The organism is Streptomyces sp. NPDC090032 (genome assembly GCF_044748025.1).
Taxonomy (GTDB): Bacteria; Actinomycetota; Actinomycetes; order Streptomycetales; family Streptomycetaceae; genus Streptomyces.
In genome coordinates this window covers 1-57,671 of the sequence record NZ_JBIVFF010000014.1, presented here as the reverse complement: position 1 = coordinate 57,671, position 57,671 = coordinate 1, and the positions used below count along the sequence as shown (strand labels likewise).

Below are 57,671 nucleotides of genomic sequence, written 5' to 3'. Positions count from 1 at the left end.
GACGTATCGCCGTCCTTTCGTACCACTCGCTCGAGGACCGGCTCGTGAAGCAGGTCTTCGCCGCCGGCGCCGCGAACACCGCGCCGCCCGGGCTCCCGGTCGTCCCCGAGCGCTACCAGCCGCGGCTCAAGCTGCTCACGCGCGGCGCGGAGCTCCCCACGGAGGAAGAGGTCGCCGAGAACCGCCGGGCGGCCCCGGCGCGGCTGCGGGGTGCGCAGCGCATCCGCGAGGAGGTCGCCGGGTGAGTTCCGGGCGGGCGAGGAGGGGTCGATGAGTCCCAGGGGCGAACTGCGGGGGAGGGCGGCGCGACTCGCGCGGCTGCTGCCCTCGGGGCCCGCGGGCGGCAGCCAGGCCGCCCGTACACCGTTCGTGCTCCTCGTCGTGCTCCTGCTCGGTGGCGGGCTGATCACGCTCCTGATGCTGAACTCGGCGCTCAACGAAGGGTCGTTCAGGGTGAACGACCTCAAGAAGCAGACGACCGACCTCACCGAGGACGAGCAGGCGCTCCAGCGCGACGTCGACGCCTACGCGGCCCCCGACTCCCTGCAGCGCCGCGCCCGTGAGCTGGGCATGGTCCCCGGCGGCGACCCGGCCTTCCTCAACCCCGACGGCACCGTCCGCGGTGTCCCGGGCGCGGCGGCCCCCTCCGCGCTGTGGCGGCCCGCGCCGCGCCCGCCCGAGGTCGTGGGCACGACTCCGAGCCCCTCGCCGACCCCGTCGGTGACCCCCAAGGCCACCCCGAACCCCACGTCCTCGCAGGTGAAACCCGCGCCCTCGACCTCCGGCAGGTGACGGAATGACCGACAGGGAGCCCCCGCGACGCCGGGTCCCAGCCCCCGCGAGACCCGCGCGGAACGGCCGCCCCGGCGCCCCCCGGCGCCCGAGCCCCGGCGCTCGGCGCCCGCGCCCCGCCCCCGTCAAGGCGCCCGCCGTCCTGCGCCTCGGCAGCCCCCGCCCCCGGCTGCGCATGGTCAGCCTCGGCCTCACCCTCGTCCTCATCGCCTTCGTCGTACGCCTCCTCCAGGTACAGGCCGTCGACGCCAGCGCCTATGCGGCCAAGGCCGAACAGCACCGGTACGTCGAGCACGTCCTCGCGGCCGAGCGCGGCGGGATCACGGACCGCAGCGGCGTCGCGCTCGCCACCAGCGTGGACGCGTACGACATCACGGCCGACCCCACGATGTTCCAGTCGGCGGACACCGCGGCCGCCAAGAACTCCACGGCCCCGGTGGTGCCCCAGGACGCGCCCGAGCAGGCCGCGGCGCTCCTCGCGCCGATCCTCGGCATGGACGCCGACACGGTCGCGAAGAAGCTGCGGACCCCCAGGACGCGCTACGTCCTGCTGGCCCGCCGTCAGACCCCCCAGGTCTGGAAGCAGATCAAGGACCTCAAGAGCACGCTCGCCGAGAAGGCGGACCAGGAGAAGTCGGCGAGCGTCATCGCCGGAGTCTTCGCCGACCCCAGCAGCAAGCGCGTGTACCCGAACGGCGATCTGGCCGCCGGGATACTGGGCTGGGTCAACGCCGACGGCAAGGGCGGCGGCGGTATCGAGCAGCAGCTGAACAAGGATCTGTCGGGCAAGCCCGGCAAGATCAAGTACGCCCAGTCCGGCGGCCGTCAGGTGCCCACGGCCGGCAGCAACGAGCAGCCCGCCGTGCCCGGTTCGCAGGTCGAGCTGACCATCGACCGTGACATCCAGTGGGCCGCCCAGAAGGCCATCACCGACCAGGTGAAGAAGTCCGGGGCGGACCGCGGTTACGTGATGGTGCAGGACACCAGGACCGGCGAGGTCCTGGCGATGGCCAACGCCCCCGGCTTCGACCCCAACGACCTCTCGCAGGCCAACTCCACCTCCATGGGCAACGCCGCGCTCCAGGACGCGTACGAGCCCGGCTCCACCGCGAAGGTCATGACGATGGCCGCCGTGCTCGAGGAGAACGCGGCCACGCCGGACACGCACGTCACGGTGCCCAACCGGCTGCACCGCGGCGACCGGCTGTTCCAGGACGACATCGACCACGCCACCTGGCACCTCACGCTGAACGGCGTGCTCGCCAAGTCCAGCAACATCGGCACCATCCTGGCGTCGGGCCAGCTCGGCAAGACCCAGCCCCAGGCCAACCAGGTGCTCTCGTCGTACCTGCGCGAGTTCGGCATCGGCCGCCCCACCGGGCTCGACTTCCCGGGCGAGACCTCGGGCATCCTGGCCCCCGCCGGCAAGTGGTCGACCTCGCAGCAGTACACGATCCCTTTCGGCCAGGGCTTCTCCATCAACGCGATGCAGGCGGCCTCCGTCTACTCGACCATCGCCAACGGCGGCGTACGCGTGGAGCCCAGCCTCGTACGCGGCACCAAGGGACCCGACGGCAGGTTCACCCCGGCCCCCAGGCCCAAGGAGAACCGGGTCGTCAGCGCGAAGACGGCCAAGACGCTCGCGCAGATGCTCGAGTCCGTCGTGGACGACGAGGAGGGCACCGGCGCCAAGGCACGCATCCCCGGCTACCGAGTCGCCGGCAAGACCGGCACAGCCAACCGAGTGGATCCGGCCACCGGCAGGTACAAGGGGTACACGTCGTCGTTCGCCGGTTTCGCCCCCGCCGACAAGCCGCGCGTCACCGTCTACTGCGCGATCCAGAACGCCACCAAGGGCAGCTACTTCGGCGGTCAGATCTGCGGCCCCATCTACAAGCAGGTCATGGAGTTCGCCCTCAAGACGCTCCAGGTCCCGCCCACCGGCGCCGAGCCCGCCCGGCTGCCCGTCAGTTTCAACCCCTGATCCGAGCCCCGAGAGTGACCAGGTACAGCCCGTGACAACGATCACCCCGGACCCCGGGAACCAGCCCGCGCCACGCCCCTCGCTTCGCTCCATGGGGGGTGGGCCCGGTACGCTCACCGCCGTGCCACACCCTGATCAGTCCCAAACCTCCCAGAAGGGCGATCCCGTGACATTTCCGGGACCGCCGCGACCGGTGCAGGTCACCGCGACGCGACTTGCCGACCTTGCGGATCAGCTGGGAGTACCCGCGCCCGAAGAGCCCACGGCGTCGACGGAGAGCACCGGCATCACGCACGACTCGCGCGCCGTACGCCCCGGCGACATCTACGCGGCCCTGCCCGGCGCCCGCTTCCACGGCGCCGACTTCGCCGCCCAGGCCGCGAGTCTCGGCGCCGTCGCCGCCCTCACCGACCCGTCGGGCGCCGAACGCGTCGCGGCGGCCGGTCTGCCGGCCCTCGTCGTGGAGAACCCGCGCGGCCGGATGGGAGAGCTGGCGGCGACGATCTACGGCCACCCCGGCCGCGATCTGCTCCAGATCGGCATCACCGGTACCTCCGGCAAGACCACGACGGCCTACCTCATCGAGGGGGGCCTGCGCACGATGCGCAGCACCGGCCTCATCGGCACGGTCGAGATGCGCATCGGCGACGAGCGCATCAAGTCGGAGCGCACCACCCCCGAAGCCACCGACCTCCAGGCGCTGTTCGCGGTGATGCGCGAGCGCGGCGTGGACGCGGTGGCCATGGAGGTCTCCAGCCACGCCCTCGTGCTCGGCCGGGTCGACGGCTGCGTCTTCGACGTGGCGGTCTTCAACAACCTCAGCCCGGAACACATGGAGTTCCACTCCGACATGGAGGACTACTTCCGGGCCAAGGCGCAGCTGTTCACGCGTGCACGCAGCAAACAGGGCGTCGTGAACTACGACGACGAGTACGGCCGCCGCCTGGTCGGCGAGTCCGAAGTGCCTGTCGTGACGTTCTCCGCCGACGGCCACCCGGACGCCGACTGGCGCGCCGAGGACGTCGAGGTCGGCCCGTTCGACTCCGCCTTCGTGGCCGTCGGCCCCAAGGGCGAGCGGATCACCGCCAAGTCCCCGCTGGCCGGGCCGTTCAACGTGGCCAACGCGCTCGCCGCGATCGTCGCGCTCGCCGTCGCGGGCATCGACCCGCAGCAGGCCGCGGACGGCGTCGCCGCAGTACCGGGCGTCCCCGGCCGCCTGGAGCGCGTCGACGCCGGCCAGCCCTACCTCGCGGTCGTCGACTACGCGCACAAGACCGACGCCGTCGAGTCCGTGCTCCGCGCGCTGCGCAAGGTCACCGAGAACAAGCTGCACATCGTGCTCGGCTGCGGCGGCGACCGTGACACCACCAAGCGGATGCCGATGGGTGCCGCCGCCGCCCGGCTCGCCGACACCGCCGTACTGACATCGGACAACCCCCGCTCCGAGGACCCCCTCGCGATCCTCGCCACCATGCTCGCCGGCGCCGCCGAGGTGCCGGCCCACGAGCGCGGCGAGGTCCAGGTCTTCGAGGACAGGGCGGCGGCCATCGCCGCCGTGGTCGCCCGCGCACAGCCGGGCGACACCGTCCTGGTCGCGGGCAAGGGCCACGAGCAGGGCCAGGACATCGCCGGGGTGGTGCGTCCCTTCGACGACCGCCTGGTGCTTCGCGAAGCTATCCAGCAAACCCAGGGATGAAGTTGTGATCGCCCTCTCCCTCGCCGAGATCGCCACAGTCGTCGGCGGGCAGACCCACGACATACCGGATCCGTCGGTCCAGGTGACCGGACCGGTCGTCATCGACTCCCGGAAGGTCACGGACGGCAGCCTGTTCGCGGCCTTCGCCGGCGAGCGCGTCGACGGCCACGACTACGCGGCCGCCGTGGTGGACGCCGGCGCGGTCGCGGTGCTCGCCTCGCGCCCGGTCGGGGTGCCCGCCATCGTTGTCGACGACGTGCAGGCCGCCCTCGGCGCCTTGGCGCGCGCCGTCGTCGAACGGCTCGGCGCCACCCTCGTCGCGCTCACCGGTTCCGCCGGCAAGACCAGCACCAAGGACCTGATCGCCCAGGTCCTGCGCCGCAAGGCGCCCACGGTCTTCACGCCGGGCTCGTTCAACAACGAGATCGGCCTGCCCCTGACCGCGCTGAGCGCCACCGACGAAACCCGCTATCTCGTCCTGGAGATGGGCGCGCGCGGCAAGGGCCACATCCGGTACCTCACCGGCCTGACCCCGCCGAGGATCGGCGTCGTCCTCAACGTCGGCACCGCCCACATCGGTGAGTTCGGCGGGCGCGAGCAGATCGCCGAGGCCAAGGGCGAACTGGTCGAGAGCCTGCCGTCGGCGAGCGAGGGCGGCACCGCGATCCTCAACGCGGACGATCCCCTGGTCCGCGCGATGGCCTCCCGCACGAAGGCGAAGGTGCTGTTCTTCGGAGAGGCCGCCGACGCCGACGTACGCGCCGAGAATGTCCGTCTCACGGAGAACGGACAGCCTTCCTTCAGCCTTCGCACACCCTCCGGGTGCAGTGACGTGACCATGCGCCTGTACGGTGAGCACCACGTGTCGAACGCGCTCGCCGCGGCCGCCGTCGCCCATGACCTTGGAATGTCCGTGGACGAGATCGCCCTCGCGCTCTCCGAGGCGGGCACACTGTCGCGCTGGCGTATGGAGGTCACCGAGCGCCCGGACGGCGTGACGGTCGTCAACGACGCCTACAACGCGAACCCCGAGTCCATGCGAGCCGCTCTGCGAGCGCTCGCAGCGATGGGCAAGACCCGGCGGGCAAAGGGGGGGCGTACGTGGGCGGTGCTCGGTCAGATGGCCGAGCTCGGGGACGAGGCGCTGGCCGAGCACGACGCGGTCGGACGGCTTGCCGTCCGACTCAACGTCAGCAAGCTCGTGGCAGTCGGGGGCAGGGAAGCGTCCTGGCTGCAACTGGGCGCCTATAACGAGGGTTCGTGGGGTGAGGAGTCGGTGCACGTGTCCGACGCACAGGCGGCTGTCGACCTGTTGCGCAGCGAGCTGCGCCCGGGTGACGTCGTGCTCGTGAAGGCCTCCAGGTCGGTGGGCCTGGAGAGTGTCGCGCAGGCGCTGCTCGCCGTCGACGGCGACAACGTGGGCGAGGTTGCTGCCCGATGATGAAGCAGATCCTCTTCGCGGGTGTGATCGGGCTCTTCCTGACCCTGATCGGGACGCCCCTGCTGATCAAGCTCCTTGCGCGCAAGGGTTATGGCCAGTACATCCGTGACGACGGCCCGCGCGAGCACCACGCCAAGCGCGGTACGCCGACGATGGGTGGTATCGCCTTCATCCTGGCGACGTTCATCGCGTACTTCATGAGCAAGGTCATCACCGGCGCCGCGCCGACCCTGTCGGGTCTGCTGGTGCTCGGCCTGATGGGCGGCATGGGTCTGGTCGGCTTCCTCGACGACTACATCAAGATCGTCAAGCGCCGTTCGCTCGGCCTGCGGGCCAAGGCGAAGATGGCCGGACAGCTGACCGTCGGCATCGCCTTCGCGGTGCTCTCGCTCCAGTTCGCCGACAACCGCGGTAACACCCCGGCCTCCACGAAGCTCTCGTTCGTGCAGGACTTCGGCTGGACGATCGGCCCGGTCCTGTTCGTGGTCTGGGCGCTGTTCATGATCCTCGCGATGTCGAACGGCGTGAACCTGACGGACGGCCTCGACGGCCTCGCCACCGGCGCCTCCGTGATGGTCTTCGGCGCGTACACCTTCATCGGTGTCTGGCAGTTCCAGGAGTCCTGCGCCAACGCGCAGACCCTCACCAACCCCGCCGCCTGTTTCGAGGTCAGAGACCCACTCGACCTGGCGGTCGTCGCATCGGCACTGATGGGCGCCTGCTTCGGCTTCCTGTGGTGGAACACCTCGCCCGCGAAGATCTTCATGGGTGACACCGGTTCCCTCGCGCTCGGCGGCGCCCTCGCGGGTCTCGCCATCTGCTCCCGTACGGAGTTCCTGCTCGCCCTGCTCGGCGGCCTGTTCGTCCTGATCACCATGTCCGTGGTCATCCAGGTCGGCTCCTTCCGCCTCACCGGCAAGCGCGTCTTCCGCATGGCGCCACTGCAACACCACTTCGAACTCAAGGGCTGGTCCGAAGTCCTTGTGGTGGTCCGCTTCTGGATCATCCAGGGCATGTGCGTGATCGTCGGACTCGGCCTCTTCTACGCGGGATGGGCAGCCGACAAGTGACCACTGGGTCCGACTGGCAGAACAAGCGGGTCACCGTCGCCGGTCTCGGCGTGAGCGGCATCAGCGCCGCCCGCGCCCTGGCCGGCCTCGGCGCCTCGGTCACCGTCGTGGACGGCGGTGACAGCGAGGCGCACCGCACCAAGGCGGCCGAGCTCGCGCAGCTCGGCGTCGCGGCGCGCCTCGGGGACGCCGAGACGCTCCCCGAGGGCACCGACCTCGTCGTCACGTCACCGGGCTGGAAGCCCTCGTCCCCGCTCTTCGCGGCGGCGGCCGAGGCCGGCGTGGACGTCGTCGGGGACGTGGAGATCGCCTGGCGCCTGCGCGGCCCCGGCGCCGCCCCCTGGCTCGCCGTCACGGGCACCAACGGCAAGACCACCACCACGCAGATGCTCGCGTCGATCCTGGAGGCGGCGGGCCTGCGCACGGCGGCCGTCGGCAACATCGGTACGCCGATCATCGACGTCGTCCTCGAAGGCGACGACGCGTACGACGTGTTCGCCGTCGAGCTCTCCTCGTACCAGCTGCACTGGGCGCCCTCGCTGCGCGTCCACTCCGGGGCGGTCCTCAACCTCGCGCCCGACCACCTCGACTGGCACGGCTCCATGGAGGCGTACGCCGCCGACAAGGGCCGTATCTACGAGGGCAATCAGGTTGCCTGCGTCTACAACGTCGCCGACAAGGCCACCGAGGACCTGGTCCGCGAGGCCGATGTCGAGGAGGGCTGCCGCGCGATCGGCTTCACCCTCGGTACGCCCGGCCCGTCCCAACTCGGCGTCGTGGACGGCATCCTGGTCGACCGGGCCTTCGTCGACCAGCGTCACAAGAACGCCCAGGAGCTGGCCGAGGTCGCGGACGTCGACCCGCCCGCCCCGCACAACATCGCCAACGCCCTCGCGGCCGCCGCCCTCGCGCGCGCCTTCGGCGTCGAGGCCGCCGCCGTCCGCGACGGACTGCGCGCCTTCACGCCCGACGCGCACCGCATCGCGCACGTCGCCGACGTCGGCTCGGTCGCGTACATCGACGACTCCAAGGCGACCAACACCCACGCCGCGGAAGCCTCCTTGGCCGCCTACGAGTCGATCGTGTGGATCGCGGGCGGCCTCGCCAAGGGCGCGGCCTTCGACGAGCTCGTCGTCCGGTCGGCGAAGCGGCTTCGCGGGGTCGTCCTGATCGGCCAGGACCGCGCGCTGATCCGGGAAGCCCTCGCGCGACACGCCCCTGAAGTCCCGGTGGTCGACCTCGACCGGACTGACACTGGGGCGATGTCGCAGGCGGTCCAGGAGGCCGCGCGGCTCGCCCGGCCGGGGGACACCGTGCTGATGGCCCCGGCCTGTGCGTCGATGGACATGTTCACCAACTACAACAAGCGTGGCGACGCGTTCGCGGAAGCGGTCCGCGAACTCGGCTCCACGAGCGTCTGACGGGGCCTTCGGGTGCCCGGTGACGCCGGGCACCCTCGGGAGGGGATCGTGGCAGCGTCATCGTCGTACAACGGTCGGGTGCGCTGATGCCCGGCAGCAGCGCGCGGGCGGCCCGGCGGCCCCCGGCGGCGCGTCCCCCCAGGAAACCGGCCCGGCCGGCCCGCGTCAGCCCCGTACGGCGCCTCTACAACCAGGCCCGCCGCGCCTGGGACCGCCCTCTCACCGCGTACTACCTGATCCTCGGCTCCAGCCTCCTGATCACCGTGCTCGGCCTCGTGATGGTCTACTCGGCCTCGATGATCACGGCCCTGCAGAACGGGCTGCCCAGCTCGTACTACTTCCGCAAGCAGTTCCTCGCGGCGGCGATCGGCGGGGCCCTCCTGTTCGCCGCCATGCGGATGCCGGTGAAGCTGCACCGGGCGCTGGCCTACCCGCTGCTCGCCGTCAGCGTCTTCCTGATGGTCCTCGTGCAGGTGCCGGGGATAGGAGTCTCCATCGGGGGCAACCAGAACTGGATCTCGCTGGGCGGCCCCTTCATGCTCCAGCCCAGCGAGTTCGGGAAGCTGGCCCTCGTCCTGTGGGGCGCGGACCTGATGGCGCGCAAGCACGACAAACGGCTGCTCACCCAGTGGAAACACATGCTGGTGCCGCTCGTCCCGGTGGCCTTCCTGCTGCTCGGACTGATCATGCTCGGCGGCGACATGGGCACGGCGATCCTGCTCACCGCCATCCTCTTCGGACTTCTCTGGCTGGCCGGGGCGCCCACCCGCCTGTTCGCCGGCGTGCTCTCCGTCGCGGCCGCGATCGGCGTCCTCCTCATCAAGACCAGCCCGAACCGCATGGCACGCCTGTCCTGCCTCGGCTCCACCGACGCGGGACCCGACGACATCTGCTGGCAGGGACTGCACGGCATCTACGCGCTCGCTTCGGGCGGATTCTTCGGATCCGGGCTCGGTGCGAGTGTGGAAAAATGGGGCCAACTCCCCGAAGCGCACACCGACTTCATCTTCGCCATCACCGGTGAGGAACTGGGCCTTGCGGGGACGCTGTCGGTGCTCGCCCTGTACGCGGCTCTAGGCTATGCGGGTATCCGCGTGGCCGGACGCACGGAGGACCCCTTCGTGAGGTACGCCGCGGGTGGCGTGACCACCTGGATCACGGCCCAGGCCGTGGTCAACCTCGGTGCGGTGCTCGGTCTCCTGCCGATCGCCGGTGTCCCGCTCCCGCTGTTCTCGTACGGGGGGTCAGCGCTGCTGCCGACCATGTTCGCCGTAGGACTTCTGATCGCCTTCGCGCGGGACGAACCCGCGGCGCGGGCGGCCCTGGCCATGCGGCAGCCTCGGATGAGATGGAACACGATGCGACGGCGCGCCACGGCGCGTACGTCCGGAGAGCGGTGAATTTCGGTGCATGTCGTACTCGCCGGCGGGGGGACCGCCGGCCACATCGAGCCCGCGCTCGCCCTCGCGGACGCCCTGCGCAGGCAGGACCCGACCGTGGGCATCACGGCCCTCGGTACGGAGAAGGGGCTCGAGACGCGGCTCGTACCCGAGCGCGGATACGAACTCGCGCTGATCCCCGCCGTACCGCTGCCGCGCAAGCCAACCCCTGAACTGATCACCGTCCCGGGCCGGCTGCGCGGCACCATCAAGGCGGCCGAGCAGATCATGGAGCGCACCAAGGCGGACTGCGTCGTCGGCTTCGGCGGCTATGTCGCCCTGCCCGGCTACCTCGCGGCCAAGCGCCTCGGTGTGCCGATCATCGTGCACGAGGCCAACGCCCGTCCCGGCCTCGCCAACAAGATCGGTTCGCGCTACGCCGCGGGCGTCGCGGTCTCGACGCCCGACAGCAAGCTGCGCGGCGCCCGCTACGTGGGCATCCCGCTGCGCCGCACCATCGCCACGCTCGACCGGGCGCGCGTGCGGCCCGAGGCGCGCGCCGCCTTCGGTCTCGACCCGAACCTGCCGACACTGCTCGTCTCCGGCGGCTCCCAGGGCGCCCGCCGCCTCAACGAGGTCGTCCAGCGGGTCGCACCGCTGCTCCAGCAGTCCGGCATCCAGATCCTGCACGTCGTCGGCCCGAAGAACGAACTGCCGCACGTACAGCAGATGCCGGGGATGCCCCCGTACATCCCGGTACCGTACGTGGACCGGATGGACCTCGCGTACGCCGCGGCCGACATGATGCTCTGCCGCGCGGGCGCGATGACCGTCGCCGAACTCTCCGCCGTCGGGCTCCCCGCCGCCTACGTCCCGCTGCCCATCGGCAACGGCGAACAGCGGCTCAACGCCCAGCCGGTGGTGAAGGCCGGCGGCGGACTGCTGGTCGACGACGTGGAACTGACGCCCGAGTGGATCATGGGCAACGTCCTGCCCGTGCTCGGCGACCCGCACCGGCTGTACGAGATGTCCCGCGCCGCCTCCGAGTTCGGCCGCCGGGACGCCGACGAACTGCTCGTCGGCATGGTGTACGAGGCGATCGCGTCGCGGCACCGCCAATAACACACCGGCGAGTGGGCCGAAGGGGCACGCCGGTGCCGAGAGGTCGAGCGCGCGGAGGCCCGAAGGGCTGAGCACGGTCGGGCTCCGGCACCGGCCGGGGCGCCCCGGAGGTGAACCGAGCCAGGAATGGGAGTGCGCGTGGCCGGACCGACGACCGCAGACCGCGGCGAGCGGCACAAGCCGAAGTCCGGCCCGCCCCGGCCCCCTCGGGGCCGCCGCCTGCGCCTGCCACGCCCGCGCGTCCTGATCGTGACGGGAGTCGCGCTCCTTCTCGGCGGCGGCACGCTCTGGCTGCTGTACGGATCCCAGTGGCTGAGGGTGGAGCGCGTCACGACCTCGGGCACCGTGGTTCTGACGCCCGCTCAAGTACGCGCGGCTGCCGCCGTTCCGGTCGACGCCCCGCTGATTTCCGTCGACACGGGCGCCATTGAGGACCGACTTCGGCGGGAATTGCCCCGGATCGACTCGGTTGAAGTCACGCGTTCCTGGCCGCACGGAATCGGATTGAAAGTGACCGAGCGCAAGCCGGTCCTGATTGCCGAAAACGACGCAAACGGTAAAAACGGCGAAAATCGCGAAGGTGACTCCAGCGCGGGCAAGTTCGTCGAAATTGACGCCAAGGGTGTCCGGTTCGCCACCGTTCGGAAGGCCCCCAGGGGCGTTCCCCGACTGGAATTGACGCCGGATCAGTCCGCCGCCGCCGCGAGCCTCCGGCGTTTCGGCCCCGACCGTCTGGTGCGCGAGGCGGTCCGCGTCGCGGGCGATCTGCCCCCGGCCGTGGCCCGTGACACCCGCGCGCTCAGGGTCCGTTCGTACGACGACGTGTCCCTGAAGCTGAGCGGTGGCCGCACCGTCGCCTGGGGAAGTGGTGAGAAGGGCGACACGAAGGCGACCACCCTCACCGCCCTCATGAAAGCCGCCCCGAAGGCCCGGCACTTCGACGTAAGTGTCCCCACCGCCCCTGCGTCATCAGGGAGTTGACGCGCATCAGTGCAGGCCAGCACCCTGGTTGGGCACTGCTACGGCTGATCACATAGGGTGAAAAGAAAAACGGGAGGTTCGGCGTGTTCGTTGAACGTGCGCCACTTGTCGACTTAGTGTCCTGTTCGGAAGAGTCCAGGGAACAGACACACTGGTAACCCTAAACTTCAGCGTTAGGGTTCGGGTCGGCAGACAAGTAGTCCGGGCCGCCCCAATTCGGCATCAGTCGTCGCAACGTATCAATGCGAGGCGGCGACACGTAACTCGAGGCGAGAGGCCTTCGACGTGGCAGCACCGCAGAACTACCTCGCAGTCATCAAAGTCATCGGTGTCGGCGGCGGTGGTGTCAATGCCATCAACCGGATGATCGAGGTCGGTCTCAAGGGCGTCGAGTTCATCGCCATCAACACCGACGCGCAAGCCCTGTTGATGAGCGACGCGGACGTCAAGCTCGACGTCGGCCGTGAACTCACCCGCGGACTCGGCGCCGGAGCCAATCCGGCCGTCGGACGCAAGGCGGCCGAGGATCACCGCGAGGAGATCGAGGAGGTCCTCAAGGGGGCCGACATGGTCTTCGTCACCGCCGGCGAAGGCGGTGGCACCGGCACCGGCGGCGCACCTGTCGTCGCCAACATCGCACGCTCGCTGGGAGCCCTGACGATCGGTGTGGTCACCCGGCCGTTCACCTTCGAGGGCCGGCGTCGCGCGAACCAGGCGGAGGACGGCATCGCCGAGCTCCGCGAAGAGGTCGACACCCTCATCGTCATCCCCAACGACCGTCTCCTGTCCATCTCGGACCGGCAGGTCTCCGTCCTCGACGCCTTCAAGTCGGCCGACCAGGTCCTGCTTTCCGGTGTCCAGGGCATCACGGACCTGATCACCACTCCCGGCCTGATCAACCTCGACTTCGCCGACGTCAAGTCGGTCATGTCCGAGGCCGGTTCGGCGCTCATGGGCATCGGCTCGGCCCGCGGCGACGACCGCGCGGTGGCCGCCGCCGAGATGGCGATCTCCTCGCCGCTCCTCGAGGCGTCCATCGACGGCGCCCGCGGCGTGCTGCTCTCCATCTCCGGCGGTTCCGACCTCGGTCTCTTCGAGATCAACGAGGCGGCGCAGCTGGTCAGTGAGGCCGCGCACCCCGAGGCCAACATCATCTTCGGCGCCGTCATCGACGACGCCCTGGGTGACGAGGTGCGGGTCACGGTCATCGCGGCCGGGTTCGACGGCGGTCAGCCACCGTCCAAGCGGGACACCGTCCTTGGCGGCGCGTCCGCCAAGCGCGAGGAGCCGGCGCCGCGAGCCACCGAGGCCCGCCCGTCGTTCGGCAGCCTCGGCAGCGTCACCCCGCGCGACGAGCCGCAGGCTCCGGAGCCCGTCGAGGCCGCTCCGGCGAACGAGATGCCGTCCGCCCCGGTCGTCACGCCGCAGGTTCCGCCGGCCCGTCCCTACCAGGACAGCCAGGCCGAAGAGCTGGACGTGCCGGACTTCCTGAAGTGACCGGCACAAGTGACCTGCAGAAGTGACCTCCTGAAGTGATAGGACAGCGCGACCACGCGAGCGGCGCCCACTTCGCCTTCACCGACCGGTGGGGCGGGGTGAGCGCCGCTCCGTACGAGGAGCTCAACCTCGGCGGCGCGGTCGGTGACGACCCGGCCGCCGTCCACGCCAACCGCAGGAGTGCGGCGCAGTCGCTCGGCCTCGACCCGGCGCACGTGGTCTGGATGAACCAGGTGCACGGCCCGGACGTCGCGGTGGTCGACGGACCCTGGGGTCCGGCGGCCGACATCCCGTCCGTCGACGCGATCGTCACCGCACGGCGCGGACTCGCTCTCGCGGTGCTCACCGCGGACTGCACCCCGGTCCTGCTCGCCGACCCGGTCGCGGGAATCGCCGCCGCCGCCCATGCCGGACGCCCCGGCATGGTCGCCGGAGTCGTCCCCGCGGCGGTCGAGGCGATGACGGAACTCGGCGCCGAACCCGCCCGCATCGTGGCCCGCACCGGCCCCGCCGTCTGCGGGAAGTGCTACGAAGTCCCGGACGGGATGCGCGCCGAGGTGGCCGCCGTGGAACCCGCGGCGTACGCCGAAACCAGCTGGGGCACCCCTGCCGTCGATGTGACCGCCGGAGTGCATGCCCAGCTGGAGCGGCTCGGGGTGCGCGACCGGCAGCAGTCGCCGGTGTGCACCCTGGAGTCGCACGACCACTTCTCGTACCGCCGCGACCGCACCACCGGTCGGCTCGCTGGCTATGTCTGGCTGGACTGATGGGACATGACGGACCGTAAGACTCAACTCGCCGCGAATCTGGCACAGGTGGAGGAACGCATCACCTCGGCGTGCATCGCCTCGGGCCGTAAGCGCGAGGAAGTGACCCTGATCGTGGTCACCAAGACGTACCCCGCGAGCGATGTGCGGATCTTGTCGGAACTCGGTGTGCGCGATGTCGCCGAGAACCGCGACCAGGACGCGGCGCCCAAGGCGGCGGAATGTGCGGACCTGCCGCTGCGGTGGCACTTTGTCGGTCAGTTGCAGACCAACAAGGTTCGGTCCGTGGTCGGTTATGCCGATGTCGTGCAGTCCGTCGACCGGCCGAAGCTCGTCACGTCACTGTCGACGGCGGCCGTGCGCGCGGAGCGTGAACTCGGCTGCCTGATCCAGGTCGCGCTCGACGCCGAGGAGAACGGGCGGGGCGAGCGTGGTGGCGTGGGGCCGGGCGGAATCGAGGAGTTGGCCGGACTTGTGGCGGACGCTCCCGGTTTGCGCCTCGACGGTCTGATGACGGTCGCACCGCTGACCGGTCCGTACGCGGACCGCCAACAGGCGGCGTTCGAGCGGCTGATGGATTTGTCGACTGACCTGCGCCGGGCTCATCCGGCTGCGAACATGGTGTCAGCAGGGATGAGTGCGGACCTCGAACAGGCCGTGGCGGCCGGAGCGACACATGTGCGCGTCGGTACGGCGGTACTCGGAGTCCGACCCAGGCTCGGGTAACGTCGCCAAGAAGTCGGACCACAGCAGAAAATATGGTCATTCTCGCTGATGGGCGGGGAGATCGCGTGGATCGCAGGCACTTTGGTTGACGTCAGCCGATCCACCACAGAGCGGAGGACTCAGAGCAATGGCCGGCGCGATGCGCAAGATGGCGGTCTACCTCGGCCTCGTGGAGGACGACGGGTACGACGGCCGGGGCTTCGACCCCGACGACGACTTCGAGCCCGAGCTGGACCCCGAGCCCGAGCGGGACCGCAGGCGGCATGAACTGTCGCATCAGTCGCACAACACTCATCAGCCACACCAGTCCCAACGGGACGAATCGGTACGAGTGGTACAGCCTCCCGCCCAGCGCGAACCGGCCCCGCTGCCCGCGGAATCCGGACGTCCGGCGCGAATCGCCCCCGTGGCATCCATCACACCTGAACGCCAGAGCCTGGAGAAGAACGCACCGGTGATCATGCCCAAGGTTGTGTCCGAGCGGGAGCCCTACCGCATCACGACGCTGCACCCCCGGACGTACAACGAGGCCCGTACCATCGGGGAACACTTCCGTGAAGGCACTCCGGTGATCATGAATTTGACGGAGATGGACGACACCGACGCGAAGCGACTTGTCGACTTTGCCGCCGGTCTCGTCTTCGGTCTGCACGGCAGCATTGAGCGGGTGACGCAGAAGGTGTTCCTGTTGTCGCCTGCTAACGTCGATGTCACGGCGGAGGACAAGGCCCGCATCGCAGAGGGCGGGTTCTTCAACCAGAGCTGAGACGCAGCACCGGTGAAGTGCCGGTGTAGTTACTAGTCACGAAGCACGAGACACAGGGGAGAGGGAACCGCGAACATGAGCGTGGTTTTGGATGTTGTCTACATCGCGCTGATGTGTTTCCTCATCGTGCTGATCTTCCGGCTGGTCATGGACTACGTCTTCCAGTTCGCCCGCTCGTGGCAACCCGGCAAGGCGATGGTGGTCGTACTGGAGGCCACCTACACTGTCACTGATCCACCGCTCAAGCTTCTGCGGCGGTTCATTCCGCCGCTGCGTCTCGGGGGCGTGGCGCTCGACCTGTCCTTCTTCGTACTGATGATCATCGTCTACATCCTGATCTCCGTCGTGAGCCGGCTGTGAACGATACGGTCTTGCCGAATGCCGACGACTACGTTGAGGTGAAGAGATGCCATTGACCCCCGAGGACGTGCGGAACAAGCAGTTCACGACCGTCCGCCTCCGAGAAGGCTATGACGAGGACGAGGTCGATGCCTTCCTCGACGAGGTCGAAGGCGAACTGACTCGCCTTCTCCGAGAGAACGAGGACCTGCGCGCGAAGCTTGCCGCAGCCACCCGCGCCGCTGCGCAGAACCAGCAGCAGGGCGGCATGCGCAAGCCTCCGGAACCGCAGGACCAGCGAGGACCCGGTGCGCCGGTGCCCGCCGCAATATCGGGCCCGCAGCCGGTGCAGCCGCAGCAGCAGATGGGTGGCCCCATGGGCGGCCCGCCTCAGCTGCCCAGCGGCGCGCCGCAGCTGCCCGCAGGCCCCGGTGGACATGGTCCGCAGGGTCCCGGTCCGCAGGGTCCCGGCCCGATGGGCCAGGGTCCGATGGGACAGGGTCACCCCGGCCAGAACCAGCTCGGTCAGGGTCAGATGGGCCAGGGTCAGATGGGCCAGGGTCAGCTGCAGCAGCAGATGGGCGGCCCGATGGGCGGTCCCATGGGTGGCCCCATGGGCGGTCACGGTCCGCAGATGCCGCAGCCCGGTCAGGGCCCCGGTGGCGACAGCGCCGCCCGTGTCCTCTCTCTTGCGCAGCAGACCGCCGACCAGGCGATCGCGGAGGCCCGTTCCGAGGCCAACAAGATCGTCGGCGAGGCCCGCAGCCGCGCCGAGGGTCTCGAGCGTGACGCCCGTGCCAAGGCCGACGCCCTGGAGCGGGACGCGCAGGAGAAGCACCGCGTCGCGATGGGCTCCCTCGAGTCCGCCCGCGCCACGCTGGAGCGCAAGGTCGAGGACCTGCGTGGCTTCGAGCGCGAGTACCGCACGCGTCTGAAGTCCTACCTCGAGTCGCAGCTGCGTCAGCTGGAGACCCAGGCCGACGACTCGCTGGCTCCCCCGCGGACGCCGGCGACCGCGTCGCTGCCGCCGTCGCCCGCGCCTTCCATGGCGTCGGCCGGTGCGGGTGCCCCGTCCTACGGTGGCAACCAGACCATGGGCGGCAACCAGCCGCAGGCCGGTCCGTCCTACGGCGGTGGCCAGCAGCAGATGTCGCCGGCAATGACTCAGCCGATGGCGCCGGTGCGGCCGCAGGGTCCCGCGCCGATGCAGCAGGCGCCGTCGCCGATGCGCGGTTTCCTCATCGACGAGGACGACAACTGACGGGCGTGACCACGCCTTAGGCGTCGGCAGCGTTCAAGGGCCGGGCCCCCGGATTTCCGGGGGCCCGGCCCTTTGCCGTATCCAGGGTGGGTCGGCGAGGTGCAGAAACGTTCATCTGTGCGTCGGTACGAAACGCCGAAGGCCCGGCCCCGCCAAGATCTTTGGCGGGGCCGGGCCTTCGGTCGTGGGTTACGCCTTGCGGAGGCGGAACGTGAGGGCGAGAGGCTCGTCCGTGAACGTCTCGCCGTAGGTGTCGTCCGCCTCGCTCTGGGCGAAGTCCGTGGCGAGGACCTCGTCCGCGATCAGCGTCGCGTGCTCGGACAGGGCCGAGACGACCGCGGGCTCCGTGGACGTCCAGCGCAGGGCGATCCGGTCCGCGACGTCCAGACCGCTGTTCTTACGGGCCTCCTGGATCAGGCGGATCGCGTCACGGGCCAGGCCCGCCTGACGCAGCTCCTCCGTGATCTCCAGGTCGAGCGCGACCGTCGCGCCGGAGTCCGAGGCGACGGACCAGCCCTCGCGCGGGGTCTCCGTGATGATGACCTCGTCGGGTGCCAGCGTGATCGTCTCGCCGTCGACCTCGACCGACGCCGTGCCTTCGCGCAGGCCGAGCGAGAGCGCGGCGGCGTCCGCCTCGGCGACCGCCTTCGCGACCGCCTGGACGCCCTTGCCGAACCGCTTGCCCAGGGCGCGGAAGTTCGCCTTGGCGGTCGTGTCGACCAGGGAGCCGCCGACTTCGGAGAGCGACGCCAGGGAGGAGACGTTGAGCTCCTCGGTGATCTGGGCGTGCAGCTCCGGGTTGAGCGTCTCGAAGCCCGCGGCCGCGACCAGAGCGCGCGACAGCGGCTGACGCGTCTTGACGCCCGACTCCGCGCGCGTGGCGCGGCCCAGCTCGACCAGGCGGCGGACGAGGAGCATCTGCCGCGACAGGTCCGGGTCGATGGCGGAGAGGTCCGCCTCCGGCCAGGAGGACAGGTGGACCGACTCGGGGGCGCCGGGTGTGACCGGAACCACCAGGTCCTGCCAGACCCGCTCCGTGATGAACGGCGTCAGCGGCGCCATCAGACGCGTGACCGTCTCGATGACCTCGTGCAGCGTGCGCAGGGCCCCCTTGTCGCCCTGCCAGAAGCGGCGGCGGGAGCGGCGCACGTACCAGTTCGACAGGTCGTCGACGAACGAGGAGAGCAGCTTGCCGGCGCGCTGGGTGTCGTACGTCTCCAGGGCCTGCGTCACCTGGTCGGTGAGCGCGTGCAGCTCGGAGAGCAGCCAGCGGTCGAGCACGGTGCGGTCGGCGGGGGCCGGGTCGGCCTCGCTGGGCGACCAGTCCGACGTACGGGCGTACAGGGCCTGGAAGGCGACCGTGTTCCAGTACGTCAGAAGGGTCTTGCGGACCACTTCCTGGATCGTGCCGTGGCCGACGCGGCGCGCGGACCACGGGGAACCGCCCGCGGCCATGAACCAGCGCACCGCGTCCGCGCCGTGCTGGTCCATCAGCGGGATCGGCTGGAGGGTGTTCCCCAGGTGCTTGGACATCTTGCGGCCGTCCTCGGCGAGGATGTGGCCGAGGCACACGACGTTCTCGAAGGACGACTTGTCGAAGACGAGCGTGCCGACCGCCATGAGGGTGTAGAACCACCCGCGGGTCTGGTCGATGGCCTCCGAGATGAACTGCGCCGGGTACCGGCTCTCGAAGAGCTCCTTGTTCTTGTACGGGTAGCCCCACTGTGCGAACGGCATCGAACCCGAGTCGTACCAGGCGTCGATGACCTCGGGCACGCGCGTGGCCGTCTTCTCGCACTGGGGGCACGGGAAGGTGACCTCGTCGATGAACGGGCGGTGCGGGTCGAGGTCGGCCAGGTCGGTGCCGGTCAGCTCGCCGAGTTCGGTCAGCGAGCCGACGCAGGTGAGGTGGTCGTCCTCGCAGCGCCACAGCGGGAGCGGGGTGCCCCAGTAGCGGCTGCGGGACAGCGCCCAGTCGATGTTGTTGTTCAGCCAGTCGCCGAAGCGGCCGTGCTTCACGTTCTCCGGGAACCAGTTGGTTCCCTCGTTCTCCTCGAGCAGGCGGTCCTTGATCTCCGTGGTGCGGATGTACCAGGACGGCTGCGCGTAGTAGAGCAGCGCCGTGTGGCAGCGCCAGCAGTGCGGGTAGCTGTGCTCGTACGGGACGTGGAGGAAGAGCAGGCCGCGGTCCTTGAGGTCCTCGGTGAGCTTCTCGTCCGCCTTCTTGAAGAAGACACCGCCCACGAGGGGGACTTCCTCCTCGAAGGTGCCGTCGGGGCGGACCGGGTTCACCACCGGCAGGCCGTACGCCTTGCAGACCTTGAGGTCGTCCTCACCGAACGCGGGGGACTGGTGGACGAGACCGGTGCCGTCCTCGGTCGTGACGTACTCGGCGTTCACCACGTAGTGGGCGGGCGCCGGGAACTCCACCAGCTCGAACGGACGTTGGTAGTTCCAGCGCTCCATCTCGGCGCCGGTGAAGGACTGGCCGGTCGTCTCCCAGCCTTCGCCGAGCGACTTCTCGACGAGGGGCTCGGCGACGACGACCTTCTCCTCGCCGTTCGTCGCGACGACGTAGGTGACGTCGGGGTGCGCGGCGACCGCGGTGTTCGAGACGAGCGTCCAGGGGGTCGTCGTCCAGACGAGGAGCGAGGCCTCGCCGGCCAGCGGACCGGAGGTGAGCGGGAAACGGACGTAGACGGAGGGGTCGACGACCGTCTCGTAGCCCTGCGCCAGCTCGTGGTCCGAGAGCCCGGTGCCGCAGCGGGGGCACCAGGGGGCGACGCGGTGGTCCTGGGTCAGCAGGCCCTTGTTGAAGATCTCCTTGAGCGACCACCAGACCGACTCGATGTACTCGGGGTCCATCGTGCGGTACGCGTCGTCGAGGTCGACCCAGTAACCCATGCGGGTCGTCAGGTCGGTGAAGGCGTCGGTGTGGCGGGTCACGGACTCGCGGCACATGGCGTTGAACTCGGCGATGCCGAAGGCCTCGATGTCCTTCTTGCCGCTGAAGCCGAGCTCCTGCTCGACGGCCAGCTCCACGGGCAGGCCGTGGCAGTCCCAGCCGGCCTTGCGGGCCACGTGGTAGCCGCGCATGGTGCGAAAGCGCGGGAAGACGTCCTTGAAAACGCGGGCCTCGATGTGGTGGGCGCCCGGCATGCCGTTGGCCGTGGGCGGGCCCTCGTAGAACACCCACTCGGGGCGTCCCTCGGACTGCTCCAAGCTCTTGGCAAAGATCTTCTGCTCGCGCCAGAAGTCGAGCACGGCGTGCTCGAGGGCGGGCAGGTCTACCTGGGCGGGCACCTGGCGGTACGTCATCGCTCTTCCTCCGGCGGACACTGTTCTTCCGTCTCCGTCGGAGGGACGAGAGCTTCGTCTGTGACGTACGCCGTGTGCGGCGCGCTCCCGCGGTACCACCCTCCTTGGCCCCCCGGGGCGCTGACTGCTCCGGTGAGCCCCCTCATTGGGGTCGCGAAGCCGGTTCTAATCGCCCCGCGAGCGGGGCTTTCTTCCGGCGGCTCCGGGGTGATCTTCGCGTCGCGCTCGCCCCCGGGCTTCCACCGTCCCCGGGTCGCTCCTGGCTGCGTACGCCGCTACTCGGCCCCATCCATGCTTCTCGCTCCGCCCAGTGTACGGGGCCCGGGCGCGCGCGGCCGACCGGTTTACGGGCGGCGGTGGGAGGGCCCGGGGTGGTCGGTGTCAGGCGTGCTGAGGGATCTCGTCCTTGAGGTTGCTGCGGATCATGTTCCGCAGCTCGGGGGTGTCGGTGTGGCCGTGGACGGACACGGAGTGCTCGGCCGCGGCGCGGACCACCTCGTCCTCCTCGCCCGTGATGGCGAGCGTGCAGTTCGTCTCGCTCGGCACGTCACGGCAGTCGACTACTTTGCGCATGATGATGCACCTTCTCCGCTTGTGCCCAATTTTATTCCCCTGGGGCCCTGTCCGGCGGGGTCGTCAGGGGCTTTCGCCGGGCAGGTCACGGCTGTGCGGGTGACCCGAATGGCGACACGGGACCCGACGGATCGCGGCGTCGGGGGCTCGGCGGATTACCCGGCGGGGAGCTGGGCACAACGCTTGCAAGTCTGCCGCGCGGGACGTGCGGGGCGGGCGCATCGGGCGGTGTGCCCCGTTGCCGCGGGTCAGAAGTCGATTTATCGTCCCAGCACGACTCGCGTGCAAGATCACAAAATGTGAAGGGGCCGCGGCCATGGTGGCGAAAAGGAGTGCGGCGGGGGTGCGTGAGGCATCCGCCGGCGTGAAGGCCGCGGTCGAGGAGGCGGTGCCCGCGAAGGCGTCCCCGGCCGCGAAGAAGCCGGCTGCCGGGAGGAAGAGCAACCCCGACGGAGCGAAGACGGCGACCAAGAAGAGCACGGCGGCCGCGAAGGCCAAGGCCACTGCTACGAAGACGGCGACTGCGAAGAGCGCGGGTACGAAGACCGCGGCCGCCAAGAAGACGGCGAAGGCCACGAAGACGGCGTCCGAGCCCGTGAGCAAGACCACCAAGTCCACCAAGACCACCAAATCGACCAAGGCCGCGGAGGGCGCGGCCGGGAGAACGGGCGCCAGGAAGAACGCGGTCAAGAAGGCCACCGGCCACAAGAGCGCGGAGAAGAAGGCGGTCGCGTCCGCGGCCGATGGCGCGGCGTCGGCCGCGGAGACGACGGGAGCCACGACTGTGGTTGCGAAGAAGACCCCCGGCACGGCTACGGCGAAGAAGTCCCGCGCGGTGCCGAACGCGAGGGTCGCGGCCGCGAAGCCGGGCGAGCTCGCGGTACGGCCTGGCGAGGACCCCTGGACCCCGGCCGAGGTCGAGGACGCGCGGGCGGAGCTCCAGAGCGAGGCGCTGCGCCTGAACAGCGAGATCGAGTCGTCGGAGAAGGCGCTCGCCGGCCTCATGCGGGACTCCGGGGACGGCGCCGGCGACGATGAGGCGGACACCGGCACCAAGAACATCACGCGGGAGCACGAGCTGTCGCTCGCCGCGAACGCCAGGGAGATGGTCCAGCAGACCGAGCGCGCCCTGGAGCGGCTCGACGCGGGCACGTACGGGATCTGCGAGAACTGCGGGAATCCGATCGGCAAGGCGCGGATGCAGGCCTTCCCGCGGGCGACCCTGTGCGTCGAGTGCAAGCAGAAGCAGGAGCGCCGTTCCTGACCCGGTGCCGTGCGGGCGTCACGGAGTCACTCCTGGGCTGCTGAGGGCGTACATGTGTGCCGTACTCTCGTCCTCAGTCAGGTACCTAGGTTGAGGGACTCACGTGGCAGAGGCGGAGCGCGTCATCGGTACTCCGGACACCCCGGACACAGGGGCAGACGGGCCGGACAACGGCGAGGAGACCCCGGAGCGGCCCAGGGGCAAGCGGAAGATCGCCGTGCTGTTCGCGGTGGCCGCCCTCGCGTACGCCCTCGACCTGGTCAGCAAGATGATCGTGGTCGCGAAGCTGGAGCACCATGAGCCGATCGAGCTCCTCGGTGACTGGCTGCGACTGGAGGCGATCAGGAACGCGGGCGCCGCGTTCGGCATCGGCGAGGCCTTCACGATCATCTTCACCGTGATCGCCGCGGCCGTGATCGTCGTGATCGCCCGGCTGGCGCGCAAGCTCTACAGCCTGCCCTGGGCGATCGCCCTGGGCCTGCTCCTCGGCGGGGCGCTCGGCAATCTCACCGACCGGATCTTCCGCTCGCCCGGCGTCTTCGAAGGGGCCGTGGTCGACTTCATCGCGCCGAAGAGCTTCGCCGTGTTCAATCTCGCCGACTCGGCGATCGTGTGCGGCGGCATCCTGATCGTGCTCCTGTCGTTCCGCGGGCTGGACCCGGACGGGACCGTCCACAAGGACTGAGGGGGCGAGGGCCCGCGGGCCTGGGGGCCGGGAGACCAGGGGCTTTTCCCTCGCGCGGTCCGGAGTGTCGGCGGGCTCCTGCATACTCAATAGGTGAGCACGATTCCCGAGATCCGAACCCTGCCCGTGCCCGACGGCCTGGAGGGCGAGCGTGTAGACGCCGCCATCTCCCGCATGTTCGGCTTCTCCCGCACCAAGGCCGCCGAGCTCGCCGCGTCGGGGAAGGTCGCGGTCGACGGCTCGGTGGTCGGGAAGTCCGAGCGGGTGCACGGCGGTGCCTGGCTCGAGGTGGAGATGCCGCAGGCGCCCGCCCCGGTGCAGATCGTCGCCGAGCCCGTCGAGGGCATGGAGATCGTCCATGACGACGACGACATCGTCGTGATCATGAAGCCGGTCGGTGTCGCCGCGCACCCCAGCCCCGGCTGGACCGGGACGACCGTGATCGGCGGCCTCGCCGCCGCCGGGTACCGGATCTCCACGTCCGGCGCCGCCGAGCGCCAGGGCATCGTCCACCGCCTCGACGTCGGCACCTCCGGCCTCATGGTCGTCGCCAAGTCGGAGCGCGCGTACACGACGCTGAAGCGCCAGTTCAAGGAGCGCGTCGTCGACAAGCGCTACCACTCGCTGGTCCAGGGGCACCCGGACCCGATGAGCGGCACGATCGACGCCCCCATCGGGCGCCACCCGAACCACGACTACAAGTGGGCCGTGACCGCCGAGGGCAAGCCCTCCGTCACGCACTACGACCTCATCGAGGCGTTCCGTGCCGCCAGCCTCCTCGACATCAAGCTGGAGACGGGGCGTACGCACCAGATCCGCGTGCACATGTCGGCCCACCGGCACCCCTGCGTCGGCGACCTGACGTACGGCGCCGACCCCACGCTCGCCAAGCGGCTCGGCCTCACCCGGCAGTGGCTGCACGCCGTGCGCCTCGGCTTCGAGCACCCGGCCGACGGCGACTGGGTCGAGTTCTCCAGCGAATACCCCGAGGACCTGCAGACGGCCCTCGACCGGGTCCGGGCCGAGAGCTCGTGACCGCGCCGCAGCCCTCTTCCGCGTACGTGGTGCGGGTCGCCGGCAGCGACGCCGACCGTGAGGCGTGCTTCGCGGTGCGCCAGGAAGTCTTCGTCGTCGAGCAGCGGGTTCCCGAGGAGCTCGAGTACGACGAGTACGACGCAGGGGCCGGCACGGTGCATGTGCTGGCGCTGCGCGCCGACGGTGAGCCGCTCGGCACGGGGCGGCTGCTGACCGGCGCCGCCGCCGTGGCGAAGAACGGCGGGGACGCCGGGGTGGGCGCGCTCGGACGGCTCGCGGTGGCGAAGGCCGCGCGCGGGCTCGGCGTGGGCGCGGCCCTCGTGCGGGCCATCGAGGACGCCGCGGCGGAGCGTGGGCTCGTCGCCGTGGACCTGCACGCGCAGACTCATGCGCTGGGGTTCTACGAGCGCCTCGGCTATGCCGTGTACGGGCCGGAGTTTCCCGACGCGGGGATTCCGCACCGGGCGATGCGTAAGGCGCTGGGGCAGGCGGACGCCTCCTAGGGCCGCGCGGCCCGGTCTCACCACCGCCGGCTCGCGCCACAGATCACGACAGAGCGATGTGCGTGGCACGCTGGGGACTTGATCGTCCGATGGCTTGACCGCCGAAACTCGCCGGGGTGCGCACCGTGGATCAGTTGGCCCTGCTGTTCGTGCTGTTGCTCGGGGCCGTACTGAGCGTGCCGCTCGGAGACCGGCTCGGGTTGCCCGCGCCCGTGCTGATGACGCTGCTCGGCATCGGCCTGGCGCTTCTCCCGTTCGTACCGAACGTGGAGGTCCCGCCCGAGCTGATCCTCCCGATCCTGCTGCCACCCCTGCTCTACGCGGCCGTGAAGCGCACGTCATGGCGCCAGTTCGCCGCGAACAAGAGACCGATCTTCCTGCTCGCCGTGGCGCTGGTCTTCGTCACCACGGCGGCTGTCGCGTTCGTCGCCAACGCCATCGTGCCGGGCCTGCCGATCGCCGCGGCCGTCGCGCTGGGCGCCCTCGTCGCGCCGCCCGACCCCGTCGCCGCGACCGCGGTGGCCGGCCAACTCGGCCTGCCCCGCCGCCTGGTGTCGACCCTGGAGGGCGAGGGCCTGTTCAACGACGTGACCGCGATCGTGCTCTACCACGTGGCCATCGCCGCCGTCGTGAGCGGCAGTTTCTCGTGGCCGGAGGCCGTCGTCTCGCTCCTCCTGTCCGCCGTCGTCGCGCTCGTCGTCGGTCTCGTGATCGGCTGGGCGGCCAACAAGCTGATGAACTTCCTCGACGACTCCACGCTCCAGATCGGCCTGACGCTCCTGATGCCGTTCGCCTCGTACGTGCTGGCCGAGGAGCTGCACGGCTCGGGAGTGCTCGCCGTACTCGTCACGGCGCTCTTCCTCGCCGAGTACGCGTTGGACGCGGACGACGTCATGACCCGGCTGACCGGCCGTGCCTTCTGGGACATCGTCGACACACTCGTCACCGGCGTCGCCTTCGGCCTCATCGGTCTCGAACTGCACAACGCGATCAGGACCGCGTCCGGCCGCTGGGGCGAGATGCTCGGCTGGGCCGGCACCGTCGTGGCGGTCGTCATCTTCGTACGCCTGCTGTGGCTGCTTCCGGCGACCTGGCTGACGCGGCGGCTGCACGCGCGGCGGGACCTCGACGAGGACATCCCCGTCTCCTGGCGCGAGACCGTGATCATGTGGTGGGCCGGAATGCGCGGGGTCGCCTCCGTCGCCCTGGCCCTCGCCATCCCGTTCACCGTGGACGACAAGTCACCGTTCCCCGACCGCGACGAGATCGTCTTCATCGCGTTCGGCGTCATCATGGGCACCCTCGTGATCCAGGGACTGAGCCTGCCCTGGCTGGTGAAGAAACTGGGGGTCAAGGCGGATGCCGAGAAGGAGAAGGAGTTCGAGCAGCAGCTCGCACTCCGCGCGGCCAGGGCCGCCAAGCGGCGGCTCAAGGAGATCGAGGAGGTCGAGGAGCTGCCCGACGACCTCTCCGACCAGATGGCCCGCAGGGCCTACGACATCGGGCTGCGCATCGACCCCGAACTGGGCAGCGAGGAACGCAAGGAGGCCCAGGCCAAGCGCTTCTCAAGGATCAAGCGCGTGCGCCACATCCAGAACGAGATGCTCTCCGCCGCCCGTCACGAGGTGCTCGCGGCGCGCAGCGAGCCGGGCGCCGACCCCGAGATCGTGGACCGCGTGCTGCGCCACCTCGACGTGCGCAGCCTGCGCTGAGAAGCACGGCCGCTGACGGTCGCGGGCGCCCCCGGATGGCACCATGGGCCCCATGAACATCATGCTTTTCCACTCGACGTACGGCCTGCGTCCCGCCGTCCGTGACGCGGCCGACCGGCTGCGTGCCGCCGGACACGAGGTGTGGACCCCGGACCTCTTCGAGGGCCGCACCTTCGACACCGTCGAGGACGGCATGGCCTTCAACGAGGAGATCGGCAAGGACGAGCTGCTCAAGCGCGCCATCCTCGCCGCCGCTCCCTACTCCGAGCGCGGGCTCGTCTACGCCGGGTTCTCCCTCGGCGCCTCGATCGCACAGACCCTGGCCCTCGGCGACGACAAGGCGCGCGGGCTGCTGCTCCTGCACGGCACGTCGGACATCGCCGAGAACGCGTCCGTGGACGAGCTGCCCGTCCAGCTCCACGTCGCCGAACCCGACCCGTTCGAGACCGACGACTGGCTCAGCGCCTGGTACCTGCAGATGGGCCGGACCGGCGCCGACGTGGAGGTCTACCGCTACCCGGGCGCCGGCCACCTCTACACCGACCCCGAACTGCCGGACTACGACGCGGAGGCGGCCGAGGCCACCTGGCGGGTGGCGCTCGGCTTCCTCGATTCGCTCTAGGGCCTGACTTCGCCCGCTAGCCCGCGCGGTACGCCGTCCAGCTGTCCTTCATCCGCTGCACCTGGCCCGCGGTGAACTGGTACATGCAGGAGTCGTACGTGTAGTCCATGAAGTTGTGGATCGGGTCGACACCCGTCTTGTTGGTGCAGGTGTCGCGCCCGGTCGGGCACTCGAAGGCAGCGCTCTTCTCGGCCGGGGTGTCGCTGACGTAGTCACCGTTGCCACTGCAGCCGCCCTGGAACGTGTGGTACAGCCCCATCCAGTGGCCGATCTCGTGGGTGCCGGTGTCGCCCTGGTTGTAGTTGGTGGCCGAGCCGCCCGGCAGCGAGGTGTCGAGGACGACCACGCCGTCGTCGGACGGGTTCGACTTGTACGAGGACGGGAAGGTCGCCCAGCCGAGCAGGTCGTCGCCGAGGTTCGCGGTGTAGAAGTTCAGCGCGCCCGCACCGCCCTTGCGCAGCGAGGACTTCATGGACTTCTCGGCGGCGGAGCCCGGCGTGATGCCGTTGTACCAGGCGGCGTTGTCCGTGTAGTCGGTGCCGGCCAGGGTGAACGTGAAGCCCGAGTCGTTGTTACCGGTGCCCTGGCCGCTGTAGGCCGCGTTCAGGACGTCGATCTGCTTGGTGATGTCGGTCGACGTGAGCTTGCCGGTCGCGCCGTCGTGGACGACGTGGACGTAGACCGGGATCGTGGTCGACGCGGCGGCGAGGCCTCTGGAGAGGGTGCCGTCGGCGCGCATCTTGTCGAGTCTGCGCTGCATGTCCGTGTCCATGGACTTGGCCTTGGCCGCGCTGACCTCGTTCGGCTCCTGCGCGTGGCCGGCGCCGGTGGGCTTCTTCTCCCGTGCCACGGCGTTGCCGCTGTCGGCGCACTTCTCCGCAGAGGCCGATGCCTTGGCGGTCGCGGCGCTGCCCGAGGGGGCGGACAGCGGGGCGATGGCCAGGGTTCCGGCCACCAGCGCGGTGCCGAGCACGCGGCGGCGCATCAGCGGAGATATTCGGGCAAGCGTGGTCATGCGGACTCCTCGCGGACGGGTGGGGGAGGAACTTCCTCGCCGCCGCGGGGAGATTACGTGGCCATGTCAGCCCTTGAAGAGCGATGTTCTGGCCCAATCAACTGCCGCTCTTCCTCCGGCAATTCGGGGCATCGGGAAAAAATTTTCGTGTGGCGTCCGGAGTTTGAGACGCGGGCGTAACGGGAGCGGTTACCGAGACGGGTGGTGTGTCCGCATTCGATCCGCGGGCAGCACCACCCGCCGTAGCGGTGTGATCTGCTGTTAACGCACCGGCGAGTGGCTGGAATTAGCCCCTCGTGTGCGACCCGAGGCGCGGGTCAGCGCACCGGAGCGTTCACCCGCTCGACCTTCTGCGTACCGCTGAGGGTGCGGTAGGAGCGGGACCAGGAGGTCGTCGCGGCCGGATCCTTGCGGTCGGAGACGACGTAGTAGTCCATCTGCGAGCGTTCGGCGGTGACGTCGAGGACGCCGTAGCCGTGGGCGTCCATGTCCAGCCACTTCACATGGCGGTTGGCCGCCTTGATGGCGCCTTCCGCCACGGTCGAGATCGTGTTCGGAGCCACGTGCAGGATGTCGTCGAGGTTGTCGGAGGTCACCGACGTGACGACGAACTCGGTGGCCGCGGACGGGGAGAGGGGGTACGTTCCGGCCGTCACCGGTACGTCGTTCGCCCAGGCCATGTGGATGTCGCCGGTGAGGAAGACGGTGTTGCGGATCGCCTTGTCCCGCAGGTGCGCGATCAGTTCCTTGCGATCGTGCGTGTAGCCGTCCCACTGGTCGACGTTGATCGCGAGGCCGCCGGTCGGCAGGCCGAGCAACTCGGCGAGCGGCTCCAGCAGATGGGCCGGCAGCGAGCCGAAGGCGACCGGCGAGATCATCACCGAGGTGCCGACCAGCTTCCACGAGGCGTCGGACCCGGCCAGGCCCGCCTTCAGCCAGTCGAGCTGGGCGCGGCCGGTGATGGAGCGCTCGGGGGAGTCCACGTCGCCGTTGCCGACGGTCGACTGCTGGGAGCGGAAGGAGCGCAGGTCGAGCAGGTGCAGATCGGCCAGCTTGCCGAAACGCAGGCGGCGGTAGACCGTGCCCGCGGTGGACGGGCGCACCGGCATCCACTCGAAGTAGGCCTGCTTGGCGGCCTGCTGGCGCGCCGCCCAGTCGCCCTCGGTACCGGGCGTGTGGTTCTCGGCGCCGCCCGACCAGGCGTCGTTGGCGAACTCGTGGTCGTCCCAGATGGCGATGAGCGGGTGCGCGGCGTGCACGGCCATCACGTCGGCGTCGGTCTTGTGCAGGCCGTGGCGCACGCGGTAGTCGGCGAGCGTGAGGATCTCGTGCCGCGGTTCGTGCTGCCGTACGACGTACTTGGCCTCGGGGTACTCGCCGGTCTTGTACTCGTAGATGTAGTCGCCGAGGTGGAGGACCGCGTCCAGGTCGGTGCGGGCGGCGAGATGGCGGTACGCCGAGAAGTAGCCGGCCTCCCAGTTGGCGCAGGAGACCACGCCGAAGCGGACGCCCGTGGCCTGCGCGTCGAGCGCGGGCGCAGTGCGCGTACGGCCGACAGGCGAGGAAGTGCCCTCTACGGAGAAGCGGAAGTAATAGACGCTCGCCGGGAGCAGGCCCCTTACATCCGCCTTGACGGTGTGATCGGCGGACGCCCGCGCGGTGGTGGTGCCGTGGGCGACGACCTGGCGGAAGTCCTTGTCCTGCGCGACCTCCCAGCGGACGTCCGTGTCGGCGCCCTTTCCGGAGCCGGGCACGGCGTCAGGGGTGGGCGTCACGCGCGTCCACAGGAGGACGCCGTCGGGCAGCGGGTCCCCCGACGCGACGCCGTGCAGGAAAGCGGGCCCGTCGGCCGCGTGTGCGGCGGGCGCGGTGGCGAGCTGGGCGAGGGCGGCCGCGCCTGCCGTGGCGGCGGCGGCCTTCACGACCGAACGGCGGCGCGGGGCAAGGGAGTTGGCCGTCCCGGCGGTGTCGCCGAGAGGTCTGTCTATGTTGAGTCGACTGGTCACGAGCGATCACATTACTGATCAGTAAGAGAAAAGTGTGGGCGAACTCCGAAGAGTTCGCCCACACTTCGACGGCGCGTCAGCCGCTCAGGCCGCCGACTCGCGTCAGCCGCTGCGGCCGCCGATTCGCGTCAGCCCTTGAGCGCCTTGTCGACCGCGGTGTTGTAGTCGGCGACGGTGCTGGGCGCGGTCTTGCCGTCCGGGCCGGTGAGCTGCTTGCCGTCCATCACGAACGACGGGGTGCCCTGGACCCCGTACTTGTTGTCGTCGAAGTTCTTCGACATCTCCAGCGCCCACCTGTCGAAGGTGCCGTCCTTGACGTCCTTCTGGAAGGCCGCGTCGTTCTTCAGCTCCGGGACGGTGTTCGCGATCTTGATGAGGTACGCATCGTCCTTGAACTTGTCGTCCGTCTCCTCCGGGTGCCACTTCGTGGAGTACAGCGCCTCCTTGAAGTCCCAGAAGGCGTCCTTGGAGACGTTCAGCGCGGAGCCGAGCGCGCTGAGCGCGTTCTTGGAACCCTCGCCCTGGAGGTTCCTGTCGAGGAAGGTGGCGCCGACGTACTGGATCTTGTACTTGCCGCCGTCGAGGTCCTTCTTCACCGTCGGGCCGACCGTCTGCTCGAAGGCGGCGCAGACCGGGCAGCGCGAGTCCTCGTAGGCGATGAGCGTCTTCTTGGCGGAGTCCTTGCCGAGGGTCACCGTCGTGTTGTTCTTGCCCGTGGTGTTCTTGGGCGCGACCAGCTTGTCGTCCTTCGCCGCTTCCCAGTAGGAGGGCTTGTTGCCCTGCATCACGGCGAAGCCGATGCCGCCGGCTATCGCGAGGACCGCGACGACGCCACCGGCGACGGTCGCCTGCCGCTTCGCCTTGTCCTTCTTGGCCTGCTTCTCGCGCTCGACGCGAAGCCGCTCGCGGGCCGCCGTCTTCGCGGCCTGGCTGTTCCTCTGGCTCATGATCGTTCTCCGTGTGGGTTCTGCGAAGTCTTCAGATGGACTGCTGTGCTGGGGTCCGGCCTCAGGCGGCCAGGACCGTGCACGGCGGTCCGCGCCGTCCCACGGAGTGCGCCCACAGCTGCGTACGCGCGGCCCGCACCCGGCGCGAAGGCCGCCGCGGCAGGCGGCGTACGGGCTCCAGGCGGGCCCGCACCGCGGCGAAGGCGATCAGCAGCGGACGGAAGGAGAACCCGGCGACCGCGCGCAGCAGCTGGGCCAGCGCCTGCTCGCCGCGGCGCAGCCAGGCGGCGGCGAGAAGGCCCACGGCGACGTGCGCGCCGAGGAGCAGCCAGGCGGCGGCCGGGTCGGTGTGCGCGAGGAGCGAGGCCGCCTTGTCGGTGTGGCCGGCGGTCATCCCGGCCAGCGGCGTACCGACGCTGCCGCCGCACAGGACGTCGAGACCGACCGCGCGCAGCGGCCCGGCGACGGGCCCGCCCGCCTGGCCGTAACAGACGTGCTGGCCCGTGGTGAACACCGTGTCGGCGGCCAGCTCCAGCGGCACGAGCAGGGCCGCGATCCGGCCGAAGCTCCGCTCGCGCCCCGCCAGCGCGTACGCGAGGACGAAGACGGCGAGGGCCGTGGCCGCCACCGTCACCACCGGAAGGGGGACCCGGGACAGCAGGACGTGCGACGCGGCGGAGAGCGTCACGACGAGCGCCGTGAAGAGCGCCGCGCGCACGGCTCTGAGCTGGGTCCCGGATATGTCGTCCATCGCGGAGGAGTGTCGCATGCGTTCCTGTAAGGGACCCCTAAAGGGTCGCTGTGAGTTACGGGAGCGGGGCCGGCCCCTGCGGCCTACAGGCCCGTGATCCGGCCGTTGCGGAAGAGGTCCACGAAGATCTGGTGGTCCGCACGCGCGCGTGCGCCGTAGTCGTGCGCGAAGTCGACCAGGAGACCCGCGAAGCCGTCCTCGTCCGCCGCGATCGCCGCGTCGATGGCCCGCTCCGTGGAGAACGGCACCAGGGACTGCCCGGACAGGTCGTCGGCCGCCGCGTGCATCGTCGCCGTGGCCCGGCCGAGGTCCGCGACGACCGCGGCGATCTCGTCCAGGTCGTCGATGTCCGACCAGTCGAGGTCCACCGCGTACGGCGACACCTCGGCGACCAGCTGCCCGGAGCCGTCCAGCTCCGTCCAGCCCAGCCACGGGTCGGCGTGCGCCTGCAGAGCGCGCTGCGAGATCACCGTGCGGTGACCCTCGTGCTGGAAGTAGTCGCGGATCGCCGCGTCGGTGATGTGCCGCGACACGGCCGGCGTCTGCGCCTGCTTGAGATAGATCACGACATCGTTCTCCAGGGCGTCGCTGTTGCCCTCCAGGAGGATGTTGTACGAGGGCAGGCCCGCGGAGCCGATGCCGATGCCGCGCCGCCCCACGACGTCCTTCACCCGGTACGAGTCGGGACGGGTCAGGGACGAGTCGGGGAGCGTCTCCAGGTACCCGTCGAAGGCCGCGAGGACTTTGTAGCGCGTCGCCGCGTCGAGCTCGATGGAGCCGCCGCCGGGCGCGAAACGGCGCTCGAAGTCACGGATCTCCGTCATCGAGTCGAGGAGGGCGAAGCGCGTCAGGGAGCGGGCGTCACGCAGCGCGTCCAGGAGCGGGCCCTCTGCGGTGTCCAGCGTGAAGGGCGGCACCTCGTCGCTCTTGGCGCCCGTCGCCAGCGCGTGGATCCGCTCCCGGTACGCGCCCGCGTACGTGCGCACCAGGTCGGTGATCTGCTCGTCGCCGAGCGCCTTGGAGTAGCCGATCAGGGCCACCGAGGCGGCGAAGCGCTTGAGGTCCCAGGTGAAGGGGCCGACGTACGCCTCGTCGAAGTCGTTCACATTGAAGATCAGGCGGCCCGTGGAGTCCATGTACGTGCCGAAGTTCTCCGCGTGCAGATCGCCGTGGATCCACACTCGGCCCGTGCGGTCGTCCAGGTACGGACCGCCGTGCCGCTCGCGCTCCAGGTCCGCGTAGAACAGGCACGCCGTCCCGCGGTAGAACGCGAACGCGGACGACGCCATCTTCCGGAACTTGACCCGGAACGCCGCCGGGTCGGCGGCCAGGAGCTCGCCGAACGCGGTGTCGAAGACGGTGAGGATCTGCTCGCCGCGCTGCTCAGCGGTGGGCTGCGGGACCGACATCGCGGGGTGCCTCCTGGTGCGGGCTTGTGCCGTGGATCGTGAGGTGCGGAACAGAGATTCTGTTCTGTCCAACGCACGACCGTACCCCCGAGTGCCCGTCGGTTGTCAGTGCCCACCCGTAGACTTCCAAGCTGTCCCCCGAGACCGACCGCTGCCCGTCACCGGTCCGTTTCCGTCCGTTCTCGCTGGAGGCCGAAACCGTGTCAAAGCCGCCGTTCACGCACCTGCACGTCCACACCCAGTACTCGCTGCTGGACGGTGCCGCGCGGCTCAAGGACATGTTCAATGCCTGCAATGAAATGGGCATGACGCATATCGCCATGTCCGACCACGGCAACCTCCACGGGGCGTACGACTTCTTCCATACCGCGAAGAAGTCCGGGGTCGTCCCGATCATCGGCATCGAGGCGTACGTCGCCCCCGAGTCCCGGCGCAACAAGCGGAAGGTCAAGTGGGGCCAGCCGCACCAGAAGCGGGACGACGTGTCCGGTTCGGGTGGTTACACCCACAAGACGATCTGGGCGGCGAACAGCACGGGCCTGCACAACCTCTTCCGCCTGTCCTCGGACGCGTACGCGGAAGGCTGGCTGCAGAAGTGGCCGCGCATGGACAAGGAGACGATCTCCCAGTGGTCGGAGGGGCTCATCGCCTCGACCGGCTGCCCGTCCGGCGAGCTCCAGACCCGTCTTCGCCTCGGCCAGTTCGACGAGGCCCTCAAGTCGGCCGCCGAGTACCAGGACATCTTCGGCAAGGACCGGTACTTCCTGGAGCTGATGGACCACGGCATCGAGATCGAGCGCCGGGTCCGCGACGGACTCCTGGAGATCGGCAAGAAGCTCGGCATCCCGCCACTGGTGACGAACGACTCGCACTACACGTACGCGCACGAGGCGAGCGCGCACGACGCCCTGCTCTGCATCCAGACCGGCAAGAACCTCTCGGACCCGGACCGCTTCCGCTTCGACGGGACCGGCTACTACCTCAAGACGACCGACGAGATGTACGCCGTCGACTCCTCGGACGCCTGGCAGGAGGGCTGCGCCAACACGCTCCTGGTCGCCGAGCAGATCGACACCACGGGCATGTTCGAGAAGCGCGACCTGATGCCGAGGTTCGACATCCCGGAGGAGGGCTACACCAACACCACCTGGTTCAAGGAGGAAGTGCGGCGCGGCATGAACCGCCGCTACCCCGGTGGCGTGCCCGACGACCGCCAGAAGCAGGCGGAGTACGAGATGGACGTCATCATCCAGATGGGGTTCCCCGGCTACTTCCTCGTGGTCGCCGACTTCATCATGTGGGCGAAGAACAACGGCATCGCGGTCGGCCCCGGCCGAGGATCCGCGGCCGGCTCGATCGTCGCGTACGCCATGGGCATCACCGACCTTGACCCGATCACGCACGGCCTGATCTTCGAGCGCTTCCTCAACCCCGAGCGCGTCTCCATGCCCGATGTCGACATCGACTTCGACGAGCGCAGGCGCGTCGAAGTGATCAGGTACGTGACCGAGAAGTACGGCGCCGACAAGGTCGCCATGATCGGCACCTACGGAAAGATCAAGGCCAAGAACGCGATCAAGGACTCCGCGCGCGTCCTCGGCTACCCGTACGCGATGGGCGACCGCCTCACCAAGGCGATGCCCGCCGACGTCCTCGGCAAGGGCATCGACCTGTCGGGCATCACCGACCCCGCCCACCCGCGCTACAGCGAGGCGGGCGAGATCCGGGGGATGTACGAGAACGAGCCGGACGTCAAGAAGGTCATCGACACCGCCAAGGGCGTCGAGGGTCTGGTCCGGCAGATGGGCGTGCACGCCGCCGGCGTCATCATGTCCAGCGAGCCCATCGTCGAACACGCCCCGCTCTGGACGCGGCACACCGACGGCGTCACCATCACGCAGTGGGACTACCCGCAGTGCGAGTCGCTCGGCCTGATCAAGATGGACTTCCTGGGCCTGCGCAACCTCACGATCATGGACGACGCCGTCAAGATGGTGAAGGCGAACAAGGGCATCGACCTGGAGATGCTCGCCCTCCCGCTGGACGACCCGAAGACGTACGAACTGCTCTGCCGCGGTGACACGCTCGGTGTGTTCCAGTTCGACGGCGGTCCCATGCGCTCGCTGCTCCGCCAGATGCAGCCCGACAACTTCGAGGACATTTCCGCCGTCTCGGCCCTGTACCGGCCGGGCCCGATGGGCATGAACTCGCACACGAACTACGCGGAGCGCAAGAACGGGCGCCAGGAGATCACCCCGATCCACCCGGAGCTCGAAGAGCCGCTGAAGGAGACCCTGGGTCTCACCCACGGCCTCATCGTGTACCAGGAGCAGGTGCAGAAGGCCGCCCAGATCATCGCCGGATACTCGCTCGGCGAGGCCGACATCCTGCGCCGCGTGATGGGCAAGAAGAAGCCGGAGGAGCTGGAGAAGAACTTCTCCATCTTCCAGGGCGGTGCCCGCAAGAACGGCTTCTCCGACGCGGCGATCCAGGCCCTGTGGGACGTCCTCGTGCCCTTCGCCGGATACGCGTTCAACAAGGCGCACTCCTCCGCGTACGGCCTCGTCACCTACTGGACCGCCTACCTCAAGGCGAACTACCCGGCCGAGTACATGGCCGCGCTGCTCACGTCGGTGAAGGACGACAAGGACAAGTCCGCGATCTATCTCAACGAATGCCGGCGCATGGGCATCAAGGTCCTCCCGCCGAATGTGAACGAGTCCGAGCACAACTTCGCCGCCCAGGGCGACGAGGTGATCCTCTTCGGCCTCTCCGCCGTCCGTAACGTCGGTACGAACGTGGTCGAGTCGATCATCCGCAGCCGCAAGGCGAAGGGGAAGTACGCCTCCTTCCCCGACTACCTCGACAAGGTCGAGGCCGCCGCGTGCAACAAGCGGACCACGGAGTCGCTGATCAAGGCGGGCGCGTTCGACACGATGGGGCACACCCGCAAGGGCCTCACCGCACAGTACGAGCCGATGATCGACAACGTCGTGCAGGTCAAGCGCAAGGAGGCCGAGGGCCAGTTCGACCTCTTCGGCGGCATGGGCGAGGAGGACAGCAGCGAGCCGGGCTTCGGGCTCGACGTCGAATTCTCCGAGGACGAGTGGGAGAAGACCTATCTCCTCGCCCAGGAGCGCGAGATGCTCGGTCTGTACGTCTCCGACCACCCGCTGTTCGGTCTCGAACACGTGCTGTCCGACAAGGCGGACGCGGGCATCGGGCAACTCACCGGCGGCGACTACTCGGACGGCTCGATCGTCACCATCGGCGGCATCATCTCGGGCCTCCAGCGCAAGATGACCAAGCAGGGCAACGCCTGGGCCATCGCGACGGTCGAGGACCTGGCCGGCTCCATCGAGTGCATGTTCTTCCCGGCGACGTATCAGCTGGTGTCGACCCAACTCGTCGAGGACGCCGTCGTGTTCGTCAAGGGACGCCTCGACAAGCGCGAAGACGTGCCGCGCCTGGTCGCGATGGAGCTCATGGTCCCCGACCTGTCGAACGCCGGGACCAACGCGCCCGTCACGATCACCATCCCCACGGTGAAGGTGACCCCGCCGATGGTCAGCAGGCTCGGCGAGATCCTCAGCCACCACAGGGGCAACAGCGAAGTGCGGATCAAGCTCCAAGGGGCCCGCAAGACAACGGTGCTGCGGCTCGACCGGCACCGCGTGCAGCCCGATCCCGCGCTCTTCGGCGACCTGAAGGTGCTCCTCGGGCCGTCCTGTCTCGCGGGTTGACGGGGGCGGGCCGAAGCGGGCCGAGGCCGAGGCGGGCCGAGAGGCCCTGAGGCTTTGGCCGTTACGTGAGTGAGGGGCCCTCCCGGAAGATTCCGGGAGGGCCCCTCACTGTGTGGCCGAAGGGCCACCAGCCTTGTGCAAGGCGTCAGTTGTGGCCGAAGCGGCGCTGGTGCTTGCGGGCAACATCCGCCGGGGTGCCCTGAGCCTGCGACTGCATCTCCGACTGGGCTTCCATACCGGCCGACTTGGCCTGCTCGGAAGCCTGCTCGGAGGCGGAAGCGCGGCTGCGCTGGTCGCCCTGCTTGCGGTTCTTGTTCTTGGCCATGGTGACTGCCTCCTGCGGGGGGTCTAGGGGCCAGGGCCGGATTCAGATTCACATATGCTGACGAGGCACGCATTTCAGAGAATTACCGTGCGTAATAAGCGCTGTCAGGGCGTTGTCAGGGAGCTGTCGGAGCGTCTCGGGAGTTCCGCGAGCGGGACCGTTTCGGGAATTCGTCCGATCCGCCACGCCGAAGATCGAGTTCGGGCCGTTAACCCCCGCGTGGTCGGGCAGACTCGAAGGAAACCCGAAGCGAACCCGCGATCGTCAACACCGTGGGACCTCCGGACGCCGGTAATTCAGCGAAAGAGGGTGGATCGCGTGGACCGTTGCATCGTCCTGGTGGACGCCGGTTACCTGCTGGGGGCCGCCGCGAGTCTCCTCGCGGGGGAGCCGTCCCGGTCCCGGATCACCGTCGACCACGTCTCCCTCATCCAGGGGTTGCGTGAGCGCGCCGAAGCCGACACCGAGCGGCCACTTCTGCGGATCTACTGGTTCGACGGGGCGCCGGACCGGGTGCCCCAGCCCGAGCACCGCCGGCTCCGCGTGATGCCCCGCGTGACCGTACGGCTCGGCGCGCTCACCCGTAGTGACGGGCGGTGGGCGCAGAAGGGTGTCGACGCGGCGATGCACGCCGAGCTGACCGAACTCGCCCGTAATCGCGCCTGTTCCGACATCGTGCTCGTCACCGGCGACGGTGATCTGCTGCCCGGCATGATGGCCGCGAAGGAGCACGGGGTCGCCGTGCATCTGTGGGCCGTGCAGGCCGCCGACGGCGACTACAACCAGTCCGAGGACCTCGTCGCCGAGGCCGATGAGCGGCGCGTGCTCGACCGGGCCTGGATCACCAAGGCCGTGCGGGCGAAGGAAGTCGGCGGGATCTGTGCGCCGCAGCCCGCTCCGCGGCCGGAGATCGCGGCGATTCTGTCCGCGCCGCTGCCCGAGTCCGCGCTCGCCTCCGCCGCGGGGCACTCCGCGGACCTGTCCGACGTGGCGGGCGGTGGCGCCCCCGGCGGCGCCGGGCAGGGTGGTGCCCCGGCCGGTTCCGGTGTCGATCACGGGGCGGCTCCTCGTGAGGACCACGGCGGGGGGACCGAGGACGAGCGGGGTGGTGCGGGGAAGGGTGTCCCCACGCCCAAGGACCTCGCCGCCCTGCGAGGGCCCGGCGCCGCGCCCGGGCTCGGGGGCCATCCCCAGGTTCATCCCGGGCAGCACCCCGCCAACGCGACGTTGCGGTGGTCGTCCGACAAGGGGTGGGTCGAGCGGCCCGGGGTCGTGGGGGAGTCCGCGGACGCGGCGTCCCTGCCGACGCTGGCCCAGCTGACCACCGCGGAGCAGCGGTGGGCCGACCGCGAGGAGGACATCACCACCGTCGGGGGTGACCCCTTCGAGGTGGGGCAGGTGTTCGCCCGGCGGTGGATGGAGCGGCTGGGGGACGAGGTTCAGCTGCAGAAGCTCTCCACCATGTATCCGCGGGTGCCGCATCGCATCGACGGGGAACTGCTGCGGTATGCCGCGCGGTTCGGGCTCCTCGCCCACAAGGACGATCAGATCGACGAGCACGATCGGTATGCGATTCGGGCCGGGTTCTGGCGGGAGGTAGATGTGCGTAGCGCTGCGGAGCGGGTGGCCGCGGAGTAGAGGGGCGTCCGGTTTCGGTGGCATGTCCTGACCCGGGCGTCGTACGGGGGGTGGGACCCCGTAGTCTCGTCCTTCGTGAGTACGCGCACGGCACAGGCGGCCCCCAGAGGGCGACGGGGAGATCTGGTGTGCGTCGTGCGGGATCTCGTGCGGACGTATCCCGCCACCCGCGGGCGTCGTGGAGCGCCCGGGAGCGCTGCGATCCGGGCCACCGACGGGGTGTCCCTCGAGATCCGGCGCGGGGAGATCTTCGGGCTGCTCGGGCCGAACGGCGCCGGTAAGTCCACCCTCGTACGGCAGCTGACCGGGCTGATGCGGCCCGACAGCGGGAGCGTCGGGATTCTTGGGCACGACATCGTGCGGTATCCGGAGCGGGCCTCGCGGATTCTGGCCTATCTGGGGCAGGAGTCGAGCGCTCTGGACGAGCTGACCGTGTCGCTGGCCGCCGAGACGACCGGGCGGCTGCGGGGGCTCGACCTGCGTACGGCCCGCGCCGAGCGGGACGCCGTGGTCGAGGAGCTGGGGCTCGGGGCGATTGCCTCGCGGCCCCTGAAGAAGCTTTCCGGTGGGCAGCGGCGGCTTGCCTGCTTTGCCGCTGCCCTTGTGGGGGAGCGGCCGCTGCTGGTGCTCGACGAGCCGACCACGGGGATGGATCCCGTCGCCCGCCGGGCCGTCTGGGCCGCCGTCGACCGGCGGCGGGCCGAGAGCGGGACCACGGTCGTGCTGGTCACCCATAACGTCATCGAGGCCGAGACCGTGCTCGATCGCGTCGCCGTGCTCGACCGCGGGCGCGTCATCGCCTGTGACACCCCGGCCGGGCTGAAGGAGAAGGTCGCCGGCGAGGTGCGCGTCGAGCTCGTGTGGCGGGAACGGGCGCCTCTCGATGTGCCTGCCGTCGCCGCGCTGCGGGCTCTTGCCGTCGAGTCGGGGCGCCGCTGGTCGCTGCGGCTCGGCCCCGACGAGGCACGGGCCGCCGTCGCCGCCGTCACCGGCGGTCCCGCGTTCTCCGACCTGGACGATTTCTCCCTGACCACGCCGAGCCTGGAAGATGTGTATCTGGCGCTCGGCGGCGAGGCCAAGGGGCTGGTGAAGTCGTGAACACGGCGGCCCCGGTACCCGACGGAACAGTCACGACAGGAGTCGCGCACCGTGAGTGTCGTACCCGCTGAGGTCCTTCAGGGCGGCGCCCGGACGGGCGCGAGCGGGCTGAGTGCCGAGGGCGATGCCGTCGGCGAGCTCGCCCCGCGGGCCCGGCTGCTGCCGTCCCTCGCGGCCGTGTACCGCGCGCAGCTCTCGCGGGCCCGCGTCGCCAGGATTCCCCTGCTCTTCGTCGCCACCTTCCAGTCCGTCGGCATCATGATCCTGATGCGGGGCGTGGTGGACGGCGGGCGGGAGGCCCAGGCCGTGGTCGCCGGGTCCAGTGTGCTGGTCGTGGCGTTCGTCGCTCTCAATCTGCTCGCGCAGTATTTCGGACAGCTGCGGGCCGCCGGCGGACTCGATCACTACGCGACGCTGCCCGTGCCGCCCGCCGCCGTGGTGCTGGGCGCCGCCGGCGCCTACGCCTCCTTCACCGTGCCCGGCACCGTGGTCACCGCCGTCGTCGGCTGTGTCATGTTCCAGCTCCCGCTCGCGCACCTGTGGGTGCTCGCCGCCGTCATCCCGCTCGCCGGTGCCGCGCTCTCCGGACTCGGCGCCGCGCTAGGGCTGCTCGCACCGCGTCCCGAACTGGCCACGCTGCTCGGTCAGTTGGGCATGTCCGCGGCGCTGCTTCTGGGGGTTCTTCCGGCCGACCGGATGCCGGGGATCATCCAGTACGCGCGCGATCTGCTGCCGTCGACGTACGGCGTCGAGGCCTTCGCCCGCACCTTCGGGGCCCATCCGGACTGGGGCGTCGTGCTCCTCGATCTGGGTGTCTGCGCGGGCGTCGGCGTCGCCTCGCTGGCCCTCGCCACCTGGGCGTACCGCCGGGCGGCCGTCCGGTGACGCGCGTCTCGCGGACGCCTGGCACGATGGCAGGGTGACTGCACCGCTGACGCCACGACCCCAGCAACCCCAGCACGACCCCTGGCAGGCCTCCGGGCCCGCGGGCGCTGTGCCGTCGCACGCTCACGAGCACCAGGAGGACGGGCCAGGGATGAGGACCGAGTTGCGGGAGGCCGCCGTCGTCACGGTCGCGCTGGCCGTGTGCGGGCTGCTGCTGGGCGCGCTGTGGCTGTGGCTCGCGCCGCACGTGCCGCTCATCGCGGACGCCCAGGCCGTCTACCTCAAGGACACCGAGGGTGAGCAGGCCGTCGGCGTCGACGGAACGTTCACGCTGCTCGGAATCGCGTTCGGCGTCGTCAGCGCGGTCGCCGTGTTCCTGTGGCGCAAGCGCGGCGGCGTGCCGCTCGTCGTGGCCCTGGCCGTCGGCGGAATCCTCGGCGGTCTGCTCGCCTGGCGGTTCGGGATCTGGCTCGGCCCCACGCAGGACGTGGCCGCCCACGCCAAGGAGGTCGGCAAGGGCGTCACGTTCGACGCGCCGCTCGAACTCAAGGCGAAGGGCGCGCTCCTCGCCTGGCCGCTCGCCGCGATGATCGTCCACCTCGGCCTGACCGGCCTGTTCGGGCCCCGCGACCCCGACCCGTACTTCGACACCCGCTACCCGCAGGACGGCCCTCCGGCTCTCTGAGGGCGGCTCTCAGGCGGGCCTGCGCCCGTGATTGGCCTTGTGCTTCCTGACCCGCCACTTCCGCTTGCGCGTCCTCTTCGACATGTCCTCGGTACTTAGTCGAGGACATGTCGCGCGTCGAGAGGTGGCGGGGATTCCGGTCCCGGGGGCCGGCGGCGTCAGGTGCGGCCGATGGGGGCCAGGACCGCGGACGTGAGCGTCGCCAGATCCGTGGGCGCCAACTCCACCTCCAGGCCGCGGCGGCCCGCCGAGACACAGATCGTGTCGTGGGCCCGCGCCGAGTCGTCCAGGACCGTACGCAGCTTCTTGCGCTGGCCCAGCGGGGAGATGCCGCCCCGCACATAGCCCGTGGTGCGCTCCGCCGCCGCCGGGTCGGCCATCGCGGCGCGCTTGCCGCCGACGGCGGTGGCCAGGGCCTTCAGATCGAGCTGGCCGGCCACCGGCACGACGGCCACGGTCAGCTCGCCGTCCACATCGGCCACGAGCGTCTTGAACACCCGGTCCGGGGAGACCCCCATCGCCTCCGCCGCCTCGTCCCCGTACGAGGGATGGGCCGGGTCGTGCTCGTACGCGTGCGTCGTGAAGGGCGTACCCGTGGCCGTGAGCGCCACGGTCGCCGGGGTTCCGCCGGACTGCTGCTTCTTGGACTTCTTCGCCAACGTCCTCATGCCTTACGTCAGTCGGGACCGGCCACGTCAGTTGGGGCTGGTCGCCTGCCGGGTCAGGTCGCCGGCCGGCAAGGACGGCAGATTACGGATGATCGCCGTCTCGGAGCGAAGGAGTTTCAGCTCGTCGCGCAGGCGCGACGCCGTGTCCGGGGCCTGGAGGAGGCGCTGCTTGGTCGGTACGTCGAGGACGGCCGCCGCCGCCACCAGGTAGGACACGACGGACGGGTCGTCCGGCAGTTCGGCGCCCGTCGCCAGGGTGCGCTCGCGGGCGCCCGCCAGCCGCTTCTGGTAGGAGCGGAAGGCGCGCAGCACCCCCTCGGCCAGGGCGCCCGCCTCGTCGCCGGCCTCCTCGGGCAGCTCCTCGACCTCGGCGGTCAGATAGGCGCCCGACGCGTCGACCGAGTGGATCTTCACACGGGTCGTGCCGGTGGCGAGCACCTCGAAGCTGCCGTCGGCACGCTCCCGGATCGTGGCGGCGTCCGCGATGCAGCCCACGCCGTGCAGGGCCTTGACCGGGTCGTCGCCGAAGCCGGCCGCGGGGCCCGCCTCGGCCGCGGTCTTCGCCGCCTCGTCCGGCATGCCGGGGGCGGTGGGCGCGACCTCGTGGCCGTCGCGGATCGCCACGACGGCGAACCGGCGCGGCTCGTCGGAGTCGGCGGGGTCGCCGGAGGCCTCGGAACCCCCGGAGGAGGTCTTCAGCAGGTCGCGCATCATGGCGCGATAGCGCTCCTCGAACACGTTCAGCGGAAGCACGAGTCCCGGGAACAGCACCGAGTTGAGCGGAAAGAGCGGAAGCCGGACGGTGGTCACGACGGTCAAGCCTAATGGGAGCCGGAGGCGAGAGGTCCGCGACCGGTGTCGCGGCCGCCGAGCGTACGGGCCGCGGCGACCTCGATCCGTACGCCGTCGCGCAGTTCCAGGAACTGTCCGAGCGGGTCGTCCGAGATCCGGTCCCAGGGGAACGACGTCGCGTACGGGCCGGTCAGGCGCAGCTGTGCCAGGGCGTCGGACCAGCGTTCCAGGCGGATCAGGACGTAGGTGAGGAGGTTGCGCACCTCGGCCGGCCAGGGGTCGTCCGCGGTGTATTCACGGGACAGGGCGATCGCCAGGTCGGCGGCCTCGTCCAGGCGCTCGCGGGGCACCTTCGCCGCCGGTCCCGGGCCCTGTTCGCTCGTCAGGTACGCGAACGCGGCCCGTACCGGCAGCGCCTGGACCAGGGACCCCGGCAGGGCGTCCTGGGCCGCGCGCTCGGCGAAGTCGAAGCACTCGCGGTGCGAGCCGTACCAGGCGGCCGACAGGTACTGGAGCGCCGACACATGGCAGCCGTAGTGGTGCGGGGAGCGGCGCACGGCCTCGGCCCAGAGGTTCTCGAAGACGGTGTGCGAGGCGTTCGTGCCGCGCGCGTGGTCGAGGGCGACCCGCCAGGGCACCGGGTCGCCGGGGTCGCCTTCGGCGGCGGCGGTGATCAGCGGGGTCACCTCGCGCAGCAGCTCGGCGCGGGCGGGCGACTCCCAGCCGCGCGCGACCTCCAGCTCGGCCTTGACGAGGAGGGCGTCCGGGTCGTGGGGTGACGCGAACCGCCAGTCGTCGAACCATTCGCCGCGCGATCGGGCGAAGGCGGCGAGCCGGGTCACGTAGCGGTCCCTGTTCTCCCACTCGCCGGCCTCGCGGGTGGCGGCGAGCAGCTTGGCGGCCGCCTCGTACTCGCCGCGGCCCGCGGCGACGAGCGCGGGGGCGAGGCGTTCGTCGGGGACGTCCAGGAGGACGTCGTCGTCGGCGGGCAGGCCGGCCGCGAGGCCCGAGGTGTGGCGGACCATCCGCGCGGTGCGGATGAGGGCGCGCAGCAGTGCCAAGGTATGGACCCCGCTCCCCGTCGCTCGGTTGATGGTTGCGCTGGGATGACGGCTCAAATGCGCCCATGGTTGCCCGCGGTCCGGCAAAAAATGCGAGCCTGCCCGGTCAGTTCCTGCGGAGCAGCCGGGTGGCCCCCGCCGCGACCGTCGTGGCGAGGATCCAGCCGAGCAGGATCAGCGCGGTCGCGGCCCACTGCCAGCCGCCGCGCAGCTGCCAGTAGCCGTCCTGGCCCAGGTCGATGACGGGCAGGATGAGATCGAGCGAGAAGAGTGCCGGACTCCAGTTCGGCGACTCGCCCGGTTTGATGGCCGGATGTGACGCGTGGGAGAAGGCCAGCGTGCTCGCCGCCCACAGGACGGCCATCCACACGGCGGCCCGGCCGGGCCGGTACCCGTAGGCGACCGTCCAGTCCTGGATGTACCCCCAGATCTTCGCGGCCGGCGGCAGCGTCTCGCGGCGCCGGCGCTGCTTGGCGAGCAGCACCTCCCGCGCGTCGGCGTCCTCGCCGCTGTTGCGCAGCACGGTCGCGAGCTTCTCGTACGGCTCCGGGCTGTACTCCGGCGTCGCGGCCGACAGCCACTCCAGGCGCCGCGCCAGCGGGAACGGGCCGGAGGGGATGAGGTTCTCGTACGTGAAGCCGCCCACGCGAAGTCCGCCGGGGCCCGGCCAGCTCGCCGCCCTGTCGATGAGGTTGACGACCTTCGCGCCGGACAGGACGACCCGCCCGCGCTGCGGCCGCTCGCACAGGAAGCGCAGCTCGGGCGTCTGGATGCGGCGCAGCGACACCTCCTGGTCGTTCTCCAGGTGGAAGCGCGCCTGGTCGAGGTCGAGGGCGTCCCCGAAGCGGCCGTCGTCGAGGCGCACCCCGCCCTGGCACTCGAAGCGCTGCACCCGGGTGCCGCGGGCCGGTGTCGTGCCACTGGTCTGGAGCGGATTGCCGACGCCGGCGGGGGTCAGATAGAGGGACCGCTCGACCGTCAGCTGCGGAGCGTTGAGCGCGCGGCGCCCGTACGCGTTGGAGAGCCGGCTGCCGCGCAGGCTGAGCGACACGCCGATCTGCGCGCCGCGCAGGCTGACCTCGCCGTGCGTCTCCAGCATCTCGGCCTGGAGGTCCTGGCCGACGGACATGCCGTCCGCCATGATCGACTTGCCGCGCCGGTCGCGGTACACGACGGCCTGGTTGAGCAGCAGGTCCGTGCCGATGTGCGCGTCGGTGAGGCGTACGCCGCTGTGGAAGCGGCAGCGCGGCAGATGCAGATCGCCCTCCGTGTGGACGCGGGCGCCCTCCAGCCGGGGGATCGAGCAGTCGACCAGGCGCAGGGTGGTGAACCGGGCCTCGGGAAGCAGGACCTCCTTCTCGAAGCGGCACCGCTTCAATTCGACGTACGGCACGACGCCGCCACCCGCGAGGTCGAGCACGTCGGTGATCTGTACGCCCGTGAGCTTGAGCGACGCGACACGCCCGGACAGCGCGGGCGGCCCGTCGAGCAGCAGCCAGGCCACGATCCGTGCCCGCACGCTGCGGCCGGGCCCCCAGGCGTGTCCGCCGTGCGGGTCGTCCACGTCCGGGTCGCCCGAGCTCAGGTCGTAGACACTGCCGTTGCGGAAGGCCTGCCACATGCCGATCTCGGTCCCCGTGAGGCCGTCCGGCGGGTCACCGATGCCGGTACCGTCGACCACGACTTGTCATCCTCCCCGTAGTACCCCGTAGTACCGATAGCCCCCGGATCCTCACGGAGCCCGCACGTCCCGGTACAGCTCCGCTACTCGTGGGTTTAGTACAACTGTTCATGCCCGCTGAGTGACGGCCTGAACGCTATTGGTGAAGGTCATGCGCGGTGATCCGTATCAGCCATTGATACGGACGTCGGTCGCTCATGTGGCGTCTGCGAGAATTGGGCATGTGATCTCCCGAATCGATCTGCGCGGCGACGCCCTCCCCGAGGGCCCCGCACTGCGCGACCTGCTGCCCCGAGCCGACTTCGACGTCTCGGCCGCCCTCGAGAAGGTGCGTCCGATCTGCGAGGCCGTGCATCATCGTGGCGACGCGGCACTGATCGACTACGCGGAGAAGTTCGACGGCGTGAAGCTGGAGTCCGTACGGGTTCCCGCCCAGGCCCTCAAGGACGCCCTGGAGCAGCTCGACCCCGCCGTCCGCGCGGCCCTGGAGGAGTCGATCCGCCGGGCCCGCATCGTCCACCGCGAGCAGCGCCGCACCACCCGCACCACGCAGGTCGTCCCCGGCGGCTCGGTCACCGAGAAGTGGGTGCCCGTCGAGCGCGTCGGCCTGTACGCGCCGGGCGGCCGCTCCGTCTACCCGTCCTCCGTGATCATGAACGTGGTGCCCGCGCAGGAGGCCGGGGTCGAGTCGATCGCCCTCGCCTCGCCCGCCCAGGCCGAGTTCGGCGGACTGCCGCACCCGACGATCCTGGCCGCGTGCGCGCTGCTCGGCGTCGACGAGGTGTACGCCGCGGGCGGCGCCACGGCCGTCGCGATGTTCGCGTACGGCACCGAGTCCTGCGCCGCGGCGAACATGGTCACCGGACCCGGCAACATCTGGGTCGCCGCGGCCAAGCGCTACTTCACCGGCCTCATCGGCATCGACGCCGAGGCGGGCCCGACCGAGATCGCGGTCCTCGCGGACGCCACCGCCGACCCGGCGCACGTCGCGTCCGACCTGATCAGCCAGGCCGAGCACGACCCGCTCGCCGCCGCCGTCCTCGTCACCGACTCGGCGGAGCTCGCGGATGCCGTCGAGAAGGAGCTGGAGCCGCAGGTCGCGGCCACCAAGCACATCGACGACCGGATCGTCCCGGCCCTGCGCGGCAGGCAGTCCGCGATCGTCCTGGTCGACGGGGTCGAGGAGGGCCTGCGCGTCGTCGACGCGTACGGCGCCGAGCACCTGGAGATCCAGACCGCCGACGCCGCCGCGGTCGCCCAGCGCGTGAAGAACGCCGGCGCGATCTTCGTCGGCCCCTGGGCGCCGGTGTCCCTCGGCGACTACGCCGCGGGCTCCAACCACGTGCTGCCCACCGGCGGCTGCGCCTGCCACTCGTCGGGTCTGTCCGTCCAGTCCTTCCTGCGCGGCATCCACATCGTGGACTACACGCGCGACGCCCTCGCCGACGTCGCCCACCACGTGGTGACGCTCGCCGAGGCGGAGGACCTGCCCGCGCACGGCGCGGCGATCAAGGCAAGGTTCGAATGGAAGGTTCCCGGCCAGTGACCGGCATCGACGATCTGCCCGTGCGGGACGAGCTGCTCGGCAAGTCCCCGTACGGCGCCCCCCAGCTCGACGTACCCGTACGCCTGAACACGAACGAGAACCCCTACCCGCTGCCCGAGGCGCTCGTCGAGCGGATCGGGGAGCGGGTGCGCGAGGCCGCCCGCGACCTCAACCGCTACCCGGACCGGGACGCCGTCCAGCTGCGCACCGAGCTCGCCGGCTATCTCACGCGCACCGGCGGCCACCACGTCGGCATCGAGAACGTCTGGGCCGCCAACGGCTCGAACGAGGTCCTCCAGCAGTTGCTGCAGACCTTCGGCGGCCCCGGCCGCAGCGCCATCGGCTTCGAACCCTCGTACTCGATGCACGCCCTCATCGCGCGCGGCACCGGCACCGGCTGGATCTCCGGACCGCGCAGCGAGGACTTCACGATCGACGTGGCAGCGTCCGTGGCGGCCATCGCCGAGAACCGCCCGGACGTCGTCTTCATCACGACGCCCAACAACCCCACCGGCAGCGCGGTCCCGCCCGAGACGGTCCTCGCCCTGTACGAGGCCGCGCAGGCGGCCAAGCCGTCCATGGTCGTCGTCGACGAGGCCTACATCGAGTTCAGCCACGGGAAGTCCCTCCTCCCGCTGCTCGAAGGCCGCCCCAACCTCGTCATCTCGCGCACCATGTCGAAGGCGTTCGGCGCCGCGGGCCTGCGCCTCGGCTACATGGCCGCCGCCCCCGCCGTCGTGGACGCCGTCCAGCTGGTGCGCCTGCCGTACCACCTGTCGGCCGTCACCCAGGCCACGGCGCTCGCCGCCCTGGAGCACACCGACACGCTCCTCGGTTACGTCGAGCAGCTGAAGGACGAGCGCGACCGCCTGGTGACCGAACTGCGGGCGGCGGGCTACGAAGTGACCGACTCGGACGCCAACTTCGTGCAGTTCGGCCGGTTCGACGGCGAAGGCGCCGCGCACGAGGTGTGGCAGCAGATCCTCGACCGGGGCGTCCTGGTCCGGGACAACGGCGTACCCGGGTGGCTGCGTGTCTCCACGGGCACCCCGGACGAGAACGACGCGTTCCTCGATGCGGTACGCGCAATCAAGAAGGAGCGGAACGCATGAGTCGCGTAGGCAGGGTGGAGCGCACCACCAAGGAGACCTCGGTCCTCGTCGAGATCGACCTCGACGGTACGGGCGAGGTGGCGGTTTCAACGGGTGTGGGCTTCTACGACCACATGCTCGACCAGCTCGGCCGCCACGGCCTCTTCGACCTCACGGTCAAGACCGAGGGCGACCTGCACATCGACACGCACCACACCATCGAGGACACCGCCCTCGCGCTCGGCGCCGCCTTCAAGCAGGCACTCGGCGACAAGGTCGGCATCTACCGCTTCGGCAACTGCACCGTCCCGCTGGACGAGTCGCTCGCCCAGGTCACGGTCGACCTCTCCGGCCGCCCCTACCTGGTGCACACCGAGCCCGAGAACATGGCCCCCATGATCGGCTCGTACGACACGACGATGACCCGGCACATCCTGGAGTCGTTCGTCGCGCAGGCCCAGATCGCGCTGCACGTCCACGTCCCGTACGGGCGCAACGCGCACCACATCGTGGAGTGCCAGTTCAAGGCGCTGGCCCGTGCGCTGCGTTACGCGTCCGAGCACGACCCGCGCGCCGCGGGCATCCTTCCGTCCACGAAGGGCGCTCTCTAACCCATGAACGGCCTCAACACCATCCTCATCGTCGTCGGTCTCTTCCTGATCGGCGGCGTCATCTCCTTCGTCAAGCAGGGCCTGCCCAAGGGCGTGATCGCGCTGCTCTCCATCGCCGCGGCCATGTGCCTGGTCTCCGGCGTCCTGCGGCTCGACTACTGGAACTGAGGGGCAGGGAGCAGCCAGCCATGACTTCAGCCAACCCCGCCGGCAACACCGGCAAGAAGGTCGTCGTCTTCGACTACGGGTTCGGCAACGTCCGCTCCGCCGAGCGGGCCCTGGCCCGCGCGGGCGCGGACGTCGAGATCACCCGCGACTTCGACACCGCGCTCAACGCCGACGGCCTCCTCGTGCCCGGCGTCGGCGCCTTCGCCGCCTGCATGAAGGGCCTCAAGGAGGCCCGCGGCGACTGGATCGTCGACCGCCGCCTGGCCGGCGGCCGCCCCGTGATGGGCATCTGCGTCGGCATGCAGATCCTCTTCGCGCGCGGCATCGAGCACGGCGTCGAGGCCGAGGGCCTCGACGAGTGGCCCGGCACCGTCGAGCCCCTCAAGGCCGAGATCGTCCCGCACATGGGCTGGAACACGGTCCGCCCGCCGCAGGACACCGAGCTCTTCGCCGGGCTCGACAGCGACGCCCGCTTCTACTTCGTGCACTCCTACGCCGTGCAGCAGTGGGACTTCGAGGTCGGCAACGTCCACATGCGCCCGCCGAAGGTCACCTGGGCCACGCACGGCGAGCCGTTCATCGCCGCCGTCGAGAACGGCGCACTGTGGGCGACGCAGTTCCACCCCGAGAAGTCCGGCGACGCCGGCGCCCAGCTCCTCACCAACTGGATCGGAACCCTCTGATGTCCCGCACGCTCGAACTCCTCCCCGCCGTCGACGTCCGTGACGGCCAGGCCGTACGTCTCGTGCACGGCGAGTCCGGCTCGGAGACCTCCTACGGTTCCCCCCTGGAGGCGGCCCTCTCGTGGCAGCGCTCCGGCGCCGAGTGGCTCCACCTCGTGGACCTGGACGCCGCGTTCGGCACCGGCGACAACCGCGCGCTGGTCGCCGAGGTCGCGGGAGCCATGGACATCAAGGTCGAGCTGTCCGGCGGCATCCGCGACGACGCCACGCTCGCCGCCGCGCTCGCCACCGGCTGCACCCGCGTCAACCTCGGCACCGCCGCCCTGGAGACCCCCGAGTGGGTCGCCAAGGTCATCGCCGAGCACGGCGACAAGATCGCGGTGGGCCTGGACGTGCGCGGCACCACGCTGCGCGGCCGCGGCTGGACCCGCGACGGCGGTGACCTCTACGAGACGCTCGCGCGCCTCGACGCCGAGGGCTGCGCGCGTTACGTCGTCACCGACATCGCCAAGGACGGCACGCTGCAGGGCCCGAATCTGGAGCTCCTGAAGAACGTCTGCGCGGCCACCGACCGCCCGGTCGTCGCCTCCGGCGGCGTCTCGTCGCTCGACGACCTGCGCGCCATCTCCGAGCTCGTCCCGCTGGGCGTCGAGGGCTCGATCGTCGGCAAGGCGCTGTACGCGAAGGCCTTCACGCTGGAAGAGGCGCTCGCCGCCGTGGCGTCATGAGCGACGGCGTACGCAGGGTCGGTTCGGACGGGCCGTGGGAGGAGGCCGTGGGCTACTCGCGCGCGGTCGAACTGCCCAACGGCCTTGTCCTGGTGTCCGGTTGTACGTCTGTCGTCAACGGCGTCATCGACGCGGGAACGCCGTACGAGCAGACGCTCAACGCGTTCCAGGCCGCGTTCGACGCCCTCAAGACCCTGGGGCTCGGGCGCGAACATGTGGTGCGCACCCGTATGTACATCACCCACGCGCGCGATGTGGACGACGTGGGCCGGGCCCACAAGGAGCTGTTCGCCGCCGTCCGCCCCGCCGCATCCATGATCATCGTCTCCGGCTTCATCGACCCGAGTCTGGTCGTCGAGGTCGAGGTGGAGGCGTACCGAGGAGACACACCGTCATGACGTTGGCCGTACGGGTCATCCCCTGCCTGGACGTGGACAACGGCCGGGTCGTCAAGGGCGTCAACTTCCAGAACCTGCGCGACGCGGGCGACCCCGTCGAGATGGCGAAGGTGTACGACGCCGAGGGCGCCGACGAGCTGACCTTCCTCGACATCACCGCGTCCTCCGGCAACCGCGAGACGACCTACGACGTGGTGCGCCGCACCGCCGAGCAGGTCTTCATCCCGCTCACCGTCGGCGGCGGCGTCCGCACGGCGGACGACGTGGACAAGCTGCTGCGGGCCGGCGCGGACAAGGTGGGCGTGAACACGGCCGCCATCGTCCGCCCCGAACTCATCCGCGAGATCGCCGAGCGGTTCGGCCGCCAGGTGCTCGTCCTGTCGGTCGACGCGCGCCGCACGCCGTCCGGTTCGTTCGAGGTGACGACGCACGGTGGCCGCAAGTCCGCCGGGATCGACGCCGTCGAGTGGGCGCACGAGGCCGCAGAGCTCGGCGCGGGCGAGATCCTGCTCAACTCGATGGACGCCGACGGCACGAAGGACGGCTACGACATCGAGATGATCGCCGCCGTCCGCAAGCACGTCACCGTGCCGGTGATCGCGTCCGGCGGCGCCGGACGCCTGGAGCACTTCCCGCCGGCGATCGCCGCGGGCGCCGACGCGGTGCTCGCCGCGTCCGTCTTCCACTTCGGCGATCTGCGGATCGGCGAGGTCAAGGAGACGCTGCGCGAGGCGGGGCACCCCGTCCGCTGACACCGGGAGCGCACGCTCTCAGGCCCCGGCCGCCCTTGGGGGCGGCCGGGGCCTTTTTCTTGGCCCGATGCGCAGGATTCTCACCGTCCGATGCACAGGATCCATTGCGCAATTTCTGTTGCGCAATATTTCTTTCGTATCTAGGCTCGGGCCATGACCGACGAACAGACCCGCCGCATCACGGACCTCGGCACCCTCAAGGCGCTCGCCCACCCGCTGCGCTCGCAGCTCTACCGAGCCCTGGTCGTCGCCCGCACGGCGACCGCGTCGCAGCTCGCCGAGCAGGTCGACGGGGCGGTCTCCCTGGTCAGTTACCACCTGCGCAAGCTCGCGGACGCCGGGCTCATCGAAGAGGCGCCCGGGGCGCAGCGGGACGGCCGCGAGCGCTGGTGGCGGCCCGCGTCCGCAGGCGTCAGCATCCACGAGGCGGACTTCGGCGACGCCCCGGAGAAGACCGCGGCGCACCAGGCGGCCACCCGGCTCTTCTACGAACAGCGCAGCGAGCTCTACCGCCGCTACCTCGACGAGCGCACCACCTGGGCCCCCGAGTGGCGCGCCGCGTCCTCCGACTCGGAAGCCCTGATGCCCCTCACGGCGGCCGAACTGACCGAGCTGACAGGCGAGTTGCTCGCCGTCATCAGGAAGTACGACGAGCTGGGCCGGGCCGCACAGGCCGCAGGCGACACCGAAGGGCGCGAGAACGTCGCGCTGCACGTGTACGGCTTCCCGTTCCGCGCCTGACTCCGGGCTTGATTCCGCGCCTGATTCCGGGCCGGATCCTGAGCCTGATTCCGAGCTCGACCCTGAGCCTGATCCCGCGCCTGAGAGGACCACCTCCCATGACCGTGACCGCGCCCCTCACCCGCACACCCGCCCCCGAGAAGCCCGCCCACCGCGACGGCAACGTGCTGCGCTGGCTCGCGGCGTACGCCTCCTCGATGATCGGCGACAACATCTACTACGTCGCCCTGTCCTGGGCGGCCGTCCAGTCGGGCAGCCCCTCGCAGGCCGGGCTCGTGATGGCGGTGAGCGCGGCGCCCCGGGCCCTGCTGATGCTCGGCGGGGGAGTGATCGCCGACCGGCTCGGGCCGCGCCGGATCGTCATAGCCGGCGACGCGGTGCGCAGCGCCGCGGTCCTCGGCGTCGCCGGGCTCTTCCTCGCGACCCGACCGGGCCTGTGGCCGCTCACCCTCCTCGGCCTCGTCTTCGGCATCGTCGACGCACTCTTCCTGCCGGCCGTCGGCGCGCTGCCCGCCCGCGTCACCGGACGCGGCCAGCTCGCCCGGGTCCAGGGCATGCGCGGAGTCGCGGTCCGACTGGCCAACGTCGTGGGCGCGCCCCTGGGCGGTCTCGGCGTCGCGCTCGGCGGCCCGGCGGCGGCGTTCGGCGCGGCCGGACTGCTGTTCGCGATCTCGCTGCCGCTCCTGATGTCGCTGCGCATCAGGGACCTGCCCGACGCAGGCGCGAAGGGCGGCGCCCCGGCGGGGAACCGTCTCGCCGACGGCCTGCGCCACATCCGCCGCCACAGCGTCCTCGCCCCGCTGGTCGTCGTCATCGGCCTCAGCGACCTCGGCTTCGTCGGCCCCCTGAACGTCGGCCTGACCCTCCTCGCCGACCAGCGCGGCTGGGGCGCTTCCGGGATGGGCTCGGTGCTCGCCGGATTCGGCGTCGGTGCGGGCGCGGCCTCGCTGCTCCTCGCCGTCCGCGGCCGGGTGCCGCGCGCGGGTCTCGTCCTCGCCGCGACCATGGGGGGCGGCGCCGTCGCCATCGGCGCGCTCGCCTTCGTACCGGATCTCGCCGCCGCGGTCGCCGTCGCGCTGGTCATCGGCCTGCTCGCCGGTCTCAGCGGCGCCCTGTGCGGAGCGCTCACGCAGACCCACGCCGACCCGGCCTACATCGGCCGGGTCACCGCCGTCACGAGCCTGTCCAGTCTCGGCCTCGTCCCGCTCACCATGCCGCTGACCGGCGCGGCCGTCGGCCTGTGGGGCACCGGCCCCGTCTTCGTGGCCAGCGCCGCGATCTGCGCCCTCGCCGGCGTCTACGGACTGTGCCGCACGCCCCTGCGCCGCGCCGAACTCCCGGCCTGAACCCGCCTCAGATCCCGAGCTGCTTCGCCTCGTGCAGCTTGCCGACCGCGTCCTTCTCGCCGTCCGTCCCCACCCGCGCCGCGTCCTGCCGGCCGAACGCGAACATCAGCAGTTCACCGGGCTCCCCGGTCACCGTCACCACGGGGGTGCCCTTGTGCGCCACCGCCGTCCGGCCGTCCGGGCGGCGCAGGACCAGCCCGACCGGCGACTTGCGGCCGATCACGCGGGCCATCCGCTCCAGGCGCGACCACAGCACGTCCGCGAAGACCGGGTCGAGCTCGCGCGGCGTCCAGTCGGGCTGCGCGCGGCGCACGTCCTCCGTGTGGACGTAGAACTCGACCGCGTTCGACGCCTCGTCGATCTGCTTGACGGAGAACGGCGAGAAGCGCGGCGGGCCCGTCCTGATCAGCTGGATCAGCTCTTCGTAGGGCTTCTCGGCGAACTCGGCCTGCACCCGCTCCAGGCGCTGCGCCAGCTGCTTGATCAGGATCCCGCCCGCGGCGTCCGCGCGGCGCTCGCGCACCACCACATGGGCCGCGAGATCGCGGGTGTTCCAGCCTTCGCACAGGGTCGGGGCGTCAGGGCCCGACGCCTCCAACAGGTCGGCGAGAAGAAGTCGTTCACGCTTTGCATGGGTCGACATATGGCCAGCGTACGACCGCCCGACCGCTCCGCCCACCCGTCACCCGATCTCCCACCCGTGAACCTGACGCTCCGCGCCGCTCCTCCCAAACAGTGGACGCCCGCCCGAGGAGGCACGCGCGGCGCGGCACAATGGTCCCCATGACCAGCACGCCCCCGCCCAGCAGCCTCGACCCCGCCGTCGCCGCCCGCCTCAAGCGCAGCGCCGACGGCCTCGTCCCCGCGATCGCCCAGCAGTACGACACCGGAGAGGTGCTCATGCTCGGCTGGATGGACGACGAGGCCCTGCACCGCACCCTGACGACAGGCCGCTGCACGTACTGGTCCCGCAGCCGCCAGGAGTACTGGGTCAAGGGCGATACCTCCGGCCACTTCCAGCACGTGAAGTCGGTCGCCCTCGACTGTGACGCGGACACCCTCCTGGTGAAGGTCGACCAGGTCGGCGCCGCCTGCCACACCGGCGACCGCACCTGCTTCGACGCGGGTGAACTGACCGTGACGGGCACCGGCGCCTGAGACCACTGCCGCGCCGCCCGTTCCACGGACCGGGCGGCGCGGCGGAGCTGCCCGTACACGCCCTAAGCTCCTCCTATGGATCTCGAGACCTTCCGCAAGCTCGCGACCGACCGCCGAGTGATCCCCGTCAGCCGCAAGCTCCTCGCGGACGGCGACACCCCCGTCGGTCTGTACCGCAAGCTGGCCGGTGAACGCCCCGGCACGTTCCTCCTGGAATCCGCGGAGACCGGCCGCGCCGCGTTCTCGTGGTCTCGCTACTCCTTCGTCGGCGTCCGCTCGGCCGGCACCCTCACCACCCGCGACGGCCAGGCGCACTGGCTCGGCACCCCGCCCGTCGGCGTCCCCACGGACGGCGACCCGCTCGCCGCCCTGCGCGCCACCATCGAGACCCTCCACACCCCGCACTACGAGGGCCTGCCGCCGTTCACCGGCGGCATGGTCGGCTACCTCGGCTACGACATCGTGCGCCACCTGGAGAAGATCGGCCCCGGCGAGCGCGACGACCTGAAGCTCCCCGAGCTGACGATGCTGCTCACCAGCGACCTCGCCGTCCTCGACCACTCGGACGGCTCGGTCCTGCTGATCGCCAACGCGATCAACCACAACGACCTCGACACCGGCGTCGACGAGGCGTACGCGGACGCCGTGGCCCGTCTCGACGCGATGGAGGCCGACCTCTCCCGGCCCGTCGTCCAGGCCCCCGCCGCGCTCCCGCCCTCCGAACTCCCCGAGTTCACCGCTCTGTGGGGCGGCGAGGACTACCAGGCGGCCGTCGAGGACATCAAGGAGCGCATCAGGGCGGGCGAGGCCTTCCAGGTCGTGCCCTCGCAGCGCTTCGAGACGCCGTGCACGGCCGGCGCACTCGACGTCTACCGGGTCCTGCGCGCCACCAACCCGTCGCCGTACATGTACCTCTTCCGCTTCGACGGGTTCGACGTGGTCGGCTCGTCCCCGGAGGCCCTCGTCAAGGTCGAGGACGGGCGCGCCATGGTGCACCCCATCGCCGGGACCAGGCCGCGCGGCGCCACCCCCCAGGAGGACCAGGCGCTCGCCGACGAGCTCATGGCCGACCCCAAGGAGCGCGCCGAGCACCTGATGCTCGTCGACCTGGGCCGCAACGACCTCGGCCGCGTCTGCGAACCGGGCTCCGTCGAGGTCGTCGACTTCATGTCCGTCGAGCGGTACTCACACGTCATGCACATCGTGTCGACCGTCACCGGCCGGGTCGCCCAGGGCACCACCGCCTTCGACGTCCTGACCGCCTGCTTCCCCGCGGGCACCCTCTCGGGCGCGCCCAAGCCGCGCGCGATGCAGATCATCGACGAGCTCGAACCCTCCCGGCGCGGTCTGTACGGCGGATGTGTCGGATATCTCGACTTCGCCGGGGACTCCGACACGGCCATCGCCATCCGCACCGCGCTCCTGCGCGACGGCACCGCATATGTGCAGGCCGGAGCGGGTGTCGTCGCCGACTCCGATCCCGTCGCCGAGGACACCGAGTGCCGCAACAAGGCGGCTGCGGTGCTGCGCGCCGTGCACACGGCCAACCGGATGCACGGCGCCTGACGGCGTGGGGGATAGTGGTGAGGTGACTTCCGCCGTGCCATCCCCCCGAACCGAAGCCGGGACCGCCTCCCCGGAGACGGCCGCCGCGCGCAGCGGCCGCCGCAGCCTCGCCGCCGCGCTCCTGTTCGGCGCCCTCGGCGCGGCGGTGGCCCTGCTCTCCTCGCGGCAGGAGTGGGCCTCCGGGTCCGCGACCGTGCCCGGCGGCAGCTTCCCGCTCGCCGCCAAGGGCAGTGACGTCACCGGAGTGCCCGCGGCCCTCGCCATAGTGGGGCTCGCGGCCCTCGTCGCCGTCTTCGCGGTCCGTCGCGCCGGGCGCGTACTCGTCGCCGGGCTCCTCGCGCTCAGCGGCGCGGGAGCCGTCGTCGCCGCCGTCCTCGGCGCGACCGACAGCGCGGCCCTCGACGAGAAGGCCGCAGAGGTCTCCGGCAACACCGCCGCCACCATCGGCTCGCTCGGCCACACCGTATGGCCGTACGTCGGTGCCGCGGGCGGCGCGCTGATCCTCCTGGCCGGTCTGCTCGCCCTGCGCTACGGCCGCTCCTGGCCGTCGATGGGCGGACGCTACGAGCGCGACGGCAGCCCGCGGCCCCGCAAGGCGGCCCGCCCCGTCGATCCCGAGCGCCCCGAGGAGCTGTGGAAGGCCCTCGACCGGGGCGAAGACCCCACACACGAGGCATAGCGGGGCCCCGGACCCCGAGTGCCGCCCATGCCCGCGAGTGCGGGACAATGGGCAAGAGCGTCAGGCTCACCACCCAGCGCGGTGCCACGCGCAGGGTACGAGCCCGCGCATCAGCCACGCATTGAGCAACGAGGAGCAACCATGGCGGACAGCAGCCACGGACACACCCCGGCCGCCTGGACCGGTGTCATCATCGCCTTCATCGGTTTCTGCGTCGCGGGCGCCTTCATGGTGATGGCGAACCCCGTCGGCTTCTGGGCGGGCATGGCCCTGCTCGCCATCGCCGCGGTCGTCGGTGGCGCCATGAGCGCCGCGGGTCTCGGCAAGCCGAAGCCGCAGTCGCTGCCGGCCGTCTCGCCTGAGCCCGTCGTCGCGGAGGCCTGAGCCTCACCCACGTCGTGGGGGGGGGGGGGGGGCCCCCGCCCCCCCCCCCCCCCCCCCCAACCCCCCCCCCCCAACCCCCCCCCCCCCCCCCCCCCCCCCGTAAACCCCGGGGCCCGGGAAAACGTACGAGCCCGCCCCAAATTTACAACGGGCGCGGCCCCC

At 70.6% G+C, this 57,671-nt stretch carries 54 protein-coding genes (1 of these 54 running past the window's edge); 41 read left to right on the top strand and 13 right to left on the bottom strand.

The genetic code is table 11. The features are described from left to right. The 16 genes from rsmH to ACIPWY_RS30850 form a co-directional block, all read left to right on the top strand. Nucleotides 1-245, top strand: the end of a protein-coding gene (gene rsmH, locus ACIPWY_RS30925; protein ID WP_362905376.1) for a 16S rRNA (cytosine(1402)-N(4))-methyltransferase RsmH. The gene continues 715 nt to the left of window position 1, outside the view; 245 of the gene's 960 nt are visible here — the last part of the coding sequence; its start codon lies off the left edge, out of view; the stop codon is at nt 243-245. Nucleotides 246-270: 25 nt separating this feature from the next. Next, nucleotides 271-792 (top strand): hypothetical protein, encoded by a 522-nt coding sequence (locus tag ACIPWY_RS30920; RefSeq protein WP_362905378.1) that lies wholly within the window; start codon nt 271-273, stop codon nt 790-792. Between the two features lie 4 nt (nt 793-796). Then, complete coding sequence (locus ACIPWY_RS30915) at nt 797-2,776, top strand: peptidoglycan D,D-transpeptidase FtsI family protein (RefSeq protein WP_393698480.1); 1,980 nt, start codon at nt 797-799, stop codon at nt 2,774-2,776. Nucleotides 2,777-2,807: 31 nt separating this feature from the next. Then, nucleotides 2,808-4,472, top strand: a complete 1,665-nt coding sequence (locus ACIPWY_RS30910; protein WP_362905382.1) for a UDP-N-acetylmuramoyl-L-alanyl-D-glutamate--2,6-diaminopimelate ligase — start codon at nt 2,808-2,810, stop codon at nt 4,470-4,472. A 4-nt stretch (nt 4,473-4,476) separates the two neighbouring features. Then, nucleotides 4,477-5,913: a UDP-N-acetylmuramoyl-tripeptide--D-alanyl-D-alanine ligase gene (murF, locus tag ACIPWY_RS30905; protein WP_362905384.1), complete on the top strand. Its 1,437-nt coding sequence runs from the start codon at nt 4,477-4,479 to the stop codon at nt 5,911-5,913. Then, nucleotides 5,910-6,983, top strand: coding sequence for a phospho-N-acetylmuramoyl-pentapeptide-transferase (gene mraY / locus ACIPWY_RS30900; RefSeq protein ID WP_266565220.1), 1,074 nt, complete (start codon nt 5,910-5,912; stop codon nt 6,981-6,983). Before murF ends, mraY begins: the two co-directional genes overlap by 4 nt. Next, complete coding sequence (gene murD / locus ACIPWY_RS30895) at nt 6,965-8,404, top strand: UDP-N-acetylmuramoyl-L-alanine--D-glutamate ligase (protein WP_393698484.1); 1,440 nt, start codon at nt 6,965-6,967, stop codon at nt 8,402-8,404. Before mraY ends, murD begins: the two co-directional genes overlap by 19 nt. 86 nt (nt 8,405-8,490) lie before the next feature. Beyond that, a complete protein-coding gene (gene ftsW / locus ACIPWY_RS30890) occupies nt 8,491-9,804 on the top strand; it encodes a putative lipid II flippase FtsW (protein ID WP_362905388.1) in 1,314 nt (437 codons plus the stop codon). Between the two features lie 6 nt (nt 9,805-9,810). Beyond that, on the top strand, nt 9,811-10,905 hold the full coding sequence (gene murG, locus ACIPWY_RS30885) for an undecaprenyldiphospho-muramoylpentapeptide beta-N-acetylglucosaminyltransferase (RefSeq protein ID WP_401535925.1): 1,095 nt from the start codon (nt 9,811-9,813) through the stop codon (nt 10,903-10,905). A 138-nt stretch (nt 10,906-11,043) separates the two neighbouring features. Beyond that, nucleotides 11,044-11,886, top strand: coding sequence for a cell division protein FtsQ/DivIB (locus ACIPWY_RS30880; protein WP_393698487.1), 843 nt, complete (start codon nt 11,044-11,046; stop codon nt 11,884-11,886). Between the two features lie 285 nt (nt 11,887-12,171). Further along, the gene (ftsZ, locus tag ACIPWY_RS30875) at nt 12,172-13,383 is read left to right on the top strand and encodes a cell division protein FtsZ (protein WP_362905394.1); all 1,212 of its coding nucleotides are present in this window, start codon (nt 12,172-12,174) and stop codon (nt 13,381-13,383) included. Between the two features lie 35 nt (nt 13,384-13,418). Continuing rightward, nucleotides 13,419-14,150: a peptidoglycan editing factor PgeF gene (pgeF, locus tag ACIPWY_RS30870; RefSeq protein ID WP_389549741.1), complete on the top strand. Its 732-nt coding sequence runs from the start codon at nt 13,419-13,421 to the stop codon at nt 14,148-14,150. 6 nt (nt 14,151-14,156) lie between these two features. Then, nucleotides 14,157-14,876 carry a YggS family pyridoxal phosphate-dependent enzyme gene (locus tag ACIPWY_RS30865; protein ID WP_383885710.1) on the top strand — a complete coding sequence of 240 codons (720 nt, stop codon included), beginning with the start codon at nt 14,157-14,159 and terminating at the stop codon, nt 14,874-14,876. Nucleotides 14,877-15,003: 127 nt separating this feature from the next. Then, nucleotides 15,004-15,642, top strand: coding sequence for a cell division protein SepF (locus tag ACIPWY_RS30860; RefSeq protein WP_362905400.1), 639 nt, complete (start codon nt 15,004-15,006; stop codon nt 15,640-15,642). 75 nt (nt 15,643-15,717) lie between these two features. Further along, nucleotides 15,718-16,002 carry a YggT family protein gene (locus ACIPWY_RS30855; RefSeq protein ID WP_033318070.1) on the top strand — a complete coding sequence of 95 codons (285 nt, stop codon included), beginning with the start codon at nt 15,718-15,720 and terminating at the stop codon, nt 16,000-16,002. A 46-nt stretch (nt 16,003-16,048) separates the two neighbouring features. Continuing rightward, nucleotides 16,049-17,242, top strand: a complete 1,194-nt coding sequence (locus tag ACIPWY_RS30850) for a DivIVA domain-containing protein (RefSeq protein ID WP_362905402.1) — start codon at nt 16,049-16,051, stop codon at nt 17,240-17,242. A gap of 189 nt (nt 17,243-17,431) precedes the next feature. Here the strand turns inward: ACIPWY_RS30850 and ileS are convergent, their stop codons facing one another. Together ileS and ACIPWY_RS30840 are read right to left on the bottom strand one after the other, a co-directional pair. Continuing rightward, on the bottom strand, nt 17,432-20,560 hold the full coding sequence (gene ileS / locus ACIPWY_RS30845; protein ID WP_362905404.1) for an isoleucine--tRNA ligase: 3,129 nt from the start codon (nt 20,558-20,560) through the stop codon (nt 17,432-17,434). A 381-nt stretch (nt 20,561-20,941) separates the two neighbouring features. Further along, entirely contained in the window at nt 20,942-21,133 is a 192-nt protein-coding gene (locus tag ACIPWY_RS30840; protein WP_100592229.1) for a DUF1059 domain-containing protein, read from the bottom strand. 343 nt (nt 21,134-21,476) lie between these two features. Between ACIPWY_RS30840 and ACIPWY_RS30835 the strand changes: the two genes are divergently transcribed. The 6 genes from ACIPWY_RS30835 (at nt 21,477) to ACIPWY_RS30810 (ending at nt 26,954) form a co-directional block, all read left to right on the top strand. Continuing rightward, nucleotides 21,477-22,397, top strand: a complete 921-nt coding sequence (locus ACIPWY_RS30835; RefSeq protein WP_393698493.1) for a TraR/DksA family transcriptional regulator — start codon at nt 21,477-21,479, stop codon at nt 22,395-22,397. Nucleotides 22,398-22,500: 103 nt separating this feature from the next. After that, on the top strand, nt 22,501-23,082 hold the full coding sequence (gene lspA / locus ACIPWY_RS30830; RefSeq protein WP_362905408.1) for a signal peptidase II: 582 nt from the start codon (nt 22,501-22,503) through the stop codon (nt 23,080-23,082). 93 nt (nt 23,083-23,175) lie between these two features. Beyond that, the gene (locus tag ACIPWY_RS30825) at nt 23,176-24,117 is read left to right on the top strand and encodes an RluA family pseudouridine synthase (RefSeq protein WP_362905410.1); all 942 of its coding nucleotides are present in this window, start codon (nt 23,176-23,178) and stop codon (nt 24,115-24,117) included. Next, complete coding sequence (locus ACIPWY_RS30820) at nt 24,114-24,620, top strand: GNAT family N-acetyltransferase (protein ID WP_362905412.1); 507 nt, start codon at nt 24,114-24,116, stop codon at nt 24,618-24,620. Before ACIPWY_RS30825 ends, ACIPWY_RS30820 begins: the two co-directional genes overlap by 4 nt. 125 nt (nt 24,621-24,745) lie before the next feature. Continuing rightward, nucleotides 24,746-26,332: a Na+/H+ antiporter gene (locus ACIPWY_RS30815; RefSeq protein WP_383886479.1), complete on the top strand. Its 1,587-nt coding sequence runs from the start codon at nt 24,746-24,748 to the stop codon at nt 26,330-26,332. Between the two features lie 52 nt (nt 26,333-26,384). Continuing rightward, nucleotides 26,385-26,954 carry a dienelactone hydrolase family protein gene (locus tag ACIPWY_RS30810; protein ID WP_362905413.1) on the top strand — a complete coding sequence of 190 codons (570 nt, stop codon included), beginning with the start codon at nt 26,385-26,387 and terminating at the stop codon, nt 26,952-26,954. Between the two features lie 16 nt (nt 26,955-26,970). On the opposite strand, the gene ACIPWY_RS30805 is transcribed toward ACIPWY_RS30810, so the two are convergent. From ACIPWY_RS30805 to ACIPWY_RS30785, 5 genes are all read right to left on the bottom strand, one after another. Then, a complete protein-coding gene (locus ACIPWY_RS30805; protein WP_383885729.1) occupies nt 26,971-27,969 on the bottom strand; it encodes a zinc metalloprotease in 999 nt (332 codons plus the stop codon). 317 nt (nt 27,970-28,286) lie between these two features. Then, a complete protein-coding gene (locus tag ACIPWY_RS30800; protein WP_393698498.1) occupies nt 28,287-29,975 on the bottom strand; it encodes an alkaline phosphatase D family protein in 1,689 nt (562 codons plus the stop codon). Nucleotides 29,976-30,103: 128 nt separating this feature from the next. Further along, a complete protein-coding gene (locus ACIPWY_RS30795) occupies nt 30,104-30,922 on the bottom strand; it encodes a thioredoxin domain-containing protein (RefSeq protein ID WP_362905419.1) in 819 nt (272 codons plus the stop codon). A gap of 61 nt (nt 30,923-30,983) precedes the next feature. After that, on the bottom strand, nt 30,984-31,673 hold the full coding sequence (locus ACIPWY_RS30790; RefSeq protein WP_362905420.1) for a hypothetical protein: 690 nt from the start codon (nt 31,671-31,673) through the stop codon (nt 30,984-30,986). Nucleotides 31,674-31,756: 83 nt separating this feature from the next. Further along, complete coding sequence (locus tag ACIPWY_RS30785; RefSeq protein ID WP_362905422.1) at nt 31,757-33,082, bottom strand: DUF2252 domain-containing protein; 1,326 nt, start codon at nt 33,080-33,082, stop codon at nt 31,757-31,759. Nucleotides 33,083-33,282: 200 nt separating this feature from the next. Here ACIPWY_RS30785 and dnaE point away from each other — a divergent pair, with 200 nt between their 5' ends. Further along, entirely contained in the window at nt 33,283-36,825 is a 3,543-nt protein-coding gene (dnaE, locus tag ACIPWY_RS30780; RefSeq protein ID WP_362905424.1) for a DNA polymerase III subunit alpha, read from the top strand. 145 nt (nt 36,826-36,970) lie between these two features. On the opposite strand, the gene ACIPWY_RS30775 is transcribed toward dnaE, so the two are convergent. Then, nucleotides 36,971-37,150: a hypothetical protein gene (locus ACIPWY_RS30775; RefSeq protein ID WP_116502594.1), complete on the bottom strand. Its 180-nt coding sequence runs from the start codon at nt 37,148-37,150 to the stop codon at nt 36,971-36,973. A 318-nt stretch (nt 37,151-37,468) separates the two neighbouring features. On the opposite strand from ACIPWY_RS30775, the gene ACIPWY_RS30770 reads away from it, so the two are divergent. The 4 genes from ACIPWY_RS30770 (at nt 37,469) to ACIPWY_RS30755 (ending at nt 41,456) form a co-directional block, all read left to right on the top strand. Beyond that, on the top strand, nt 37,469-38,788 hold the full coding sequence (locus tag ACIPWY_RS30770) for an NYN domain-containing protein (RefSeq protein WP_393698502.1): 1,320 nt from the start codon (nt 37,469-37,471) through the stop codon (nt 38,786-38,788). A 75-nt stretch (nt 38,789-38,863) separates the two neighbouring features. Then, entirely contained in the window at nt 38,864-39,886 is a 1,023-nt protein-coding gene (locus ACIPWY_RS30765; RefSeq protein WP_362905428.1) for an ABC transporter ATP-binding protein, read from the top strand. 51 nt (nt 39,887-39,937) lie between these two features. After that, nucleotides 39,938-40,771: an ABC transporter permease gene (locus tag ACIPWY_RS30760; protein ID WP_383885740.1), complete on the top strand. Its 834-nt coding sequence runs from the start codon at nt 39,938-39,940 to the stop codon at nt 40,769-40,771. Between the two features lie 34 nt (nt 40,772-40,805). Then, entirely contained in the window at nt 40,806-41,456 is a 651-nt protein-coding gene (locus tag ACIPWY_RS30755) for an SLC41A family transporter (RefSeq protein ID WP_383885743.1), read from the top strand. Between the two features lie 158 nt (nt 41,457-41,614). Here the strand turns inward: ACIPWY_RS30755 and ybaK are convergent, their stop codons facing one another. The 4 genes from ybaK to ACIPWY_RS30735 form a co-directional block, all read right to left on the bottom strand. Then, nucleotides 41,615-42,115, bottom strand: coding sequence for a Cys-tRNA(Pro) deacylase (ybaK, locus tag ACIPWY_RS30750; RefSeq protein WP_362905729.1), 501 nt, complete (start codon nt 42,113-42,115; stop codon nt 41,615-41,617). A 36-nt stretch (nt 42,116-42,151) separates the two neighbouring features. Further along, on the bottom strand, nt 42,152-42,934 hold the full coding sequence (locus ACIPWY_RS30745; protein WP_362905431.1) for an LON peptidase substrate-binding domain-containing protein: 783 nt from the start codon (nt 42,932-42,934) through the stop codon (nt 42,152-42,154). A gap of 11 nt (nt 42,935-42,945) precedes the next feature. Next, a complete protein-coding gene (locus ACIPWY_RS30740; protein WP_362905731.1) occupies nt 42,946-43,941 on the bottom strand; it encodes a hypothetical protein in 996 nt (331 codons plus the stop codon). A 142-nt stretch (nt 43,942-44,083) separates the two neighbouring features. Continuing rightward, nucleotides 44,084-45,658 (bottom strand): oxidoreductase, encoded by a 1,575-nt coding sequence (locus tag ACIPWY_RS30735; protein ID WP_362905433.1) that lies wholly within the window; start codon nt 45,656-45,658, stop codon nt 44,084-44,086. A 223-nt stretch (nt 45,659-45,881) separates the two neighbouring features. On the opposite strand from ACIPWY_RS30735, the gene hisD reads away from it, so the two are divergent. The 10 genes from hisD (at nt 45,882) to ACIPWY_RS30685 (ending at nt 53,722) form a co-directional block, all read left to right on the top strand. Further along, nucleotides 45,882-47,204, top strand: coding sequence for a histidinol dehydrogenase (gene hisD, locus ACIPWY_RS30730; protein WP_362905435.1), 1,323 nt, complete (start codon nt 45,882-45,884; stop codon nt 47,202-47,204). Continuing rightward, nucleotides 47,201-48,316, top strand: coding sequence for a histidinol-phosphate transaminase (locus tag ACIPWY_RS30725; protein WP_401535913.1), 1,116 nt, complete (start codon nt 47,201-47,203; stop codon nt 48,314-48,316). The genes hisD and ACIPWY_RS30725 overlap by 4 nt, the downstream gene beginning before the upstream one ends. Next, the gene (hisB, locus tag ACIPWY_RS30720) at nt 48,313-48,906 is read left to right on the top strand and encodes an imidazoleglycerol-phosphate dehydratase HisB (protein WP_362905439.1); all 594 of its coding nucleotides are present in this window, start codon (nt 48,313-48,315) and stop codon (nt 48,904-48,906) included. The genes ACIPWY_RS30725 and hisB overlap by 4 nt, the downstream gene beginning before the upstream one ends. Nucleotides 48,907-48,909: 3 nt before the next feature. After that, complete coding sequence (locus ACIPWY_RS30715; protein ID WP_362905441.1) at nt 48,910-49,074, top strand: hypothetical protein; 165 nt, start codon at nt 48,910-48,912, stop codon at nt 49,072-49,074. 20 nt (nt 49,075-49,094) lie between these two features. After that, complete coding sequence (gene hisH, locus ACIPWY_RS30710; protein ID WP_362905442.1) at nt 49,095-49,757, top strand: imidazole glycerol phosphate synthase subunit HisH; 663 nt, start codon at nt 49,095-49,097, stop codon at nt 49,755-49,757. Beyond that, nucleotides 49,757-50,485 (top strand): bifunctional 1-(5-phosphoribosyl)-5-((5-phosphoribosylamino)methylideneamino)imidazole-4-carboxamide isomerase/phosphoribosylanthranilate isomerase PriA, encoded by a 729-nt coding sequence (gene priA / locus ACIPWY_RS30705; RefSeq protein ID WP_362905444.1) that lies wholly within the window; start codon nt 49,757-49,759, stop codon nt 50,483-50,485. Before hisH ends, priA begins: the two co-directional genes overlap by 1 nt. Then, complete coding sequence (locus tag ACIPWY_RS30700) at nt 50,482-50,883, top strand: RidA family protein (protein WP_362905446.1); 402 nt, start codon at nt 50,482-50,484, stop codon at nt 50,881-50,883. Before priA ends, ACIPWY_RS30700 begins: the two co-directional genes overlap by 4 nt. Further along, complete coding sequence (hisF, locus tag ACIPWY_RS30695) at nt 50,880-51,635, top strand: imidazole glycerol phosphate synthase subunit HisF (protein ID WP_362905448.1); 756 nt, start codon at nt 50,880-50,882, stop codon at nt 51,633-51,635. Before ACIPWY_RS30700 ends, hisF begins: the two co-directional genes overlap by 4 nt. A 153-nt stretch (nt 51,636-51,788) precedes the next feature. After that, entirely contained in the window at nt 51,789-52,376 is a 588-nt protein-coding gene (locus tag ACIPWY_RS30690) for an ArsR/SmtB family transcription factor (RefSeq protein WP_401535908.1), read from the top strand. 98 nt (nt 52,377-52,474) lie between these two features. Then, entirely contained in the window at nt 52,475-53,722 is a 1,248-nt protein-coding gene (locus ACIPWY_RS30685) for an MFS transporter (protein WP_401535906.1), read from the top strand. 7 nt (nt 53,723-53,729) lie between these two features. On the opposite strand, the gene ACIPWY_RS30680 is transcribed toward ACIPWY_RS30685, so the two are convergent. Next, nucleotides 53,730-54,365, bottom strand: a complete 636-nt coding sequence (locus tag ACIPWY_RS30680; protein ID WP_362905453.1) for a TIGR03085 family metal-binding protein — start codon at nt 54,363-54,365, stop codon at nt 53,730-53,732. A 140-nt stretch (nt 54,366-54,505) separates the two neighbouring features. Here ACIPWY_RS30680 and hisI point away from each other — a divergent pair, with 140 nt between their 5' ends. From hisI to ACIPWY_RS30660, 4 genes are all read left to right on the top strand, one after another. After that, nucleotides 54,506-54,880, top strand: coding sequence for a phosphoribosyl-AMP cyclohydrolase (gene hisI / locus ACIPWY_RS30675; RefSeq protein WP_100592257.1), 375 nt, complete (start codon nt 54,506-54,508; stop codon nt 54,878-54,880). A 75-nt stretch (nt 54,881-54,955) separates the two neighbouring features. After that, nucleotides 54,956-56,446, top strand: a complete 1,491-nt coding sequence (locus ACIPWY_RS30670; RefSeq protein ID WP_393698516.1) for an anthranilate synthase component I — start codon at nt 54,956-54,958, stop codon at nt 56,444-56,446. A 22-nt stretch (nt 56,447-56,468) separates the two neighbouring features. Continuing rightward, the gene (locus ACIPWY_RS30665) at nt 56,469-57,125 is read left to right on the top strand and encodes a TIGR02234 family membrane protein (protein WP_401535903.1); all 657 of its coding nucleotides are present in this window, start codon (nt 56,469-56,471) and stop codon (nt 57,123-57,125) included. Between the two features lie 141 nt (nt 57,126-57,266). After that, on the top strand, nt 57,267-57,509 hold the full coding sequence (locus ACIPWY_RS30660) for an HGxxPAAW family protein (RefSeq protein ID WP_362905458.1): 243 nt from the start codon (nt 57,267-57,269) through the stop codon (nt 57,507-57,509). The last annotated feature ends 162 nt before the right edge of the window (nt 57,510-57,671 follow it).

Coding starts and splice junctions, on each gene's coding strand:
- mraY (WP_266565220.1), top strand. CDS start 5,910: ATGATGAAGCAGATCCTCTTCGCGGGTGTGATCGGGCTCTTCCTGACC.
- hisH (WP_362905442.1), top strand. CDS start 49,095: ATGACTTCAGCCAACCCCGCCGGCAACACCGGCAAGAAGGTCGTCGTC.
- murD (WP_393698484.1), top strand. CDS start 6,965: ATGGGCAGCCGACAAGTGACCACTGGGTCCGACTGGCAGAACAAGCGG.
- ACIPWY_RS30775 (WP_116502594.1), bottom strand. CDS start 37,150: ATGGCCAAGAACAAGAACCGCAAGCAGGGCGACCAGCGCAGCCGCGCT.
- ACIPWY_RS30865 (WP_383885710.1), top strand. CDS start 14,157: ATGACGGACCGTAAGACTCAACTCGCCGCGAATCTGGCACAGGTGGAG.
- priA (WP_362905444.1), top strand. CDS start 49,757: ATGTCCCGCACGCTCGAACTCCTCCCCGCCGTCGACGTCCGTGACGGC.
- ACIPWY_RS30715 (WP_362905441.1), top strand. CDS start 48,910: ATGAACGGCCTCAACACCATCCTCATCGTCGTCGGTCTCTTCCTGATC.
- ACIPWY_RS30685 (WP_401535906.1), top strand. CDS start 52,475: ATGACCGTGACCGCGCCCCTCACCCGCACACCCGCCCCCGAGAAGCCC.
- ACIPWY_RS30850 (WP_362905402.1), top strand. CDS start 16,049: ATGCCATTGACCCCCGAGGACGTGCGGAACAAGCAGTTCACGACCGTC.
- ACIPWY_RS30855 (WP_033318070.1), top strand. CDS start 15,718: ATGAGCGTGGTTTTGGATGTTGTCTACATCGCGCTGATGTGTTTCCTC.
- hisB (WP_362905439.1), top strand. CDS start 48,313: ATGAGTCGCGTAGGCAGGGTGGAGCGCACCACCAAGGAGACCTCGGTC.
- ACIPWY_RS30915 (WP_393698480.1), top strand. CDS start 797: ATGACCGACAGGGAGCCCCCGCGACGCCGGGTCCCAGCCCCCGCGAGA.
- hisI (WP_100592257.1), top strand. CDS start 54,506: ATGACCAGCACGCCCCCGCCCAGCAGCCTCGACCCCGCCGTCGCCGCC.
- ACIPWY_RS30920 (WP_362905378.1), top strand. CDS start 271: ATGAGTCCCAGGGGCGAACTGCGGGGGAGGGCGGCGCGACTCGCGCGG.
- ACIPWY_RS30795 (WP_362905419.1), bottom strand. CDS start 30,922: ATGAGCCAGAGGAACAGCCAGGCCGCGAAGACGGCGGCCCGCGAGCGG.
- ACIPWY_RS30660 (WP_362905458.1), top strand. CDS start 57,267: ATGGCGGACAGCAGCCACGGACACACCCCGGCCGCCTGGACCGGTGTC.
- ileS (WP_362905404.1), bottom strand. CDS start 20,560: ATGACGTACCGCCAGGTGCCCGCCCAGGTAGACCTGCCCGCCCTCGAG.
- ACIPWY_RS30805 (WP_383885729.1), bottom strand. CDS start 27,969: ATGACCACGCTTGCCCGAATATCTCCGCTGATGCGCCGCCGCGTGCTC.
- ftsW (WP_362905388.1), top strand. CDS start 8,491: ATGCCCGGCAGCAGCGCGCGGGCGGCCCGGCGGCCCCCGGCGGCGCGT.
- ACIPWY_RS30810 (WP_362905413.1), top strand. CDS start 26,385: ATGAACATCATGCTTTTCCACTCGACGTACGGCCTGCGTCCCGCCGTC.
- ACIPWY_RS30840 (WP_100592229.1), bottom strand. CDS start 21,133: ATGCGCAAAGTAGTCGACTGCCGTGACGTGCCGAGCGAGACGAACTGC.
- ACIPWY_RS30785 (WP_362905422.1), bottom strand. CDS start 33,082: ATGTCGGTCCCGCAGCCCACCGCTGAGCAGCGCGGCGAGCAGATCCTC.
- ACIPWY_RS30740 (WP_362905731.1), bottom strand. CDS start 43,941: ATGGTCCGCCACACCTCGGGCCTCGCGGCCGGCCTGCCCGCCGACGAC.
- ACIPWY_RS30680 (WP_362905453.1), bottom strand. CDS start 54,365: ATGTCGACCCATGCAAAGCGTGAACGACTTCTTCTCGCCGACCTGTTG.
- ACIPWY_RS30690 (WP_401535908.1), top strand. CDS start 51,789: ATGACCGACGAACAGACCCGCCGCATCACGGACCTCGGCACCCTCAAG.
- ACIPWY_RS30790 (WP_362905420.1), bottom strand. CDS start 31,673: ATGGACGACATATCCGGGACCCAGCTCAGAGCCGTGCGCGCGGCGCTC.
- hisF (WP_362905448.1), top strand. CDS start 50,880: ATGACGTTGGCCGTACGGGTCATCCCCTGCCTGGACGTGGACAACGGC.
- ACIPWY_RS30670 (WP_393698516.1), top strand. CDS start 54,956: ATGGATCTCGAGACCTTCCGCAAGCTCGCGACCGACCGCCGAGTGATC.
- ACIPWY_RS30700 (WP_362905446.1), top strand. CDS start 50,482: ATGAGCGACGGCGTACGCAGGGTCGGTTCGGACGGGCCGTGGGAGGAG.
- ACIPWY_RS30860 (WP_362905400.1), top strand. CDS start 15,004: ATGGCCGGCGCGATGCGCAAGATGGCGGTCTACCTCGGCCTCGTGGAG.